General features: G+C 56.3%; 45 protein-coding genes (1 of these 45 running past the window's edge). 12 read left to right on the top strand and 33 right to left on the bottom strand.

Annotation, left to right across the window (positions count from 1 at the left end; translation table 11 throughout):
• Positions 1 to 313: 313 nt before the first annotated feature.
• From HNQ59_RS09080 to HNQ59_RS09050, 7 genes are all read right to left on the bottom strand, one after another.
• Positions 314 to 808, bottom strand: coding sequence for an Imm26 family immunity protein (locus HNQ59_RS09080; RefSeq protein WP_184038040.1), 495 nt, complete (start codon positions 806 to 808; stop codon positions 314 to 316).
• A gap of 210 nt (positions 809 to 1,018) precedes the next feature.
• Complete coding sequence (locus HNQ59_RS09075) at positions 1,019 to 1,534, bottom strand: SMI1/KNR4 family protein (RefSeq protein ID WP_184038037.1); 516 nt, start codon at positions 1,532 to 1,534, stop codon at positions 1,019 to 1,021.
• 148 nt (positions 1,535 to 1,682) lie between these two features.
• Complete coding sequence (locus tag HNQ59_RS19995; protein ID WP_425491375.1) at positions 1,683 to 1,862, bottom strand: DUF6881 domain-containing protein; 180 nt, start codon at positions 1,860 to 1,862, stop codon at positions 1,683 to 1,685.
• A gap of 684 nt (positions 1,863 to 2,546) precedes the next feature.
• Positions 2,547 to 2,900 carry a hypothetical protein gene (locus HNQ59_RS09065; protein ID WP_184038034.1) on the bottom strand — a complete coding sequence of 118 codons (354 nt, stop codon included), beginning with the start codon at positions 2,898 to 2,900 and terminating at the stop codon, positions 2,547 to 2,549.
• Positions 2,901 to 2,908: 8 nt separating this feature from the next.
• On the bottom strand, positions 2,909 to 7,171 hold the full coding sequence (locus HNQ59_RS09060; protein ID WP_184038031.1) for an RHS repeat-associated core domain-containing protein: 4,263 nt from the start codon (positions 7,169 to 7,171) through the stop codon (positions 2,909 to 2,911).
• A gap of 88 nt (positions 7,172 to 7,259) precedes the next feature.
• The gene (locus HNQ59_RS09055; protein ID WP_184038029.1) at positions 7,260 to 7,715 is read right to left on the bottom strand and encodes a DcrB-related protein; all 456 of its coding nucleotides are present in this window, start codon (positions 7,713 to 7,715) and stop codon (positions 7,260 to 7,262) included.
• A 60-nt stretch (positions 7,716 to 7,775) separates the two neighbouring features.
• Complete coding sequence (locus HNQ59_RS09050; protein WP_184038026.1) at positions 7,776 to 10,190, bottom strand: type VI secretion system Vgr family protein; 2,415 nt, start codon at positions 10,188 to 10,190, stop codon at positions 7,776 to 7,778.
• A gap of 626 nt (positions 10,191 to 10,816) precedes the next feature.
• Here HNQ59_RS09050 and HNQ59_RS09045 point away from each other — a divergent pair.
• Complete coding sequence (locus tag HNQ59_RS09045; RefSeq protein WP_184038023.1) at positions 10,817 to 11,575, top strand: DUF6861 domain-containing protein; 759 nt, start codon at positions 10,817 to 10,819, stop codon at positions 11,573 to 11,575.
• A 269-nt stretch (positions 11,576 to 11,844) separates the two neighbouring features.
• Here HNQ59_RS09045 and HNQ59_RS09040 read toward each other — a convergent pair whose 3' ends face one another.
• The 17 genes from HNQ59_RS09040 to HNQ59_RS08960 all read right to left on the bottom strand — a co-directional run bounded on the left by HNQ59_RS09040 (position 11,845) and on the right by HNQ59_RS08960 (position 29,406).
• Complete coding sequence (locus HNQ59_RS09040) at positions 11,845 to 12,165, bottom strand: tetratricopeptide repeat protein (protein ID WP_184038020.1); 321 nt, start codon at positions 12,163 to 12,165, stop codon at positions 11,845 to 11,847.
• On the bottom strand, positions 12,162 to 12,602 hold the full coding sequence (locus HNQ59_RS09035) for a ribosomal maturation YjgA family protein (protein WP_184038018.1): 441 nt from the start codon (positions 12,600 to 12,602) through the stop codon (positions 12,162 to 12,164). The genes HNQ59_RS09040 and HNQ59_RS09035 overlap by 4 nt, the downstream gene beginning before the upstream one ends.
• 391 nt (positions 12,603 to 12,993) lie before the next feature.
• Positions 12,994 to 13,650, bottom strand: a complete 657-nt coding sequence (locus HNQ59_RS09030) for a YceH family protein (RefSeq protein WP_184038015.1) — start codon at positions 13,648 to 13,650, stop codon at positions 12,994 to 12,996.
• Positions 13,651 to 13,814: 164 nt separating this feature from the next.
• Positions 13,815 to 14,387 (bottom strand): TetR/AcrR family transcriptional regulator, encoded by a 573-nt coding sequence (locus HNQ59_RS09025; protein WP_184038012.1) that lies wholly within the window; start codon positions 14,385 to 14,387, stop codon positions 13,815 to 13,817.
• Between the two features lie 128 nt (positions 14,388 to 14,515).
• A complete protein-coding gene (locus HNQ59_RS09020) occupies positions 14,516 to 16,390 on the bottom strand; it encodes an MFS transporter (RefSeq protein ID WP_184038009.1) in 1,875 nt (624 codons plus the stop codon).
• Positions 16,391 to 16,655: 265 nt separating this feature from the next.
• Positions 16,656 to 17,753, bottom strand: coding sequence for an anhydro-N-acetylmuramic acid kinase (locus HNQ59_RS09015; protein WP_184038006.1), 1,098 nt, complete (start codon positions 17,751 to 17,753; stop codon positions 16,656 to 16,658).
• Positions 17,754 to 17,809: 56 nt separating this feature from the next.
• Positions 17,810 to 18,715, bottom strand: coding sequence for a hydroxymethylglutaryl-CoA lyase (locus HNQ59_RS09010; RefSeq protein ID WP_184038003.1), 906 nt, complete (start codon positions 18,713 to 18,715; stop codon positions 17,810 to 17,812).
• 3 nt (positions 18,716 to 18,718) lie between these two features.
• The gene (locus HNQ59_RS09005; RefSeq protein WP_184038001.1) at positions 18,719 to 20,722 is read right to left on the bottom strand and encodes an acetyl/propionyl/methylcrotonyl-CoA carboxylase subunit alpha; all 2,004 of its coding nucleotides are present in this window, start codon (positions 20,720 to 20,722) and stop codon (positions 18,719 to 18,721) included.
• Positions 20,723 to 20,955: 233 nt separating this feature from the next.
• Positions 20,956 to 21,744: an enoyl-CoA hydratase/isomerase family protein gene (locus HNQ59_RS09000; protein WP_184037998.1), complete on the bottom strand. Its 789-nt coding sequence runs from the start codon at positions 21,742 to 21,744 to the stop codon at positions 20,956 to 20,958.
• Positions 21,745 to 21,748: 4 nt separating this feature from the next.
• The gene (locus tag HNQ59_RS08995; RefSeq protein ID WP_184037995.1) at positions 21,749 to 22,327 is read right to left on the bottom strand and encodes a GNAT family N-acetyltransferase; all 579 of its coding nucleotides are present in this window, start codon (positions 22,325 to 22,327) and stop codon (positions 21,749 to 21,751) included.
• 11 nt (positions 22,328 to 22,338) lie between these two features.
• Positions 22,339 to 23,946 carry a carboxyl transferase domain-containing protein gene (locus tag HNQ59_RS08990; protein ID WP_184037991.1) on the bottom strand — a complete coding sequence of 536 codons (1,608 nt, stop codon included), beginning with the start codon at positions 23,944 to 23,946 and terminating at the stop codon, positions 22,339 to 22,341.
• 20 nt (positions 23,947 to 23,966) lie between these two features.
• Positions 23,967 to 24,671 carry a M24 family metallopeptidase gene (locus HNQ59_RS08985; protein WP_184037989.1) on the bottom strand — a complete coding sequence of 235 codons (705 nt, stop codon included), beginning with the start codon at positions 24,669 to 24,671 and terminating at the stop codon, positions 23,967 to 23,969.
• Entirely contained in the window at positions 24,671 to 25,810 is a 1,140-nt protein-coding gene (locus tag HNQ59_RS08980) for an acyl-CoA dehydrogenase family protein (protein ID WP_184037986.1), read from the bottom strand. Before HNQ59_RS08980 ends, HNQ59_RS08985 begins: the two co-directional genes overlap by 1 nt.
• Positions 25,807 to 26,289: a MaoC family dehydratase gene (locus HNQ59_RS08975; protein ID WP_184037983.1), complete on the bottom strand. Its 483-nt coding sequence runs from the start codon at positions 26,287 to 26,289 to the stop codon at positions 25,807 to 25,809. The genes HNQ59_RS08980 and HNQ59_RS08975 overlap by 4 nt, the downstream gene beginning before the upstream one ends.
• A 19-nt stretch (positions 26,290 to 26,308) precedes the next feature.
• Positions 26,309 to 27,490, bottom strand: coding sequence for an acetyl-CoA C-acyltransferase (locus HNQ59_RS08970; RefSeq protein WP_184037980.1), 1,182 nt, complete (start codon positions 27,488 to 27,490; stop codon positions 26,309 to 26,311).
• A gap of 154 nt (positions 27,491 to 27,644) precedes the next feature.
• Entirely contained in the window at positions 27,645 to 28,811 is a 1,167-nt protein-coding gene (locus HNQ59_RS08965; RefSeq protein WP_184037979.1) for an isovaleryl-CoA dehydrogenase, read from the bottom strand.
• Between the two features lie 208 nt (positions 28,812 to 29,019).
• Positions 29,020 to 29,406 carry a MerR family transcriptional regulator gene (locus tag HNQ59_RS08960; protein ID WP_184037976.1) on the bottom strand — a complete coding sequence of 129 codons (387 nt, stop codon included), beginning with the start codon at positions 29,404 to 29,406 and terminating at the stop codon, positions 29,020 to 29,022.
• Between the two features lie 315 nt (positions 29,407 to 29,721).
• Here HNQ59_RS08960 and HNQ59_RS08955 point away from each other — a divergent pair, with 315 nt between their 5' ends.
• Both HNQ59_RS08955 and HNQ59_RS08950 read left to right on the top strand, forming a co-directional pair.
• Positions 29,722 to 30,558: a CheR family methyltransferase gene (locus HNQ59_RS08955; protein WP_184037974.1), complete on the top strand. Its 837-nt coding sequence runs from the start codon at positions 29,722 to 29,724 to the stop codon at positions 30,556 to 30,558.
• A 136-nt stretch (positions 30,559 to 30,694) separates the two neighbouring features.
• Positions 30,695 to 32,215: a fumarate hydratase gene (locus HNQ59_RS08950; protein WP_184037972.1), complete on the top strand. Its 1,521-nt coding sequence runs from the start codon at positions 30,695 to 30,697 to the stop codon at positions 32,213 to 32,215.
• A 94-nt stretch (positions 32,216 to 32,309) separates the two neighbouring features.
• Here HNQ59_RS08950 and HNQ59_RS08945 read toward each other — a convergent pair whose 3' ends face one another.
• The gene (locus tag HNQ59_RS08945) at positions 32,310 to 33,143 is read right to left on the bottom strand and encodes a M90 family metallopeptidase (protein ID WP_246490922.1); all 834 of its coding nucleotides are present in this window, start codon (positions 33,141 to 33,143) and stop codon (positions 32,310 to 32,312) included.
• 974 nt (positions 33,144 to 34,117) lie between these two features.
• Between HNQ59_RS08945 and HNQ59_RS08940 the strand changes: the two genes are divergently transcribed.
• The 4 genes from HNQ59_RS08940 to HNQ59_RS08925 all read left to right on the top strand — a co-directional run bounded on the left by HNQ59_RS08940 (position 34,118) and on the right by HNQ59_RS08925 (position 39,742).
• Entirely contained in the window at positions 34,118 to 35,941 is a 1,824-nt protein-coding gene (locus HNQ59_RS08940) for a M4 family metallopeptidase (protein ID WP_184037969.1), read from the top strand.
• A 97-nt stretch (positions 35,942 to 36,038) separates the two neighbouring features.
• Complete coding sequence (locus HNQ59_RS08935; RefSeq protein ID WP_184037966.1) at positions 36,039 to 37,619, top strand: M28 family metallopeptidase; 1,581 nt, start codon at positions 36,039 to 36,041, stop codon at positions 37,617 to 37,619.
• 303 nt (positions 37,620 to 37,922) lie between these two features.
• On the top strand, positions 37,923 to 38,153 hold the full coding sequence (locus HNQ59_RS08930) for a hypothetical protein (RefSeq protein ID WP_184037963.1): 231 nt from the start codon (positions 37,923 to 37,925) through the stop codon (positions 38,151 to 38,153).
• Positions 38,150 to 39,742 carry a M20/M25/M40 family metallo-hydrolase gene (locus HNQ59_RS08925; protein WP_184037962.1) on the top strand — a complete coding sequence of 531 codons (1,593 nt, stop codon included), beginning with the start codon at positions 38,150 to 38,152 and terminating at the stop codon, positions 39,740 to 39,742. The genes HNQ59_RS08930 and HNQ59_RS08925 overlap by 4 nt, the downstream gene beginning before the upstream one ends.
• A 164-nt stretch (positions 39,743 to 39,906) precedes the next feature.
• Here HNQ59_RS08925 and HNQ59_RS08920 read toward each other — a convergent pair whose 3' ends face one another.
• Together HNQ59_RS08920 and HNQ59_RS08915 are read right to left on the bottom strand one after the other, a co-directional pair.
• On the bottom strand, positions 39,907 to 40,593 hold the full coding sequence (locus HNQ59_RS08920; protein ID WP_184037961.1) for a glycerophosphodiester phosphodiesterase: 687 nt from the start codon (positions 40,591 to 40,593) through the stop codon (positions 39,907 to 39,909).
• 26 nt (positions 40,594 to 40,619) lie between these two features.
• Complete coding sequence (locus HNQ59_RS08915; protein ID WP_184037959.1) at positions 40,620 to 41,507, bottom strand: DMT family transporter; 888 nt, start codon at positions 41,505 to 41,507, stop codon at positions 40,620 to 40,622.
• Between the two features lie 337 nt (positions 41,508 to 41,844).
• Between HNQ59_RS08915 and HNQ59_RS08910 the strand changes: the two genes are divergently transcribed.
• Positions 41,845 to 42,807, top strand: a complete 963-nt coding sequence (locus HNQ59_RS08910; protein WP_184037957.1) for a DUF808 domain-containing protein — start codon at positions 41,845 to 41,847, stop codon at positions 42,805 to 42,807.
• A 123-nt stretch (positions 42,808 to 42,930) separates the two neighbouring features.
• On the opposite strand, the gene recG is transcribed toward HNQ59_RS08910, so the two are convergent.
• From recG to HNQ59_RS08885, 5 genes are all read right to left on the bottom strand, one after another.
• Positions 42,931 to 44,976, bottom strand: a complete 2,046-nt coding sequence (gene recG / locus HNQ59_RS08905) for an ATP-dependent DNA helicase RecG (protein WP_343074224.1) — start codon at positions 44,974 to 44,976, stop codon at positions 42,931 to 42,933.
• A gap of 32 nt (positions 44,977 to 45,008) precedes the next feature.
• Positions 45,009 to 46,640, bottom strand: coding sequence for a response regulator (locus tag HNQ59_RS08900; RefSeq protein ID WP_184037955.1), 1,632 nt, complete (start codon positions 46,638 to 46,640; stop codon positions 45,009 to 45,011).
• Between the two features lie 169 nt (positions 46,641 to 46,809).
• Complete coding sequence (gene dusA / locus HNQ59_RS08895) at positions 46,810 to 47,847, bottom strand: tRNA dihydrouridine(20/20a) synthase DusA (protein WP_184037953.1); 1,038 nt, start codon at positions 47,845 to 47,847, stop codon at positions 46,810 to 46,812.
• A gap of 196 nt (positions 47,848 to 48,043) precedes the next feature.
• Positions 48,044 to 48,661 (bottom strand): flavin reductase family protein, encoded by a 618-nt coding sequence (locus tag HNQ59_RS08890; RefSeq protein ID WP_184037951.1) that lies wholly within the window; start codon positions 48,659 to 48,661, stop codon positions 48,044 to 48,046.
• A 121-nt stretch (positions 48,662 to 48,782) separates the two neighbouring features.
• Complete coding sequence (locus HNQ59_RS08885) at positions 48,783 to 49,649, bottom strand: CPBP family intramembrane glutamic endopeptidase (protein WP_184037949.1); 867 nt, start codon at positions 49,647 to 49,649, stop codon at positions 48,783 to 48,785.
• Between the two features lie 142 nt (positions 49,650 to 49,791).
• Here HNQ59_RS08885 and HNQ59_RS08880 point away from each other — a divergent pair, with 142 nt between their 5' ends.
• From HNQ59_RS08880 to mnmA, 4 genes are read left to right on the top strand one after another with little or no spacing between them, the layout of a single operon-like run.
• Complete coding sequence (locus HNQ59_RS08880; protein WP_184037947.1) at positions 49,792 to 50,337, top strand: DUF805 domain-containing protein; 546 nt, start codon at positions 49,792 to 49,794, stop codon at positions 50,335 to 50,337.
• Positions 50,338 to 50,349: 12 nt separating this feature from the next.
• Positions 50,350 to 50,811: an NUDIX hydrolase gene (locus HNQ59_RS08875; RefSeq protein WP_184037945.1), complete on the top strand. Its 462-nt coding sequence runs from the start codon at positions 50,350 to 50,352 to the stop codon at positions 50,809 to 50,811.
• Positions 50,808 to 51,395, top strand: coding sequence for a cyclase family protein (locus HNQ59_RS08870; RefSeq protein ID WP_184037942.1), 588 nt, complete (start codon positions 50,808 to 50,810; stop codon positions 51,393 to 51,395). Before HNQ59_RS08875 ends, HNQ59_RS08870 begins: the two co-directional genes overlap by 4 nt.
• Positions 51,396 to 51,415: 20 nt before the next feature.
• Positions 51,416 to 52,480 carry a tRNA 2-thiouridine(34) synthase MnmA gene (gene mnmA, locus HNQ59_RS08865; protein ID WP_184038065.1) on the top strand — a complete coding sequence of 355 codons (1,065 nt, stop codon included), beginning with the start codon at positions 51,416 to 51,418 and terminating at the stop codon, positions 52,478 to 52,480.
• Here mnmA and HNQ59_RS08860 read toward each other — a convergent pair.
• Positions 52,470 to 53,148, bottom strand: the 3' portion of a protein-coding gene (locus HNQ59_RS08860; protein WP_184037940.1) for a GGDEF domain-containing protein. The gene runs 575 nt beyond the window's last position; the window shows 679 of its 1,254 coding nt (coding positions 576–1,254); the start codon falls outside the window, past its right edge; it ends in the stop codon at positions 52,470 to 52,472. The two genes, mnmA and HNQ59_RS08860, sit on opposite strands and share 11 nt — an antisense overlap.

Below are 53,148 nucleotides of genomic sequence, written 5' to 3'. Positions count from 1 at the left end.
GGATATTTAACGCCGGAAGAATTCCGGCAGAAGTACCACCAACAGAGGACCCAGGTTGCTAATTAAAGACTGGGATACCTAACGGGGAAAGGTCATATTGAAGCTCGATCTGGCCGCGCAGGCCATCGCGCTGCTGGAGCAGGTCACCACGCTGGTTGTATTGATACTGCCGCCACAGCACCCCGCTGCCGGGCTGGGGTAGAGGTGCTTCTGGCATGGCCGGGAGGGGCGCTGATTGGTGCCATCCGCTGCTCTGCCATTGTTTGCGGCTTACTATACCTGCGGGGACGAGGTATAGCCGGTATGATCAGATTTATATCTTCTTTTGAGCATAATCCGGAAAAAGCCTAGTTCTTACATGAAAATCACTATGAGGTGAATAGGCCGGATATTTATCCAAATCTTCTTGCGTGCCGGGTCTTTCATTGTCAAGAGCATCAATTACACGAATGCCAGTTCCCTCTCCGTAAGAGAAGTATATTTTGTCGAGATTGTCCTGCTTGAAGTTGTCATCGTGACCAATTATTTGCCAGTTTCCATAGATTTTTTTATCGAAAAGCCCGTATGAGTCTAATATGATTGCTCGTAGTCGTTCGTGAGTAATAATATCTTGAGCGGGTATGTTTGGAGTTGAAAATATAACATCAAAAATCTCAGCAACGTGGCCCAGACTATTTGCAGAAAGAATTCTGCCGGCTCCATATGCACTGCTGGTTAGCTCAAATAAGAAAATATCACCTGGTTTTATATATCTCAGCATGGTCCTTGGTTTGGTGTTCCAGCCTTGAGCTTTTGATTTTGAGGTCATTGGCATTTTCTTTTAAATGAGTTTTTATTTTCTTGATAAGCGTTTTCGAAATATTGCTGCCTCGCTGTCTTGCAGATTGCCTGCCGGGTCGTACTGAAAGCGTTGCAGATGACTCTAGCCAAAGAGGGCCTCGGTTCTGCGGCTGATCAAGTAGTCTGCAGAGGTGTATTGGAGCTTGCTAGATTGGCAATGCCCAATAATACATTTCTTTTATGGTGATGGCGTCAATGGTGACCCGCCTAAAGAGTCGGAGATGAGGTTACAAAAGTCATTGAATGTATTGGAAACCAAATAAAGATGCCCACATTCACCCACCTCTGCAATATCGTACTTCAAGTTCTCATCCTCTGCGTGGAGGTGTGTTCTATCCCAGTAATAGACGTTGCTCGACTCCCCTCTGCAAAGCATTACATAAAAGTTTCCTCCGCCATCCTCTCCAATTATGACGGGGTTTTCCAGGAAATCTATCTCATCTCCAATTTCACGGTGGGTGGATAAAATGTCAAGGCTGGTATTTGCCAGTGCATGGCCGAAGAGATATGAAAATGAAATTTCACCATTTTCAACTTTATCGAATTTAATATTAGAAAAGCTTGGTGGGATGATGGATATGCCATTTGTTTTAATCAGAAAATCTCTATAGATTAATGGAAGTGTAAATCCAAGACTTTTCTCCAGAGAAAGTATCTCTGAAGTATCTAGAGCGAGATTGAATTTGATGGCCATGTTTACCTCCTTGCTTAACAGTTGTTTTTTATGTTGGAGATGCTACCCCTGTGCGTAAAAATATCATGAATTTTTTGTGAATTCTTGCGTGGCATTGCTCTTTTAATGGTGGTGCCACGTTTTGTTGTCATGGGGCGTGTTGAGGGGGTTATTTAGTGGCCTTTATCCAAACGCCCTCAAATTCTTCTTTTTTTATAATCTCGGGTAGAAATTGTGGGTCTTCGGAAATTTCATCTATTGAAGGAATTGTTGTTTCTGAAAGTTGTGTTGAGATTTTGGTTGTTTCGTCATAGGCATAGCCATATTCGCCGTTTGGGAAAATCTCTATCTTTCTAATTTACAAGCTGTCATCATTCAATTCGCTATATAACAAAATCGGTTCATCAGCGAAATGGTGATTCCATTTGATTTTTAGGTGTTTCACTATTGGTTCCTTGCGTAAATAAATATTAAGCATGCTTGGGAAATAGCTTGTCCTTGCATGAATATCGGCGTAGGGTGAGTATGGTGGGTATTTCAATGGGTCGTCTTTTGTTCCAGGCTTTTCCATGTCAAGTGCATCGACTATTTTTATCCCTGGTCCTGTTCCATATCAGAAAAATATATTATCTAGATTATCTTGTTTGTAGCTGCTGTCGTGGCCGATTATTTGCCAGTTCCCATTGGATCTTCTGTCGAAAAGTCCATATGAGTCCAATATTATTGCTCGTAACCGCTTATTGTTAATGATCTCTTCTATGGAAACATCTGGAGATGGGAAAGTAACATCAAAAATTTCTGCAACGTGACCAAATCTGTTGGCGGGAAATAATCCCCCCTGATCCGTAGGCGTTGCTAGCTAATTAAAATAAGAAGATGTCACCAAGTTTTATATCTCTCAGCATTGTTCTTGGCTTGGTGTTCCAGCTTTGTGCTTTTGATTTTGAGGTCATTAACATGTTTCTTCATGAGGCGGTACTATCCTTTGCCCCCATCGATGAAAACGTCGGGGGCGCTTTCTAATTCAAAGTGGCTATGAATTTTGACCAGATTTTTGCTGGATATGGTGAAGTGTGGGTTTGATTTCTTCTATTTCTTCTGCGGTCAAGGTGATGGTGATACAGCGCTGATTCGTCCAGTGAAAATGGTAGGCTGTATCATTACCAAGCCCAATTTTTAATGACGAATCATTTAGGGTGAGGTCGATTGATGGTACTTTAAATCCATATTTCTGATCCTCTGCTTCTATATATATAGATTCTGGTTCTTCGATCTCATCGTAGGAAATGGATATATATCTTGGTGGGAATTCCTCTACCCAAATGGTTATGCAATACAATCCATCATCTTCAAATTCTTTATCTGCTTTAACATGAGTTGTTTTCATGATTTATCCTAGCATGCTCCTTTAAATCCCTTTCCACCTTCTCGGATCTTATTCAAATCACGGCCAGTGAATGTGTAAGTTTTCCCGCTGCTGATTTCATGCACTATGAATTCATCAAGATTCAATGCCTTTGCCATGTTTTTGATGCTTCGTTTACAAAAAGCACAAACTTCAAGACCTTCTACTGTTAACACACCTCTTCCTCCCCGCAAATTAGCATCATAGGCTTTCATCATTGCATCGATTTCTGCGTGCATATCGAAGCGACTGCTATTGGGGCCAGCCAATCCAGGAATTGTAGAACCATTAACACGAGGCGTCCGCTCCGTTGGATTGACTCCAGTAAATATTTGACCAGCCATCTCAAATATTGCATCAACAGTGGCCAACCCCCACGGATCAATCCACCCGGTGGGATTGGGCGCATAGGCATAGAGGTTGAAGCCGCCATTCAGGCCGATGGGGTCGTGGTTGATGAATCGCCCGACATCGGGGTCATAATAGCGGAAGGTGTTGTAGTGTAACCCGGTGCTGTCGTCGGCGTATTGGCCTGCGAAGCGTAGTGGCTGGGTGAGGGTGCTTTGGCCGCTGGTGGTGTGCTGGCCCTCCAGCTTGCCCCAGGCTTGGTAGCGGCCTGCCCAGACCAGCTGTCCGGCTTCATCGGTGACCTCTTGCGGGGTGCCGATCTGGTCGGTGTGGAAGTAGTAGAGCTGGGTGCTGGCGTGATCGCTGGTGCTGTCCTGCCACTGGTCGATGCGGGCGAGTGGGCTGTAGCGCTGGTCGGTTTCATAGACATAGGTGTGGGTGATCTCCGCCTGGGTGCCTGGGGTGTGGATCTCCTGCAGGAGGCGTAAGCCCTGCCAGATGAAACGGGTGGTGCTGTGGGTGTGGGCGGGGCCAGGCTTGAGTGTGGATTGGCTGGAGACGGTCTTGCCGATGCGCCGCCCCAGCACATCGTAATCGAAGCGGGTGATGGTGCGGGTGTCGTGGCAGGTCTGTTCGGTCAGCAGCAGCTGGTCGTCGGCATCATAGACCAGCCGTAAGGTGGTGTGGCTGCCTTTGCGCTTCTCGATCAGGTTGCCATAGGCGTCGTAATCGAACCGCAGGTCTTGATAGACACGCAGCCGATTGTCTTGGACAAGGCCCTCGCTGCCTTGCAGATTGCCTGCCGGGTCGTACTGAAAGCGTTGCAGATGGCTCTGGCCAAAGGGGGCCTCGGTTCTGCGGCTGATCAAGTAGCCTGCCGGGTTGTATTGAAGCTCGATCTGGCCGCGCAGGCCATCGCGCTGCTGGAGCAGGTCACCACGCTGGTTGTATTGATACTGCCGCCACAGCACCCCGCTGCCGGGCTGGGGTAGAGGTGCTTCTGGCATGGCCGGGAGGGGCGCTGGTTGGCGCCATTCGCTGCTCTGCCATTGTTTGCGGCCCAGGGCATCGTAGCCGAATGCGGTGTGCAGGCGGCCCTGGCTGCGCAGGGTTTCACGGTGCAGGTCGTCCCGCTCGATGTCGGTGATGACGCGCTCATCGAACCGGATCTGATGCAGGTGCCCGCTGCCATAGTGTAGGAAACCGAGCTGGTGGCCTTGCGGTAGCATCAGTTGGATCAGGTTGCCCAGCTCATCATGTTGGTACTGCACCCGGCCATGGCGACCATGCTCCTGAGTGAGCTGGCCCGCTGCGTCGTATTCGAACTGGATGGCATCTGGCTGAACCCCCATCTGCAAGCCAAAAGGGGTAGGGGTGCGGTGGAGGTGCAGGGGGCGGCCCAGCGGGTCGTAGGTATAACCGAATACGGCAGTGCCGGTTTCGCGCTTGATCAATCGGCCCAGCAGGTCGTGGGTGAGTCGCACGGTCTTGGACAACGATTGCCCTGCAGCTTGGCCAATGGTGGTTTCGGCAGAGAGCCAGCCCGCCGGATGGTATTGATAATGTTTGCTGAGCTGATCCAGGCGGTGTTCGCTGATCAGGCGGTCGGCTGCGTCGTATTCAAAGCGATAGGCTGCGCCATTGGGGTTGGTCAGCTTGGTCAAACGGCCATAGGCGTCATAGTCATAGCGGGTGGTGTGGTGGGAGACATTGCGATGGGAGATCAACAAGCCCCGCACATCGTATTGCCATTGTTGCTCCATCCGCTGTGGGTCAAGATAGCGGCTCAGCAGCCCGCTACCGCTGTATTCAAACAGCTCACTGCTGCCATCCGCCAATTCGATGCGGGTGATTCGTCCGGCCTCGTCCCGTTGATAGTGCGTCTGCTGTCCCAGGGCGTCGGTCACGCCGATCAGCCGATGCTGGGCATCGTAGTGAAAGTGCGTGGTCTTGCCGGAGCAATCAACTTGTCGTTGTGGTTTGCCACGAGCGGTCCAGAAGAACTGTCGGCGGCCACCTCGTGCATCGATATGGGCTTTGGGTTGAAATGCCCGGTCATATTCATAGTGCTCGGCATGGCCCAGTGGGTCTTGTTGGCGGATCAGGCGGCCATGTACATCGTATTCTGCTTGCCAGTCGCCGCCATCCGGCAGTCTCAATTGGGTGATCTGACGGGTGTTGCCGTGGTATTGGTATTGGGTGACTTGCCCAAGTGGGTCGATTTCACGTTGGATGCGACCCAGGGCGTCAAACTCAAGCTGCAGCTGGCGGTCGCCGGGTAGTTGGAATTGCGTCGGGTGACCGTCGTCGTTGTATTGTGTGCGGTATTCGCTGCCATCCAGGTCTTGATAGGCGATGATCTGATGATGCTCGTCGTATTGCCAGTGGGCAGTGCGGCCTAGGCTGTCAGTCATCCAGCTTTGGCGGTTGGCTGGGTCATATCGATATTGATAGTGTTCGCCGGTATTGGTGGTGTGTTCGATCACGCGGGGCTGGCCACCGATGTTTTCCCAGCGGTAGTGGCAGGTGAAGCCTAGCTGATCCTGCTGCTGCACCATCAGCCCATTCTCGTAACTGAATCGGCGTGTGAGCTGGTTCTGCTGATTGTAGACCGCACTCAACTGGCCATTGTGGTCATACTCGTAACGAACCAGCGTGCTAGGCGACAGCGCGCCATCTGTTGCGGCGGGGTAGTGGATGAGTGCCGCCAACCGGCCTGTGGAGTGATGATATTGGCAGCGTAATTCGTCGCCATTTGGGGTCGTGATCGATACCAGCCTGTCTGTATCGTAGATAAAGGCCAGTGCCTGCCCTAGCGCATCTTCCTGTCGGGCCAGCCTTGCTGGTTGGCCATCGGAAGGGAGTGCCGAAAACAGCAGATAGGTTTGGTCTAGATCATGGATCAGGTAACGACCGTCAGGCAGGCAGGTGAGGAATTTCTGTTCCGCAGCGGAAAAGCTGTTTTCACCTGGGGCCACCCATGGAAAAGCGGTTTCGCGGCCCTGCAGATCAGTGTAGATGATACGGCCACCCGCCTGATGCAAGGTGATGTCCCAAGGCATTCGCCAGCCTTGGCCCAGCAGACCGGATGTGGCGATGCCACTGCTGTAGAAGCGTTGGATGATGATGGGTAACAGGTCATCCACCACCCCGTCGATTTCTTGTTGTGCGAGCAGCAGTTTTCTGCCGGTCGTCGCCTCGACCGGGTGGCCGGTCAATGCGCCCCAGGCGCGGCTAATGGCCGGGGCGACGACATAACGCGAGAGGGCTTCACCGGCCATATAGCCGGCAATGTATCTGCCCGCACAAGGCAGCAGGGCGCGCAAGGGGGCGCCAGCTGCTTTGCGTACCAACCCCGCCAGGCCACCCACCAGCCCGGCGGCAGCGAATGCCCAATCGACATAGGTGCGGTATTTGTCCGGAATCTCCCGCTCGATGGGCAGGTACTGCGCCGTGCCACCACCAATGAAGACATCGGGGGAGCCGTCATCGACTTCTGCGTCACAAGTGGTGTGATCCCCCTTGCGGGCTGCCGGCTGATTGTTGATGAAGACACTGGTGGAGCCCTCGGCAATGAATTGCACTGGTGTATCTTTGCTGCAGCCGACCGTGCTGCGAATGGCATGGGCCGCGGGCCTGAGATTGGTGAAGACATCCAGGCTGCCTGTCGCAATCGCACCAGTGACGGTCCGCATGGCCCGCCCGATGGCTTCCCCTGCCGCCAATAGCCCCTGTGCCCCCAGCCCGGCAGCCAGACCCGCCAATAGAGCGACACCAAAGCCGCAGGTGAAGGTTGCAAAAGCAACTGCAGCAATGAGTGCTACGCCTAACAGCGCACCTATCAGGAAACCGGCCAGGGCGCTGGTGTGGCTGATCGGGTCGCCTACTCGGGCCGCTTCATACATCGTTTATACGCCTTCAATGATTGATCAACGTGGTCTGGCCATGTTGAGATGGTTCATCTCGACCCACCCTGGGATGATGAGCAGCACGCTATTCAGGGCGTGGCACAAAGCTGTCGAGCCAAGCCCGCCATAGCGTATCGAACTGCTCGTCAAGTGCATGCGGGCAGCTGGCCGAGAAGATCAACACACGCGGCCCGCTGATCGAAAACGCCGCTTGCCGCTGCCAGATGGTCAGCTTGCCATTTTTGTAGTGGGCATCGATCTGCTCACCTGTGATGGCCTGCCCATCTTGGCCAAGCGTGGATGGTGTCCGGCGATCCACTCTATGTCCGGTCAGCTTGGCCTTCATGATGCCAAGCTGGCGATCCACATAACGGGCCAAATCTTCACCCGCTTGCATCTGATCCCTGGCAATACTCAGGTTGGGTGCACTGCTGGTGCGGTCCGGCATGATGAACAGATTGGCTGTTCGATCGGCAAAGCCAGCGGGCAGGGCCATGCTGCCTTCATGCAGGTGGTAACGTTCGATATCGTGTTCGTTCATATGTCGGGGTGTTGATCAGCCCGCATTGCCCCACAGGTGTGGGGCAATGCGGTGGTTGTCCTATTTATTGATATTGACCGGCGCACCTTGGATGGTGTGCTGATCGGTCGAAGTCGAGGTGATCGTACTGCCGTTCACCGAGATATTGACCCCCTGAATGCTGATATTCCCCTCTTTGTCCATGGTCAGCTTGCTGGCCCCGACTTCCAGTGTGATGGTGGTGGCCGCTTTGATGTGGACATGCTGGGTTGCGGATGTGATCTCGATCGGGCCGTCCGTCGATTTGACGGTGATCTCCTGTTTGACTTCGGTGTGTTGAAATCCCTTCGTCACATTGATGGTGTGTTCCGGGCCGTTGATGACGGTACGTTTGTTGTGCTGTACCGTGGTGACCATATCCTTCTGTGAATGGATATTGATCAGTTCATTGCCCTTGGTATCGTGGATCACCATTTCGCTGAACCCACCGCCGCCGGGTGTGGATCGGCTCTTGAAGCCCATCATGTGGGCGCCTGCTGGTAGCGCATAGGGTGCTGGCTGGTCGGCATTGAACAGGCGGCCTGTACAGATGGGCCGATCCGGGTCGCCTTCCAGAAAGTCGATGATCACCTCCTGGGCAATACGGGGAATGGCCACTGTGCCCCAGCCCTGGCCCGCCCAGGGCTGGCTGACGCGAATCCAGCAGCTGCTGCGTTCGTTATGGCGGCCATGCCGATCCCAGTGGAATTGCACTTTGATCCGGCCATATTGGTCAGTGTGGATTTCCTGCCCTTGCGGGCCCACCACTGTTGCGGTCTGCGGCCCTTTCATGGTGGGTCGCTCATGGCGGCGGATCGGGCGATAGGGAATCTTGCGGCGGATGGCGTTGAACCCGTTCTGATAGACAAGATGTGGCTGGCCATCACGGATATTGCTGTGTGCTTCCAGTCGCATGCTCAGCACCAGAAACTGGTTGTCACCACCAGCGGCCCCAAACCAGGGATGTTCCAGCAGCTCGAATGTCTGGCCTGCCACCAACCCACGGCATTCAGATCGACCACTGAACAGCTTTGCCTGCCACTCGCAGGCTTCCATGCGGAGCCGGGCTTCGCGCTCGCCATCGCTGATGTTGCGGTAGCCAAAGGCTGGGTTGCCATCGTAAACCTCCAGCCGGGGGATGGCACCTTGCTCGGCAATGGTTGGTTCTTCCAGATATTGCGGGGTGTTCGGGGCTTTGAAATCAAAGGTGTTCAGCGAGATCTTGGATGGTTGCAGCTCACGGCGGGCTGCAAAATGGTTGATGCAATCCTCGGCCTCGACCCGGTTGCCGCCATTGAAACGGATACGTGGATGGTCTGCTTGCGGTGGGCAGCAGCCAGCACTGGTCGAGTCATCGGCAATCACCAAGGTGTGGCCGTCGGGGCGGTGCTCGAAGTAATAGAACAGACCAAACCGCTCCATGATCCGGTTGGCGAAATGCAGGTCGCTTTCACCATATTGCACGATGTAGCTTTCGGCTGGGTATTGCTTCTGAAGTTGAAAGCGATAATCGGCAAAACCTGGGTAGTCTTCCTTGAACAGCATCTCCAGAACTTGCTGCGGCGTCTTTTCCTGATAGATCCGGCTGTTGATGCGATGGGCCAGGGTGGCAAACCAGGGAACGATCCGGGCGTCGTATACCGCCATGCTGCCATCGTGATGGCGAAACGCGAATGCATCGACATAGCCATTCAGGACATGCTCACTGCCATCCTGCAATGAGATGGCCACGGTCACGTTCTTGCCCATGACCTCTTTGAGGTCGATGTCGTGACGTGGTGATTGCAGATCCAGCCGGAACTCATAGGTGTCGGAGATGGCTGATTCGCCAGCGACACTGGCGATGGCAAGTTTGCATCCCTCCGGCAGCCCATGGACACGGATCAGCCGATTGTCCTGGGTCAGGCTGGGAATCTGGCCATTGCCAGCCAGCGCTGCCTTGGCCACCGCCGGAGCCGGTTGGAATGGGATGTCTGACGAGGCGAAGTCCATCACCGCCCTGCCAGCCAGCGGGTGCTCGGCAATATGCAGTTTTTCAGCGATTGGCTCGATGGCTTCGGAAACCGGCAAGGCATCTGCCATGGGTAGGTCTGATGCCAGCGAGCGGGCCATATCGGACAGGGCGTTGGTACTTGAGGCCGTTGCCAGATCAGCCAGCGATGAAACCGCCTGCAAGGCGCGAGGATCGACGCCCGCCGCTTGCGCCAGACTGGTTGCAGCTGTCAGCGGCTGCCCAGATGTGATCGTGCTGGCGGCAGCCATACCCGCTGTAGCCGCATCGGCCAGCTGCTCTTTGACCGCGCCAGCCTCCTGCGCCAAGCCCGTGTCCATGGCCTGCCTGACAAGCGCTGATGGATCGTCTGGAATCGCCGGCAGCGCCTGCTCCAGTCCCAGTTCCGCTGGCAAGGTTGGCTCAACCAGCGAGGGTGGCATGTGTGGAATATGTGAATCAGCCAAGATTGCTCCAAAACACCAGTTGATTGATCAGAGTGTGCCCTGGCTGTCATGAATCCGATGGTTCGCTTGATCTGCGAAAACCTTGTCATGTGTATTCAGTGGTGCAGCCAGAAGGGATCGGCCTGCGATCCGCACTAGGTTGATGAGTGATTATATTTGAATTGGCATATTTATTTTGTTGTCATAATATTGTATCGATTGATATGCGGGTCGGCAAGTGTGCATATGCTTTGATATTTATCTATGTGTTTGAGTAATTTAATTAAAAAAATCATAAAAAGAGATCGCGCAAGGGTATTTGCCCAGTTTTATCTGTGCGGTTGTACATGCGCATATTCGACTGCTGGCATGATGCTGGCTGGGCAAGCCAGCACTAGGGCAGCATGGGTAGTGTGGCGGGTGATGTGGCAAATGGTGGTCAATATAGGAGGAGTGTTTCTTTAATATGCGATTTACGTGGTTTATATGTTTTATATGTCTTCAAGTTAAAATATACCGCGTGCATGGGGTGGGGTAGAATATAAAGCTGCCCGGGTGCCATTATCATGCTCCACTTATCTGGATCGTGACGCAGTGGCCGCTGCCCCTGGGTTCATCATCGGAAAAATCGACAAGGTGCCGCGAACATGCCTCGACAATTGAATTTGATGGAGCCCTTGGCCTGGCTGGATGAGTGGCAGGAACGCTATCTCCAGATCGACATGGGCAAGCGGATGCGCATCCGGGAGCAGATCGCCCAGTTTGTGCCGGGTTTGCACGATGAATGGCAAAGCCAGCTGGAACGCAATCTCTCCACTAAGCGACTGATCCGCTCAGCCAGAACAGTCTGGCAGGCGATGACCGATGCTGAACGCCTGGCGGAACAAGCCGTGCAGAAGCAGTGGCCGGATCTGGACTGGCAGGCGGCGTGGTCTGCCTGGCAGGCATTGCTGCGCCATCTTGCAGTCGCGGTCGGGGGGCTGACGATTTTGTCACATGGTATGGGCAGCGTGTCTGGCATACAGCTGTGGGCATCTGGGGTGGCATCGGGGGATCCTTTTGGCACCATGGTGGCGGATCTGCTTGGGATGGCGTTTCAGCCAACAGAGGCTGATGTGACGTGGCATCAGGCGCGGAGCCATTACACCATCGGCTTTGCCAAAAGCTGGTGTGTTGGGGAGCTGCCGAGCGAGATGGTGGCGTGGCGCGATACCCAACTGGATTACGCCAGCCATGCGATTGCCGACGGGCATCTGCTTGTGGTCGAGCAGGTGTTGCAATCCATGCAGGCGGCCCTGGGCCAGGAGCAGGCTCAAAACCTGTTGACCCAGTTGCGTCAGGGTGGGCTGGGCCAGCCATTCGCGGATTGGGTGGCAGGCCAACGCATGGCCTTGGTAACAATATGAATCGTATGGGCTTGTGATCGTCGGACCGCTAGCCAGATTGAAAGCTACCCCAACTCAAAAATTTACGCTGCTAACCCAGAATGATTTGGAATAAAAACACGATGATCATCCGGGATTGGACGCTTTATCCACTGCTTTGAATAAGAGACTCATCAAGAATAGGCCCTAAACGGGCAGGGCTGGCTTGGCTATGGGATTGGCGAGCCTGCCGCCAGCTTCACCAGATGGTAAGGGGGAGCTTGCCAGGGGTGGGGGTGTGATTAGGTGGGTCAGATTGGGGCGGATTTCTCAATCCGCTTGGCAAAAACTCGCATCTCTTTGGCGGCTTGTTTGTCGCCTTTATCCTCAGCTACCTGTATGCCCTGCCGATAGGCTTCCAGTGCTGCATCTGGCTTGCCTGCCGCTGTCAGCGTCTTTCCCAGTGCTTTCCACGCCGCGGAATAGTGCGGGTCGTGTGCCAAGGTGTCCTGAAAATATTGAATCGCTTCCATCAAATGGCCTGCCTGCAAATGAGCGTTGCCAAGTGAAAAGCGCAGCAAGGCACCATCACGTGGGCCGTTCAGCAGTTTTTCCAGTGCATCGATCATCATGGTTTGTGTTCCTGAGCAGTAGATGATGAGGAGATGGGGGAGGGCTGGGCTGGATTCAACCATTTCTGCAGTAGGGTCTGATCGAGTGTGTATGCCAATATCGCCCCTATGACATACATCGCCAGATCACTAATACTGAACGTATTGCCAAGCACAATATAGGCGACACTGCCCTTGGGCCAACCCAGTAGCTCAGCGAGGTGTATTGCCTGTAGGCCTTCCACCAGAAAACCCAATGCGCAGGCTGTGATGGCCGCTCCACTGACCGATACCTGGCTGATGCCACGGAATACGCAATGTATCAGTATGATGACCAGGATATCGCCCACACTGCCCCGTATGAACATGCCGCCGATCCAGCCTTTGGCGATGGCGAATTCAATTAGGAAGACCAATAGGGCAAGTAACAGATAGATGGCGCGTCCTGATATGGGCATGGTGATCTTCCTTGAAACGAACCGGCAAGCATACCGGCTACTGGCGGTATTGGGTAGTTGCTCTCGGCGGGGCAGGGGCGGCGGTCGAATGAGATGAAGGCCGGAATATTGCGCTTTTCTGCTGGATGTGGAGGTGGCCTGACTCAGCGCTTGCCATGGAATGGCTTGCTATGACGCCATTCGGGGAGAGGCCGAGTGTCTGAGTATTTTTGATGACAAGTGGAATTGGAATGGGCGGCATATGGAAGGGATGGTTGCCAAACATCGCTCAATGGACGGTGACGGCCTCGCGGAGTAGGGGCATGCTGGGCATTGACAACAATAAAACCATGCCTATGGCACGCGGATATCTGCCACCAGGCAGGCCCCCGTCCGTTCTGCTAACAGCTTCCTATAAACCCAGTTCCTGGCTGATTTTGGTCAATTGAGCCTGTAGTTGGCTTACCGTCTCACGTAACGAATCCACCTCTGCACGTAACGCAGCCAGCTCGCTGGTGTGGGCACTGGCAGGTGTGCTGATCGCATTGGTCAATTCGATTGCTGGCTCGCCGCATAATAAGTGTGCCCAGCGGTTTTCCCGGGCACCGGGTTGGCGGGGAAGCTCCTTGACCAGGTTGCCGCTGCTGCGTTCCGCCAGTTCGTTCAGAAAGCCTTCGACTGCCGAGATGTCAGAAAACCGATGCAGGCGCTCGCTGTTGAGGCGGATCTCGCCCGCTGTCTGTGGGCCGCGTAACATTAAGGTGGTCAGGATAGCCAGTGATTGCACAGGGATCTGCAATACACGATCGATATTGTGTGCATAGCGGGCCACCCGACCCCCGCTGGATTCAATCACCAGCGAACGATGCCGTAGATTATCCAGCGCTTCGGCCACGCTCGCCTCCGTCAACTCCATGATCGGGTCGCGGCTGGTCTTTTGATTGCAGCCGGACAGCAGTGCATTCAACGACAAAGGATAGGTGTCAGGAACAGTTTTCTGTTTCTCTGCCAAAACGCCCAGAATGCGCGCTTCGACCAGGGTCAGCTCAGGGAATGGATGATTGGACATGGCATTGTCGGTTTAAGAACACAATGCCTATTATGACCTGTCGCCCGCCTGGGTGGTATGACTGGTGATGATTTGATCGCAAATTCACCAGCGACGGGGCGGCGGGATGATCTTGCCAGGCTCTGTTGATACCGACGGGTACCAACAGAATCTATGGCCGCAGATCAGCCACGGAGGATCAGATTCAACATACGATCCCCCATTTCCTCAATGCTCATGCTGCCATCCGGGCGATACCATTGCACAGTCCAGTTCAGGCTACCGAATATCATTTTCCGCAGGAAGGTCGTATCCGGGTGTACCAAACCTGCAGTGGCGGCTTCATCCAGCACCTGTTGCCAGAGCGTTTCGTAGCGGTCACGTAGCTGGACGATGCGATCACGAGCCTCGGTTGACAGGCTGTGCCATTCATATAGCAGTACTTCCAGGGCATGTTGGCTGCTGCCCAGCAGCGCTGTAAGGTGGCCGGTGACCAGCCTTCGCAACTTTTCTTTGGGCTCGGTCACGCCTTCCAGGGCGAATTCTGCTACCGCAGTGATGTCGGCTACGCCTTTGGCCATCACGGCTTCGAGGATCTCTGCCTTGTTCTTGAAATGGTAAAACAAGCTGCCGGATTGCATGCCAACCGCCTGGGCCAGATCGCGCACGGTAGTGCGTTCGTAGCCTTGGCTGCGGAACAGGTGGGATGCGGCGTCGATCAATTCATCACGCCTAGTCTTGTCAAGTGTATTTTGCATGGGGTAAGAGTCTATCAAGCAAGCGCAAGATTGCGCATCCGCGTTAATCCTAATGCAGTTTCTGGCTCATGTGGAGCTTTGTTGAAAGGCAAGGCGGGTAAAGGCTGGCCGCCGCCGCTGGGTACTACTCATTTCCAGTCCCCCCGCATGCGGGCTACTTGTGTCTGTAGCCCGGCTGCGGTGACTTGGGCGGGGGCGATGGCAGGCTCGGCCAGCAGCTCGATCTTCGACCAGAACCGACGTGGGAAGCGCTGCATGGCCGGGCCATTCTTGCGGCTGAAGAAGCTGCCCCACATCCCGCGTAGCGCCATGGGGATCACGGGCACGGGCGTGCGCAGGACGATGTCCTCAACGCCGCTGCGGAATGGATTCATCTCGCCATCGTAGGTGATCTTGCCTTCCGGAAAGATGCATACCACTTCACCATTGGCCAGCTCTTCTGCCACTTTGTCAAAGGCGCGGGCCTTCATCTCTGGGTCTTCCTTGGATGGTGCGATGGGTATGGCGCGGGCGGTGCGGAACACGAAGCTGATGACCGGGATCTTGAAGATTTGATGATCCATCACAAACCGCACTGGGCGGCGGCAGGCCCCGGCGATGATCAGGGCGTCCATGAAGCTGACGTGGTTGCATACCAGTACGCATGGCCCCTCATCTGGAATGTGATCGAGCCCATCGACTTTCACGCGATACATCAGGTGTGTCAGTATCCACACCACGAACCGCATCAGGATTTCCGGCAGCAGGCTGTAGATGTAGAGTGCCACCACGATGTTGAGCAATGCGGCGCTGAGCAGCACAGTCGGGATATCCACCTTCAAGGCGGCCAGCACACCTGCGAACAGCGCGGAGACTACCATGAACAGGGAATTCAGGATGTTGTTTGCGGCAATGGCGCGCGAGCGGAAGGTGGGCTCTGACCGGGACTGGATCAAGGCATAGAGTGGTACGATGTAAAAGCCACCGAAGATCCCGATCAGGGTAAAGTCGGCCATCAGTCGCCAATGGCTGGCATCGCTGACGAATTCCAACCAGCCCATTGGGCTGAGCGCCTTGGCGGGCGTGGCAAAATACAGATCGATACCGAACAGGCACAGTCCGATCGAGCCAAATGGCACCAGACCCAGCTCCACCTTGCGTCCGGAGAGCTTTTCACATAGCACCGAGCCGAGCCCCACGCCAAGCGAGAACAGCGTCATCAGCAGGGTATAGACACTGGCCTTGCCACCCAGCACCTCAGAGGCATAGGTCGGCAGTTTCGACAGATAGATCGCGCCCAGAAACCAGAACCAGGAAATGCCCAGCAGTGACAGCCAGACTGCGCGGTTTTGCTTGGCGTGGCCGATGATGGCGAAGGTCTGGCGGACGAAATTGAAATCCACTCGCAAATCTGAGATGGCGCTGGGTGCGGGGGGCATCTGGCGCGCGGCCAGATAGCCCACCACTGCGCAGAGCATCAAAGCGCCTACGATGGCCGTCCGGCTATGGAATTCGTCGATCAGCACGGTGCCCGCCACCTGGCCGAGTATGATCGAGACAAAAGTGCCCATTTCGATCAAACCGTTACCGCCGACCAGCTCTTCATCACGCAGGTATTGCGGCAGCACCGAGTATTTGAGCGGCCCGAACAGGGTGGAATGCACACCCATCAGGAAAATGGTGCTCATCAAGATGGCGCCGCTTTCCAGGAAAAAGCCAAGAGCGGCGATCATCATGATGGCGATTTCCATCTGCTTCACAAATCTGGCCACCAGTGCTTTGTCGTATTTTTCGCAGAGCTGGCCTGAGGTTGCAGAGAAAAAGAAAAACGGGAGGATGAAGAGTGCAGCCGTGAGCTGGATGGTCAGCTCCGGTGCCAGCCCGAACAGGCGCATGCCATGAAAACTGATCAGCACGATGACAGCATTCTTGAGCAGATTGTCGTTGAATGCCCCAAAGAACTGGGTGACAAACAAGGGAAGAAACCGCTGTGTCTTCATCAACGAGAACTGGCCGCCAGACATTGAGATGCTCCTGAAGTGCAATTGGTCGGAGTATAGCAGGGAGGGGTGGTGAATCACGCACCCCGCTGGGTTACCGATGTCGAGTATCGTAAAAAGATACGATCTGTGCATTTGGATGGGACGGGTGTTTTTCCAGGGGGCGCTCAGAGTGCTGCATCGACGAGGTGCTGCGTCAATGAGTCCGCATGCTGCCCACTGGGTAGCTTGCGATGCGACTTTTCTCTGCGTGTGTGGATAGTGGCGGGCGCTGTGATGGGTTGTCTGGTCAGGCGGGGTACAGCACGCCCAGCCGCCGCAAGCCATCTGCCCCGGTGACGCTGGGCAGGTTTCCGGGCAGACCATGGTCGAACCGGTAGGCCAACCAGGCGAAGGCGATGGCTTCCATCCAATCCACCCCGATACCCAGCTGGTCGGTGATGAGCACAGTCAAGTGTGGCAGTGCATGCTGTAACGAAGCCATCAGTGCCGTATTGTGTGCACCACCGCCGCACACATAGAGGTGATGACAATCTGGCGCATGCGCACGCAGGCTGTCGGCAATCGAGTGACAGGTCAACGCCAGCAGTGTGGCCTGTACATCCACCGCAGCATGGTGATCAGGCTGGAAACGAGCGAGCCAGGCGAGGTTGAACAAGTCCCGCCCGGTGCTTTTGGGTATCGGCGCCTTGAAATATGGATCTGTCAGCATGTCGGCCAACATCGGCTCGATCACCTTGCCTTGCTGCGCCCAGTGTCCGCCCGCGTCATATGGCTGTTGTCGGTGCTGGTGAATCCAGGCATTCATCAACAGATTGCCTGGCCCGGTGTCGAAGCCTCTGATTTCGCCATCGGCCATCAACAGGCTGATATTGGCGATACCGCCGATGTTCAGTACCGCGCGGGTTTCACCGGGTAGGGAAAATACCGCATGGTGAAAGGCGGGTACCAACGGCGCACCTTGCCCGCCCGCGGCAATGTCCCGGCTGCGGAAATCTGCGATCACATCAATGCCCACACGCTCCGCCAGCAAGGCATGGTTGCCCAGTTGCAAGGTATAACCGTACTCTGGGCGGTGGCGGATGGTCTGGCCGTGGTTACCGATGGCCTTGATTGCGCTCGCTGGCAACTGGGCTTTGGCCAACAGCCCCTGTACTGCATTGGCATAGCAAATGGCCAGCTGCTGGCTGAGCAGCGCCGCACGGTGAAGCTCGTCCGGCCCGCTGTCATGGATGGCCAGCAGGGCAGCGACCAAATCAGCTGGGTAGGGCAGGTAATAGGTTTCCTGCAACTGAGGTGTGCCGGCCTGGAAATCGACCAGGGCTGCATCGACGCCATCCAGGCTGGTGCCGGACATCAGGCCAATGTAGTGTGTGGATGGGTTCATGTGCGGAGTGGCCAAGCAGGCACCTGCCTGCTGCCTGGGTTCAGATGGGTTGGCTGTCAGCCGCGCTTGGCCAACAGGGCATTCGCCACTTTGGAGTTAGGGGTGCGCCGTAAGTAGCTGTTGATATAGGCCGACGCATCGATCAGCTTGTTGAGATTGACGCCGGTTTCGCGCCCCATTCCCTGCAGCATATAGACCACATCCTCCGTTGCCACATTGCCACTGGCACCTTTGGCGTAGGGGCAGCCCCCCAGGCCACCCACCGAGCTGTCGATGGTGGCGATGCCCAGCTCCATGACCGCAAACAGGTTAGCCATGGCTTGGCCATAGGTGTCGTGGAAGTGGGCCGCCAATTGCTTCAGCGGTACCAGTCTGGCGACGGCTTCGACCATTTTCTTGGCGGCAATCGGCGTGCCAACGCCAATGGTGTCGCCCAATGAGACCTCGTAACAGCCGATTTGATGCAGACGCTGCGCGACCTCGGCAACCGCCGCTGGTTTGATATCGCCCTCATAGGGGCAGCCCAGCACGCAGGATACATATCCGCGTACCTTGATGTTTTTCTCCAACGCGGCGTCCACCACTGGCGCAAAGCGCTCAAAGCTTTCGTCGATGCTGCAATTGATGTTCTTCTGGCAGAAGCTTTCGCTGGCGGCAGTAAAGATGGCGATTTCCTCACAACCTGCTTCCAGTGCGGCCTCGAAGCCTTTCATGTTCGGCACCAGCGCCGGGTAGGCGACATGTGGGCGGCGTTTGAGGCCGCGCATGACATCTGCGTGATCGGCCATCTGCGGCACCCATTTGGGTGACACGAAGGCCGTCGCCTCGATGGTATGAAGCCCAGCCTCGCCCAGCATGTCGATCAGGGTGAGTTTGACATCGGTTGGAATCGTGGTGGCTTCATTCTGCAAGCCATCACGGGGGCCGACTTCGACAATCTTGACGCGGGTTGGGAGGGCCATCGATTACGTTTCTGTGTTGAGTAGGATCAGTTCAGTACCTTCATTCACCCGTTCGCCCACTTGGTACAGCAGCTCGGCAACCAAGCCCGCAGCAGGTGCGGCGATGGTGTGCTCCATCTTCATGGCTTCCAATACGATCAGGGGCTGGCCTTTTTCAACTGGCTGGCCTGCTGCAACCAATACCGCCACGACCGTGCCGGGCATAGGTGCGCGCAGGCTGCCTGCGTCATCTTGTTCGTCGAGCCCATCCAGAACTGGGTCGAAACGTTGCAAGATATGGTGCTGGCCGAATACGAACAGGTGCAACTCATTTTCATGGTGAATGATGTCAGCCGTCAACTGGCGGCCTGCCAGATTCACCCGAAGTTGGCCGTCAGTTGCCTGCAATAATTCACACATTATCTTTTCTTCAGCAATTTCAATGATAAATCCGCCATTTCGATAATGTGCCAGTACAGCGCGGTCGCCAGACGTGTCTCTAAAATGCAACTCGACATGGGTGGCTTCGTTCAGCCGCCAGCCTGCAGCATCATTCCAGGGGGAGGTGGGGTCGTCGCTGTGTGTGCGTCGTTGTTCGGCCATTTGCGCGATGTTGGCCAGCTCCGCCAGTGCGGCGATGGCCAGAACCTGAGGGCTGGCGGCAAGGGCATCGGGGATCAGCTCCGCACGGTGGCGGGCGATCAGGCCGGTGTCAACATCGCCACTGGCAAAGGCTGGGTGGGCCACGGTGGCGGCCAGGAAATCGACGTTGGTGGTCAGGCCGACGATGCGGTATTCCGCCAGCGCTTGACGCATTCTGCGCAGCGCTGCTGGGCGGTCTTCACCCCAGACGATCAGCTTGGCGATCATCGGGTCGTAATAGGGGCTGATTTCATCGCCTTCCACCACGCCGCTGTCGATACGTACCTGAGCGCTGGTGGCGGGTGTGCGCAGCACTTGCAGTTTGCCGATGGCGGGCAGGAAGTCCTTGGTGGGGTCCTCGGCGTAGATGCGGGCTTCCAAGGCGTGGCCGTGGATGCGTAGGGTGCTCTGGCTCAAGGGCAGAGGCTCGCCGCAGGCGACGCGCAATTGCCACTCCACCAGGTCCTGCCCGGTGATCATCTCGGTGACAGGGTGCTCGACCTGCAGGCGGGTGTTCATCTCCATGAAATAGAACGCACCGGTCAAGGTGTCCAGAATGAACTCCACCGTGCCAGCGCCGACATAGCCAATGGCTTTTGCGGCATTGCAGGCGGTGTCGCCCATTTGCTGGCGCTGTGCTTCGCTCATGCCAGGGGCGGGGGCTTCTTCCAAGACTTTCTGGTGGCGGCGTTGTACCGAACAGTCGCGTTCGAACAGGTATACACATTGCCCGTGCTGGTCAGCAAACACTTGGATCTCGACATGGCGTGGCTTGGTCAGGTATTTCTCCACCAGCACCTTGTCATCACCAAACGAAGCCAAAGCCTCGCGCTGCGCTGAGGCCAGCTGGCTGGCAAAGTCGTCGGCATGTTCGACGATCTTCATGCCCTTGCCCCCGCCCCCCGCGCTGGCCTTGATCAGCACCGGAAAGCCTATGCGCGCAGCTTCGCGGGCCAGCAATGCTGGGTCCTGATCGTCGCCATGGTAGCCGGGTACCAGCGGTACTTGGGCGCGCTCCATCAACTGTTTGGCGGCGGATTTGGAGCCCATGGCGGCAATGCTGCTGGCAGGCGGGCCGATGAATACGATGCCAGCAGCCTCGCAGGCGGCAGCAAAGTCTTCATTCTCTGACAGAAAGCCATAGCCAGGGTGGATGGCCTGGGCACCGGTCTGGCGGGCAATGTCGATCAACTTGTCACCCAGCAGATAGGATGCCTTGGGCGCAGCGGGCCCCAGCAGCCAAGCCTCATCTGCCAGCTTGACATGGCGGGCCGCCGCATCGGCTTCGGAATACACCGCAACGGTACGGATGCCCAATTGACGGGCGGTGTGGATGACCCGGCAGGCAATTTCGCCACGATTGGCGATCAGTATTTTGTCGAACATGTCTACTTTCCATCCTGTATGCGGGCTGGTGCCCGTCTTGGCGGGTATCGCAGGGAGCGATCTGGTGTACTGCTCGCGAACACTTGCTTTCGCGGTGGTGATTACGTGTGCAGCCAAGCAGCTGTTGGCATGCTGCGCCAGATTCGGTTGAGGCGGGGCTGTTCCGTCAGCTGCTTGCACGGGCCATCAGGTCGCGTCTTTTGCTATTGAGGCAGGCCTTGCGACTGTGTTACCTACAACCTGATCCAGGCTGGCGGACGCTTTTCCAGAAACGCGTTCAAACCTTCCTTGCCCTCCTGGCTGGCCCGGATATGGGCGATGCGCTGCGCAGTGTCATGGATCAGCGCATCATCGATGGCGCTGTGGCTGACACGGTCGATCAGCTGCTTGGCAGCCGCCATGGCGTGTGGGCCATTGGCCAGTAGCAGCTTGATCCAGCTGTTGACCTGTTCGTCCAGATGGTCTGCAGTGGTGACCTCATGCACCAGCCCAAGGCGATGCGCGGTGGCGGCATCGAAGCGCTCAGCGGTCAGGAAATAGCGGCGGGCTTGGCTGGCCCCCAGTTTGCCGACCACATAAGGGCTGATGACAGCGGGAATCAAACCCAGCTTGACTTCCGACAGGCAGAAGCTGGCAGCCTCACTGGCCACTACCAGATCACAGCAGGCCAGTAATCCCACGCCACCGCCAAAGGCCGCGCCTTGTACCCGTGCAATGGTTGGTATGCGCAGGGTATGCAGGATGTGCATCAGACCGGCCAGATCCATGGCGTCGGCCAGGTTCTGCGCTTCGCTGTAGCCTGCCATTCGCTTCATCCAATTCAGGTCGGCCCCGGCGGAGAAGCTTTTGCCCTCTGCCGACAGCACCAGTACCCGTACTGCAGGGTTGCTTTGCAGCTGTTGCAGGTGGTGGGTCAGATCACGGATCAGGCTGTCATCGAAGGCGTTGTGCAGCTCAGCCCGATTCAAGTGCAGCCGGGCGACTCCCCGATCATCGATGGAAAGCAGGACAGAATCGGTCATGGCGTTACTCCTTGAATGAACGGCACAGGATCATGCTGCGGAAGGTCTGGCCATGGTCTTCGCGCGAGCGCTTACGCATGATGCGGTCGAAACCCTGACGGAACCAGAAGGTCAGCGCACTATCGTTGTTGATATAGACCTCAGCGTAGGCGCTGTGGATGCGGATATCCCGCCGCACCTGCTCCACCAGTGACGCCAGCGCCTGGCGGCCATACTGTTTGCCCTGATAGCCGTGGCCCAGCACGAACATCGAGATATGGAAGATGCCGTCACCCGGGGTATTGAAGCGGTAATGGAAGTAACCAATAGGGGTGCCATCGCGCAATTTGATCAAGCGGATGCCAAACGGCGTAGTCGGCTCGATCCCCTCGTTCTGTTGCGCGACCAGCTCATCGTAGACCTCGACCGGCCATTCGCCAAAACTAGGGTCAACATCCGCCAGCATGGCGTTGGAATTGAACAGGCTTTGCATGGCAGGCACATCGTTGAGTGTGGCCTGCTCGAAGACCAACTGATCGGTGTGCCATTGTACCGGCAGGCAAAAATCGGGCCCTTGTGGTGGAAATTCGTGCGGTCTGGCCATGGTTGGATTCCTTACATACGGAACAGACCGAATCTGGTCTCTTCTATCGGCGCATTCAACGAGGCCGAGATGGCCAACCCAAGCACCATGCGGGTGTCTGCGGGGTCGATGATGCCGTCGTCCCATAGGCGTGACGTCGCATAGTAAGGGTGCGATTGGGTGTCGAACTGGGTGCGGATGGGGGATTTGATGCGGTCTTCGTCTTCAGCGCTCAAGGCTTTGCCTTGTTTTTCCAGCGCGTCTTTCCGCACCTGCGCCATCACGCCTGCAGCCTGTTCGCCACCCATCACAGAAATGCGGGCATTGGGCCACATCCACAGAAAGCGCGGGCTGTAGGCGCGGCCACACATGCCGTAGTTACCCGCGCCGAAGCTGCCACCGATGATCACCGTGAATTTGGGCACCTGGGTGGTGGCCACGGCGGTGACCAGTTTGGCACCGTCTTTGGCGATGCCGCCTGATTCGTACTTGCTGCCGACCATGAAACCGGTGATGTTCTGCAGGAATACCAGGGGAATGCCGCGCTGGGAGCAGAGCTCGACGAAATGCGCTCCCTTGAGCGCACTCTCGGAGAACAGCACGCCGTTATTGGCCAGGATGCCTACCGGGTAGCCGTGGATATGGGCAAAGCCACACACCAGGGTGGTGCCATACAGCTCCTTGAATTCGTCAAACCGGCTGCCATCGACGATCCGGGCAATCACTTGGCGGATATCGAAGGGTTTTTTCAGGTCGGTAGGGACGATGCCATACAGCTCTTCGGCTGGGTAGTGCGGTGCCTCGACTTGCCTGGTGGCGAGCGGCATGGGTTTGCGCCAGTTCAGGTTAGCTACCACGCGCCGGGCCAGGCTGAGTGCGTGGCGGTCATTCTGGGCGTAGTAGTCGGAGACACCTGAGGTACGGGCGTGGACATCGGCCCCGCCCAGGTCTTCCGCACTGACCACCTCGCCGGTTGCTGCCCGCACCAGTGGGGGGCCGGCCAGGAAGATGGTACCTTGCTTGCGGACAATGATGGAGTAGTCGGACATGGCGGGCACATAGGCGCCGCCTGCCGTGCATGAGCCCATCACGCAGGCGATCTGGGGCACTCCTTGGGCCGAGAGGTTGGCTTGGTTGAAGAAGATCCGTCCGAAATGGTCACGATCGGGAAATACTTCATCCTGATTGGGCAGGTTGGCACCACCGGAATCCACCAGTGCGATGCAGGGTAGTCGGTTGAAAGCGGCGATCTCCTGGGCGCGGAGGTGCTTTTTGACCGTGATCGGGTAATAGGTGCCGCCTTTCACGGTGGCATCGTTGGCGATGATCATACACTCGACCCCCGATACCCGGCCAATCCCGGCGATCAACCCGGCTGAGGGTACTTGATTGTCGTATTGGTCCCAGGCGGCAAGTTGCGACAGCTCCAGAAACGGCGAGCCTGGGTCGAGCAGGGCGCGTACCCGGTCACGGGGTAGCAGCTTGCCACGGGCGACATGTTTCTGCCGGGCATCTTCCCCCCCGCCATGGTGGATCTGGGCAACTTTGTCGCGCAGGTCGTTGACCAGCGCTTCCATCGCCAGCTGGTTCTGTCGAAACGCCTCGGAGCGGTTATTGATGGTGTTCTTGATCGTATTCATGGTGGAGTTGTCCGGGCCTTTTATAGTTCGATGGCATGGCCTTGCTGATCAAAGTAATAGATGTTCTCGTATTTGAACCCCCAGTGACCGCCGACCCGCCGGATGTGCGGCTCAAAGGTGAAAAACGGTGCTTCTTCCAGCCGGGCTGTGTTGTAGGCTTCGATGAACAGGCGTTCTTCGCGCTTTTGCGCGATGCTGTGGCCGACATTGCCGAGAAAGTCCAGGTTTTCATAGCCAGCGGCCATGATCTGGTGATTGGCGTATTCATACAGCTCGCCAAATTGCGTCGCTGGCTCGACGAAACGACACATCGCCAGATGCAGGTGGCGTAGCACCTGCAGTCCGTGCAGGAATTCGGGGGTTTGCGGCGTGAGCGTGGCCCGCCCATGCTCCATGAAGATGGTGCGGGCGCAATCGCCCCACACCCGCCGATAGGATGGGCTGAGATCCAAGGTGATCACATTGTGTTCGCCTACTGGCTCCCGTGCAGGAATGTAGGAGCGGCCCGACTCGGATCGACAGCTACGGCTGCCCAGCAGCACCATGACAGGGCAATCGTAATACCAGGTTTCGGTCAGGCCGCTGGCAGCCAGCAGCGTTTTGGCTTTGACAACCAGGCTGGCCTCGGTGTCGTCCGGGGTGATCTGCTCGACCAGCTGTTGGGAAACAGTCTTGGCGCGGACTTGAACCGCACGATAAGCTTCGATTGCGGCAGCAGGAATCATCAAAGCTCCTTGGCAATCTCGCGGGCAATCACCAGTTTCTGGATATCGCTGGTGCCCTCATAGATCTGGGTCACCCGCACATCACGATAAATACGTTCAACGGGGAAGTCGCTCAGATAGCCATAACCACCCAAGGTCTGGAGCGCAGCGGAGCAGACTTGTTCTGCCATCTCCGAGGCGAACAGCTTGGCCATCGAGGCTTCCTTCAAGCAAGCCTCTCCGGCATCCTTCAGCGCGGCGGCGTGCCACACCAGCTGGCGTGCGGCTTCGATCTTGGTGGCGCACTCTGCCAAGCGGAACTGCACGGCCTGATGCTCATAGATGGGTTTGCCAAATGCCTCCCGCTCCTGCGCATAGCGCAATGCACAGCGGTAGGCGGCGCGGGCCATACCCACGGACTGGGCGGCAATGCCGATCCGGCCCGACTCCAGATTGGCCAGGGCGATGCGGTAGCCGTCCCCCTCTTTGCCCAGCAGGTTGGCAGCAGGTACGATGCACTCGTCAAAGACGATCTGCGCAGTATCCGAGCCATGCTGGCCCATTTTGTCTTCAACCTTGGCGACGACAAAGCCAGGGGTATCTGTCGGCACGATGAAGGCACTGAGTCCCTTTTTGCCAGCACTGGGGTCGGTCACTGCGATGACAATGGCGAGGTGGGCATTCTTGCCAGTGGTGATGAATTGCTTGGTGCCGTTGATGCGGTAACCATTGCCACTTTGCATGGCGCGTGTCTTGATGGCCCCAGCATCCGAGCCGACGTGCGGCTCGGTCAGGCAAAAGCAACCCAGCTTTTCGCCACGGGCGAGGGGTTTCAGAAAGCGCTCGCGCTGGATATCGTTGCCAAAGAGCAGAATCGGCCCGCAAACCACAGAGTTCTGTACCGAGATGATGGTAGACAGTGCGCCATCGCCTGCTGCCACCTCCTCCAGCACCAGAGCGGTGGACAGATAGTCCAATCCTGCGCCGCCCAACTCGGGTGGCACCACCATGCCCATCAGCCCCATTTCGGCCAGCTCGGCCAGCTCATCTGTGGGGAAGGCATGGGTCTGATCTCGCAGGCCTGCCGTGACCAGCAGCTTCTCTTGCGAGTAAGTCCGCACGGTGTCACGGATGATCTTCTGCTCATCGCTCAATATCATACAGAGACCTCATCATTGGCCCCGGAAGGGCGAGTGGCGACCCAGATGGCACATTCCAGACTCAGTACCATGCTGCCCTGCTGGTTGTAGGTGCGCCAGCCGGTGTGCACCACGCCAAAGCCGGGTTTCGACTGCGAGCGCTTGCGGTTCAGCACGTCGAATTCGGCTCGCAACACGTCACCAGGGCGCACGGGTTGATGGAATGTCAATTTGTCGATTTGCAGCCCGATCAGCCCATTGGCCACTCGCTTGAGGTCGCTGCTGGTGAACATGCGCATGGTCAACGAGGCAGTCTGCCAGCCGCTGGCCACCAGCGAACCAAAGACGCTGGCCCTGCCACCGGATTCGGTCAGGTGAAAGGGCTGGGGATCATATTGGCTGGCAAAGGTTGTCAGCTCCTCCACCCCCAAGGTGACCGGGCCACCCTGAAACACACGACCAGGGTTCAAATCTTCAAAATACAGCTTGGATTCTGACATCGCAGATGACTTTCTGGTTTCAAAACAGCTCCACGGCCATGGCTGTCGCTTCGCCGCCGCCGATGCACAGACTTGCGACGCCGCGTTTCAGCCCATAGTGTTTGAGCGCGTAGAGCAGGGTTGTCACAATGCGTGCGCCCGATGCCCCGATCGGGTGGCCCAGGGCGCACGCGCCACCATGAACATTGACCTTCTCATGGGGAAGATGCAACTCTTTCATGGCGGCCATGGTCACCACGGCAAATGCCTCGTTGACTTCGAACAGATCCACATCGGATGCTGCCCAGCCGGTTTTGGCAAAGAGCTTCTGCATAGCACCGACCGGCGCCGTGGTGAACCACCCAGGCTCCTGTGCATGACTGGCGTGGCCGACGAAACGGGCCAGCGGGGTCAGGCCGCGTGCTTCGGCATCCCGCTCGCGCATCAGCACCAGGGCGGACGCCCCATCTGAAATCGAGCTTGAATTGGCTGGGGTGATCGTGCCGTCTTTCTTGAATACGGGTTTCAGCAGCGGAATCTTGTCCAGCTTGGCCTTGAACGGCTGCTCATCCAGATGGATCAGCTTGCTGTCCTTGCCGACTGGCACCGGCACCGACACGATTTCATCATCGAATTTATGATGCGTGCTCGCATCCATCGCCCGTTGTAGCGAGGAGATGGCAAATTCATCCTGCGCACCGCGTGAGAAGCCGTATTTTTCGGCGCACTCCTCGGCAAAGGTACCCATCAGGCGGCCCTTGTCGTAAGCATCTTCCAGGCCATCTAGGAACATGTGATCCTTGATTTCGCCATGGCCCAGGCGGAAGCCGCCACGCGCTTTCGGGAGCAGGTAAGGGGCATTGGTCATGCTCTCCATGCCACCTGCGACCATCACGCTGTTATTGCCTGCCTTGAGCATGTCATGGGCAAACATCAGCGCCTTCATGCCCGAGCCGCACATCTTGTTGATGGTGGTGCAGTTGGTGGACAACGGCAGCCCTGCTTTGATGCTGGCTTGCCTTGCTGGGGCTTGGCCTTGCCCGGCGGGCAATACGCAGCCCATGATCACTTCTTCGATGTCGCTGGCGGATAAAGTGGCACGCTCGACGGCAGCCTTGATTGCCACGCTGCCCAATTCGGATGCGGTCAACGCGCCAAAGTCGCCCTGAAAGCCGCCCATTGGCGTTCTTACTGCAGACACAATCACAATCGCATCAGACATGGTCAGGCTCCTTTTCGGACAAGATCCGCGACCTGGCATCCGGTGACGGCAGGCAGCGGGTAGTGTGTAGATGGGTTGAAGGCAAGCAACATGCAGCGGTGCTGGCAGCGTTTGTCAGCCGCCAGCCAACAGCGCTGGCAATGATTCAATCTGCTCAGCGGGTTTCGTTGAACAACTCGCGCCCGATCAGCATGCGGCGGATTTCACTGGTGCCTGCGCCGATTTCATACAGCTTGGCATCGCGCCACAGACGCGCTACCGGGTATTCATTGATGTAGCCGTTGCCACCCAATGTCTGAATGGCTTCACCGGCCATCCAGGTGGCTTTCTCTGCGGCATACAGAATGGCGCCCGCAGCATCCTTGCGGGTGGTTTCGCCACGATCCAGTGCCGCACCGACCGCATACACATAGGCACGGCAGGCAGACAGGGTGGTGTACATGTCGGCAATCTTGCCCTGCATCAGTTCAAATTCACCAATGGCCTGACCAAACTGCTTGCGTTCATGGACATATGGCACAACCGCATCCATGCAGGCTTGCATGATGCCCAAGGGGCCGCCGGAGAGCACCGCCCGTTCAAAGTCCAGACCACTCATCAACACATTCACGCCCTTGCCGACCTGGCCCAACACGTTCTCTTCAGGCACTTCCACGTCATCGAAGAACAAGGGGTAGGTATTGGAGCCGCGCATGCCCAGCTTGTCGAGCTTGCTGCCGGCGCTGAACCCTTTCATGCCTTTCTCGATCAAAAAGGCCGTGATGCCTTTGGCACCCGCTACGGTGTCCGTCTTGGCATACACCACCAATACGTCAGCATCCCCGCCGTTGGTGATCCACATCTTTGAGCCATTCAGCACATAGCGGTCACCCTGCTTGTCTGCGCGTAGCTTCATGGATACGACATCTGAGCCGGCATTGGGTTCACTCATCGCCAGTGCGCCAATGTATTCGCCGGAGATCAGCTTCGGCAGATACTTTTGCTTTTGCGCCGCATTGCCATTTTTACGGATCTGGTTCACGCACAGATTGGAGTGTGCGCCATAAGACAAACCAACCGATGCTGAGCCGCGCGAAATTTCCTCCATGGCTACGATATGGGCCAGATAGCCCAGGTTGGTACCGCCGTACTCTTCCTCCACCGTCAGCCCCAGCACCCCCAACTCGCCCAGTTTTCGCCACATGTCGGCAGGGAAAAGGTTGTCCTGATCGATGCGGGCTGCCTGTGGGGCCAATTCGGCGGCCACAAAGTTGCGGACTGCTTCCCGCAGCATGTCGATGGTGTCGCCCAGGGCGAAATTGAGGCTTGGATAGGTGAGCATGTTGCATCTCCGTCTGGCTGCGATGTCTGAAAGCGCTGGCGACCACACAATCTTCTCAGCTTAGACTATGGATGGTGTCAAATGAGCTGGAACCGTTGTGTTGAATTGAGCTGGGCGATGCCACCATGGCCCAATTGAGCGTTTGATTGGTAGCGGGTACTCTAATTCCAGTTTACGTTAACGTCAATATCGAGCCGACGAAAATGCGCTATTCACCCAGAATCTCCCGGCATCGTGTAGTCAGGCTGTCCATTTCACTCAGCACGATCTCGATATCGGTTTTCTGCTGCTCAAGCTGCAGGCGTTTGTTGGCGATGCGATCCAGCAACAGGCGTAACTGTGGCTTCTGGTCTTTACCCATGTCATACAGATCAAAAAGCTCGCGTATTTCGCCCAATGCAAAGCCCAGCCGCTTGCCGCGCAGAATCAGCATCAGGCGGGTGCGGTCGCGCTGGTTGTAGAGTCGGTTCCGGCCAATCCGTTCTGGCGAGAGCAAGCCCTCGTCTTCGTAGAATCGGATGGTGCGGGTGGTGACATCGAACTCGCGGGCAAGATCGGTGATGGTGTAGGTGGTATCGTTGGCAATATCGCTCATGCGCGGCCCCTGCTAGGAATGGTCGGACTATAGCAGATCGAACCATCATCATTCACCTGAAACCCGGCTTATATATGAAACGGGGTAAATTCCGACTGATATGATCAGCCAGCGTCTCTGCGGGGCTGAACAGGTCAATATCAGCATCAAGCCGAAGTGTGCCCCGTAATCATGCTTGCGGTGGCGGGTGCCAGAAATGGCTCAGCTCAATCAGGCTGTGGGCCTGCTGGTAGCGCCCGCACGCAAGGGTCTGATGCTCAAAACCGCACGGAGCATGCTATAACACAGCATCAGACCGTGTTTGTTGAGAGCCCTATGACCGACGCCAGCCGTGAGTTTCATTTCACGCATGATGATTTCGAGCGTGTTCGCAAAATGATTTATGACTATGCCGGCATTGCGCTGCATGATGGTAAGCAGGATATGGTCTATGGCCGCTTGGCGCGTCGTCTGCGTGCGCTGAATCTGAGTTCGTTCAAGGATTATCTGGCTTATCTGCAACGTGGCGATCAAAAAGAGTGGGAGGCATTTGTCAATTCACTCACTACCAATTTGACCTCTTTTTTCAGAGAGGATCATCATTTCGCCATTTTGCTTGAACACTTGAAAAAGCGATCCGGGGGCGGCCAGGTGTCCATCTGGTGCTCGGCAGCATCGACAGGTGAAGAGCCTTACTCAATTGCGATGACCGTGTGCGAGGCATTTGATTCATTGACCCCGCCAGCCAAGATCATCGCTACCGATCTGGATACCAATGTGCTGGATTTCGGCTCGAAGGGGGTATACCCACAAGATCGATCCGACAAGATCTCACCTGCGCGCGCGGCCCGTTTTTTCACAAAGGGGGCGGATGGCTCGTTGCTGGTCAAGCCGGAGCTGAAGAACCTGATCACCTTTCGGCGCCTGAATCTCATCGATTCGACCTGGCCGATCCGTGGCCCATTTGATGCCATATTCTGCCGCAATGTCATGATCTATTTCGATAAGCCGACCCAGGTGTCAATACTGAAGAAATTCGTGCCCTTGATGCGCCAAGATGGCCTGCTGTTTGTGGGGCACTCGGAAAACTTCTATCACGCTGCCGACCTGTTCCGGCTGCGTGGCAAGACAGTCTATGAATTGGCCAGCACCGCCAATGCGCGTATCGATTAGGCACTATCGACACGAGTGGTGACGCTGTGATCATGGCTGTCCGGCAGCGGCTGACGCGATGGCCTCACCATTCTTGCATGATGGCGAATCTGCTAGACTGTCCGACTTTTCTGCACAGCATTCATCGAGGCCGCTCATGACCGTCATCTGCCAGCAAGATTTCATCGACAGCATTTACGACAGCCTACAGTTCATCTCCTACTATCATCCGATCGACTACATCCAGGCGCTCGGTCAGGCGTATGAACGTGAGGCCTCGCCCGCAGCCAAGGATGCCATCGCACAGATTCTGACCAACTCACGCATGTGCGCCGAAGGCCATCGCCCGATCTGTCAGGATACCGGTATTGTCTGTGCCTTCATCAAAGTGGGCATGGGTGTGCGGTGGGAATCCTGTACCCTGTCCATCCAAGAGATGGTGAATGAAGGTGTGCGCCGCGCCTATAACGACCCAGACAACAAGTTGCGTGCGTCCGTGCTGATGGACCCGGCAGGCAGCCGTAAGAACACCCGAGACAACACCCCGGCGGTCGTCCATTTCGAGCTGGTACCAGGCGACAAGGTGGAAGTGAAAATCGCCGCCAAGGGAGGTGGCTCGGAAAACAAATCCAAATTCGCCATGCTCAACCCATCCGACAGCATTGTCGATTGGGTGTTGAAAACCGTACCGCAGATGGGAGCGGGCTGGTGCCCACCGGGCATGCTGGGCATCGGCATTGGCGGCACCGCTGAGAAAGCCATGCTGCTGGCCAAAGAGTCGCTGATGGATCACATCGATATCCAGGACTTGATTGCGCGTGGCCCGCAAAACCGTGTGGAAGAGCTGCGCATCGAGCTGTATGAAAAAGTGAATGCGCTGGGCATCGGTGCGCAGGGGCTAGGTGGTTTGACCACCGTGCTGGACGTGAAGATTCTCGACTACCCGACCCATGCTGCTTCGCTGCCGATCGCGATGATTCCGAACTGTGCGGCCACCCGTCATGTGGAATTCACCCTGGATGGATCTGGCCCGGCCAAGCTGGAGCCACCCAAGCTGGAAGACTGGCCTGCCGTCAGCTGGACGCCTTCCGAGCAAGCGCGACGAGTCGATCTCAATACCATCACCAAGGAAGAAGTCGCCAGCTGGCAACCCGGTGAAATCCTGTTGTTGAATGGCAAGCTGCTGACCGGGCGTGATGCCGCGCACAAACGCATGGTCGATATGCTGAACAAAGGTGAGCAATTGCCTGTCGATTTCACCAATCGCTTCATCTATTACGTCGGGCCAGTTGACCCGGTGCGCGAGGAAGTGGTCGGCCCAGCGGGCCCCACCACCGCAACCCGCATGGACAAGTTCACTCGCCAGATGCTGGAGCAGACCGGTTTGCTGGGCATGGTCGGCAAGGCTGAGCGCGGCCCGGTCGCCATCGATGCGATCCGTGACAACAAGGCAGTCTATCTGATGGCAGTAGGGGGCGCGGCCTATCTGGTATCGAAGGCCATCAAGGGCTCGCAGGTGGTGGCATTTGACGACCTGGGCATGGAGGCAATCTATGAATTTGATGTTGTCGATATGCCGGTGACAGTAGCGGTGGATAGCCTGGGCACCTCAGTACATAAGACAGGCCCGGCAGAGTGGCAAGCCAAGATCGGCAAGATTCCGGTCACGACTGCCTGACGGGATCGGATTGACCGGCCCGATGACAGTGGCCGGGTCGATCTGCAATGGAATGCCTCCTTCGGGAGGCATTTTTCATGTCATCTCAACCGCATCACCAAGCAATCGCTTGGTCTGGCCTGTATGTGACGTCGGGTGGCATTTCCGCTGGCGGATACCATTGGCGAGGCAGTCGCGTGGCGGGGTCTTGTCTATAGAACAGAACCAGCTGCCGATAGACTGCAGGGTATAGCGTGGCAATGATCTCGGGGATCTCGAAGAACACCTCGCTGAAGACCGCGAAAAACTCCGCTGGGTTGGTCGCTGCGTAGGCGTCGATTGGCATCGGCTCGCCTTGATCGATGCGTCGGCAGAAATCCAGATAAGCCTGCTTCCAGTCTTGTGTCCAGTCTGCAACGCGCATGCCTTTATGCAGTGGCGGGAAGCCATTGGCTGTGCCATTGCGCATGTCGAGTTTGTGCGCAAACTCATGAATCACCACATTGTGGCCATCTAGCTCCGGCGCTGTCCGACTGTCCGGCCAGGAAAGCAGAACCGGGCCATCATGTCTGGCCTGGCCGGCCAACACCTGAGCTGATTCATGCACCAGCCCGATTGCATCGGGCCGTGGGTCCCGCGTGACAAAAGGGGTGGGGTAGACGACAACTGTTTTCCAATCCCGGTAGCTGTCGATGTCCAGATTCAAGATCGGTAGACAGGCCTGCGCCGCAATGACGAGCTTCTGATGATCCGACAGCTGGTAGTCGCCCGCGCCAAAGACAGCTTTTTCATGTAAGAACCACACCACACGGTCGCGCAGACGTTGCCGTTCATCAGCATTCAAGCCCATGAAGATCGGTTTGCTCAATACCGATTGCCAGGGGCTCTCTGGTAATGCGTGGGTATTCAACACCTTCTTCTGCTGGTAATGACGTAATAGCTGCAACATGGGCGTGGCTCGTGAAATGAACAATGCATAACTTGGGGTGCTCGTGGGCTTTTCAAGTCATCTGCCTTTCATCGGTGTCCAGCGGCTTGGGCAGGGGCGATCGGTCGGTCATCTTATTCATATCAACATGATGAATGATAGGCTGATTTTCGCGGAATTGCCCTAGCAAGCGTGATCGCTGGCCTATCTCGCAGGCTGGCTCTACGCCGGTAAGTGACGGTATCGCCAGGGGCTCTTGATTTGTTGACCTACCGTGTCGTTTGGTTCTGACTCGAAGCACCATCCCGCAAGAGCGTGGCTCACTTCCTTGCAGGCTGCTTCTCGGAAGAAAACGGTGTGTCGACTACTGGTCTAGCAGATGGCGTGGTTATGCTGATTGCTTGTATTTTTTCATTTCTGGAAAAATTCAATTTTTAATATTTATTGTGGATTTTTGGTTAATTAGATAAATTAATCAGGTTTTTAAAATTTATATTGCTCGAATTTCCTTGATTTTGGTTTGCCTTGAAGGCCTCTGATGATGAACTTCAAAATTTGATTTTTCATATATTTCAATGGAATATATGGATATTATGTGCGAAGTGGCTGCCGATGGCCCTCTTGTTGAATTCGTGGCGTGTGCAGACCGTTGTGAGTAAGCCGGAAAAGCATGATTTGGTTTGTGATCGGTCGGTTGATACACGCCTAGGCTTCAACCTTATTTGTGAATATCCGGTATTTCGTCTTTTTTTACGTTCAAGTATATCAAGGTATTCAAGATAAAGGAGGGGCTTGAATTTTGCGCTATGACATATGCTTTTAAAAACATATTATTGGGTTACCCATTTTAGCAACTTTTCTGCTTGCGGACAGAGCAATGGGCGGCTAACGTGAAGTTCTCGTGACGGTGTTATATGTAGTTACCAAGTAATGCCCACGAGTGTATCGCAGTGAGAGAGAGCAGTTCATATCAACGCTAAAACTGGAGAAACCAAATGAAGCGATCCTTCAATTGGGCTGTACGTCCCGTAGCAGTTGCTGTGTTGTTCGCACTATCTGCAGCAGTGTCAGCGGCTGATCGAGTCGATGTGAGTAAGTTGGTTGAGGCTAGGAAATCAGCAGGTCTTGTCGGTGGCATGCAACAGATGTTGGGTGCCTCTGGCGCGGACTTGAAAGCGGTCAGATCGGTGGTATTGCCCAATGGCAAAGTTGTCACCCGGTTTGAGCAGCGCTATCAAGGCCTGCCGATTTGGGGGCAGTCGGTTGTCGAACGCAGATCAGGCGCACAAAGTCTGGTGGCGGAGGAGATGAGTGGTGAACTGATCCAGAATATCGAGCTGGATCTGGCGACAGTCAAACCGACATTGACACCCAGGCAAGCCGTGGCCCAGCTGAAAATCAAAGCAGGTACATCGCTGGTCAACAAGATCGAAAATGAACAGGCGGATCTGATGATCCGGCTGGATGCAAACAACAAAGCACAGCTTGTCTATCTGGTTTCGTATTTCGAAGCATCCAATCACCCTCGTCGGCCCCATGCCTTTGTCGATGCCCTGACTGGTAGCATCGTTGAGTCATGGGAAGGGCTGGCACATCGAGACGCAACCGGCCCTGGTGGCAATGCCAAGATTGGCAGGTATGAGTATGGCGATAAATATGGCCCACTGAAGGTGACAGACGATTGCGCGATGGATAGCGGCAATGTGGTGACCGTCAACTTGAACCATGGCACCAGCACAAGCAGTCAGACACCACACCAATTCGCTTGCCCTCGCAACACTGTGAAGGAAATCAATGGTGCCTATTCGCCGTTGAACGATGCGCATTATTTCGGCAATGTGGTATTTGATCTGTACAAGAGCTGGTTCAACAAGAGCCCTCTGACCAGCAAACTGTATCTGTGGGTGCACTACGGAAGCAATTATGAGAATGCCTTCTGGAATGGTTCTGGCATGGGCTTTGGTGATGGTCAGAGCACGTTCTACCCACTGGTGTCATTGGATGTGGTGGGGCATGAAGTCAGCCATGGCTTTACCGAGCAGAATTCCAAGTTGCAGTACTCCGGGCAATCCGGCGGTATGAACGAGGCGTTCTCTGACATTGCCGGTGAAGCGGCGGAATTCTTCATGCGTGGTACCAATGACTTCATGGTGGGGGCCGATATCTTCAAAAACTCAGGGGCGTTGCGTTATATGGATGACCCTACCAAAGATGGCCGGTCGATTGGTCATGCCAAGGACTACTATGATGGACTGGATGTGCATTACTCCAGCGGGGTGTACAACAAGGCGTTCTATACCTTGGCCAAAACCAATGGGTGGGGTGTCCGCAAAGCGTTTGAAGTCTTCGTTGATGCCAATATGCTTCACTGGAACAGCACCTCCGACTTCAACAATGGTGCCTGCGGGGTGCAGAAGGCTGCGAAGGGACGTGGTTATAGCGAGAGTGATGTGAAGGATGCCTTCAAGGCTGTGGGGGTCTCCTGCGAGCCGCTGCCACCCAACCCGGACAAGTCATTGAAAAATGGCGTGCCGGTTAGAGGTCTGGCTGGGGCCATAAGCTCCTCGGATTATTACCAGTTTGAATTCAAACCTGGTATGACGGCGCTGACCTTCCGGACCTCTGGCGGGACGGGTGATGCGGACATCTATGTCCGTTATGGCTCACGCCCAACCACGACCGTATATGACTACCGTCCTTATCTGAACGGCAACAGTGAAACCGTGAGGGTGGCATCACCCAAGGCTGGTACCTACTACGTGATGCTACGCGGTTACACCGCCTATAGTGGTGTGACGCTGGTTGCGCAGGCGCAATGATCACGCATTGTACGACCCGGTGACGGTTGATCCGTCAAAAGTAGCAATGGCGCGGCCTGGAATGGTCGCGCCATTCTGACTTTATGGAGGTTGAAAAATGAAACTGAGTTGCATTAGTGCCGCATTGTTGGGGATGAGCCTAATCGGTATCGCTCACGCAGCGGACCCGGCTGCACCTAAGAAAGTCTATGTGACAGTTGGGTCGGATGCGTATCAGGTATTTCAGCGCTTTGTGGACACCGACATGCGCTTGATCGAGAAACGCGCGATGCCGACCCAAGCACTGCCAATGGCCGGTACGTCAGTGATCCCGCAGGAAACCGTCCATCTGATTGAAGTGGATGAAGACAAGCTAGGCAAAATGGGTGGCATGGTACATATGTTCCTGCGCCGCTGTGGTGGTTTCATCACGCATGAGTCATTGGCGGAAGCAAAAGCAGCGTTGGCAGGCCCAGTCACTGCGCTGGCGGCAGCCCGCCCCAATTACAATATCGACAATCAGGCGATTGTGAACCCGCTGCTGAATCAGATGCAAGATGCCACGATCTACACCACAATCACGGATCTATCCAACTTCGTGAATCGCTACTACCAGACCCAAGGGGGCGTCAGTGGCTCCAACTATATTCTGAATAAGTGGCAACAATTGGCAGGGGGGCGTAGCGATATCACCGTTGAGCAATTTGGCCACAGTTGGCTGCAAAAGTCGGTGATCATGACTATCAAAGGTTCCGATCCTCAGGCCGCCAGCGAAGTGATTGTGCTGGGTGGGCATCAGGACTCCATCAACCTGAGCGGTACCGGCGAGAACACCCGTGCGCCCGGCGCAGATGACGACGCCTCCGGCATCGCCAGCCTGACAGAAGTGATCCGTGTCATGATGGCGAATAACTACAAGCCGAAACGGACCATCAAATTCATGGCCTATGCAGCAGAGGAAGTCGGCTTGCGAGGCTCGAAGGATATTGCGGCCAAGTACCGACTCGATGGGGTCAATGTCGTGGGGGTCATGCAGCTGGACATGACCAACTATAAGGGATCGGACGCAGATATCTATATCTTCACCGACTTCACCGACGCGGCACAGAACACCTTCGTCGAGAACCTGATCAAGACCTACCTGCCAACACTCAAGGTCGGGTTCGATCGTTGTGGCTATGCGTGCTCAGATCATGCCTCCTGGAGCAACCAGGGCTACCCGGCCTCCATGCCTTTCGAGGCGGCATTCAGCGGCAGCAACAAGCGCATCCACACCCCCGACGATACCATGGCCAATATGGGTAACCAGGCACTGCATGCGCTCAAGTTTGCAAAATTGGGCATGGCCTTCGCTGTGGAATTGGGTAGCGATGGCGTAGGGGGCGGCGGCGGCGGTGAGGTCAGGACGATTTCTGACCCGAATGTCAGCCTAGCCCGAAATGCCAGTAAGTCTTATGGGCCATTCCAGGCGCTTGGCGGCACAACTTTCCGGGCCGATATCACCGGTACTGGGGATGCGGACCTGTATGTGCGGATTGGCGGCCCGGCCAGCACCAGCCAATACAATTGTCGCCCCTACAGAAGTGGCAGTGCGGAGACATGTATTGTCAACATACCCAACTCCAGTGATGTTTACATCATGGTTCGTGGCTACGCCGCAGCCGTCTATAGCCTGACCGGTACATATACCACACCTTGATCTTGATCCTCCGGCACCTTCGGCCTGTCGAATGCAGCCTGGCGTGATTCGGCAGGCCGAAGTGGCGACCTCGCGGCTTGACTATACCGCCAAGCCCCCAAATCTGGTGCTGACTTGATTGAGTGGGTATCTGTGCCCATCTACGATTCCCGCCTGCTTTTTTCCTTTTCTGAAACTGAGCAATACGTGGTGTGTTGCGTAATCACGTATTGACGCAATATATGTATTTTCCATTATCAACTTACTTCTGTTTTTATGGAAAATTAATTAATTTCAATTGGTTATATAAGTTTCTCAGGTGGGTTGGATCGCAATGATGGCAATTCAGATCATCATTTTCGAACTTTAACCAACACGATCCAGCCGGATATCATGCAAAGTGATTGGTTTCTCCTTCTAATTGAGTTAGCATCCATTCGTCATAATGGAGGCGGTGTGGAATGGCTTCCATTTTGCAAACGTCATTGGGGCTGGGCTTGGCGCGACCTGAAAACAGGTCGTGATCAAGTCGAAAAAAAGGAGAAAAATCAATGAAGCAACGTTATATTGCTGCCATGCTGCTGGGGCTCACCACGATTGGGTCGGCCTATGCCGCAGACGCACCCGCCGGGAAGAAGGTCTATGTCACGGTTGGTGCCGAGGGTTACCAAGTATTTCAACGTTTTATCGATAGCGACATCAAACTGCTTGATCAAAGCACGCTACCTACCAGCCTGCAACCCATGGCAGGGATGAAGACGATTCCACATGAGACCGTGCATGTGATCGAGGTGGACGAAGCGAAACTGAACAAGATGGGTGGCATGGTGCATATGTTCATGCGTCGTTGCGGCGGGTTTGTCGCACATGAAACATTGGAGCAAGCCCGTGCTTCATTGAAAGTGCCCAGCATGTCATTCGCGGCGCGACCCAGTTATAAAATCGATAACCAGACTATCGTCACTCCACTGTTGTCGCAGATGCAGGAAGCACCGATCTATACCACCATCAGTGACCTGTCTGCCTTCGCCAACCGTTTCTATCAGACACAGGGCGGGGTGAAGGGCTCCAACTACATTCTCAACAAGTGGAAACAACTGGCTGGCAACCGCAGTGATATAACCGTCGAAACGTTCAGTCACAGCTGGCTGCAGAAGTCGGTGATCATGACGATTCAGGGATCTGACCCGACGCTTGGCAAGGAAGTCGTTGTATTGGGTGGGCACCAGGATTCGATCCATGGGCGGGCTGAGGACATGCGGGAAGACAGCCGCGCGCCCGGCGCTGATGATGACGCCTCAGGGATTGCCAGCATGACTGAGGTGATCCGGGTGATGATGGCGAACAACTACAAGCCCAAGCGCACCATCAAGTTCATGGCCTATGCTGCGGAGGAAGTCGGCCTGCGCGGCTCGTATGAGATCGCGGCCAAATACAAGGCCGACGGGGTGAATGTGATCGGCGTGATGCAGCTGGATATGACCAATTTCAAAGGGTCGGATGCTGATATCTACCTCTATACTGACTACACCGATCAGCAGCAAAACGCTTTTGTCGAGAGCCTGATCAAGACCTACCTGCCGACACTCAAGATCGGTTTTGACAAGTGTGGCTATGGCTGCTCAGACCATTACTCCTGGTACAACCAGGGCATTCCCGCCTCCATGCCATTCGAAGCGGCCTTCAACAGCTATAACCGAGCCATCCATAGCGAGCGTGACACCTTGGCGACCATGGGCGATCAAGTCCAGCATGCACTGAAATTCGCCAAGCTGGGCATGGCTTATATGGTGGAATTGGGCAGCGATGGCGATACCGGTGGCGGCACGCCCGGCGGTGGTGCCCGCACCATCAGCGATAACAACGTCACCCTCAAGCAAGGGGGAGTCAAATCCTACGGCCCGTATAAAGTGCAAGGCGGCACCAACTTCACAGCCAATATCAGTGGGACGGGTGATGCCGACCTCTATGTACGGATTGGCGGCCAGCCCTCGACCAAACAGTATGACTGCCGTCCCTATAAGAATGGCAGCAATGAAAAGTGCGTGGTGAAGGTACCCAGCTCCAGTGATGTCTATATCATGATCCGTGGTTATGAAGAATCTGTATATAGTTTGACTGGCGGCTATACCGCAACCAAGTAATACCTGTCGTGGCCAATGAGGCAATGGGTTGATGTGCATTGCCTCATGCCAACTGGCAGAAAGGCTCCCAGAGTGGGGCGGGCAGGCTGAATCATGGGTGTCGAGCAGCCGCCCGCCGAACGGAATCGCCCGGACTCTGGGGGCCACCCCCCAATAGATGCTGATCAATGTTTAGTCAACGAATGCAACCCTCGATGTGGTAGCTCAACGAACTCAGGGTGGTCTGTAATGAGGCCGTGCAAGCCAAGGTGTGTGCACAGCTCGTGCTCTGATGCGGTGTGTGGGCCATAGACGATGTTTTTGAAGCCAATGGCATTGGCCATCTCCAGTTGCTGCACGTCTACGATTTCAAAGTCCCAAACGATGGTTCTGAGCCGTGGCTCAGGCAGTGCGGCATGGGCCAGGCTATTGATGGAGACAGGGCGATGGGCGATCAGCATGCCGCAGTCAGTGGACAACTCATGGGCGCAGGCCAATACAATGTCGTGACGGAATGACGTGATCAATAGTCGGCGGTTGTGCTGATAGCGTTTCAGTACCCGGATGCTGCTGGCCTGTGCTGCCGCAACTTTGATTTCAATGTTCCATAGTGCCGTGGGAAACGCATCAAGTGCTTCTTCCAGCGTGGGGACATGAAAGCCTGTTACAACCTCCAATTCGGATCGGGTCAGCTCGGCAACGGCGCAGCCATTGCTTGCAACCCGATTGTGAAACAAGATGAGTTGCTGATCGCGGCTGATCCGTACGTCCGTTTCAATGCCTTCGAACCCAAGTGCCATGGCCGAGGAGAAGGCTTCCATGGTGTTCTCTGGCAGGGTTTGATGATGTCCCCGATGTGCAAGCAAATGCATGATTGACTCCTGAAACTGGGTGCCCCTTACTGGCGAGTATTGAGATAAATGCCGCAAAAGATCAAGGCGATTCCACCTGCGTGGTAGCTTTGCAGTTTTTCGCCCAGAAATAACATGGCCAGGATGGAGCCGAATGCAGGCATCAGGTGAATGAACGCCCCTGCCTTGGCTGGGCCGACATCGGCTACACCCCGGTTGTAGAAGAGATAAGCCAGGACAGATGGAAAGATGCCCACATACAGGAAGGTAAGAAGATTGGGCAGATTCAGATCAGTATGGTGTTGCAGCCCCCATACCTCATAGGTGAAGGGCAGGGCCAGCACAAGCCAGCCAACCGCAACAACGGCAACCAGCATGGCCAGCCGGTCCATTGTTTGTGGCAGGCCGCGTAACAGGACGGTGTAAATGGCCCAGCAGACAACCGCGCAGAAAACCAACGCATCGCCTTGGTTGATGGATAGATGGGTCAGCGTTTGCCAATCCGCTCGGCTGACAATCAGCATCACGCCACCAAAAGAGGTCAGGATGCCAATCATGGATGCCCGGCTGAGCGCCTGTTTTTGAAATGCCCAGCCAATCAATACAATCAGTATCGGGATGAAAGAGTTCAGCAGAACGGCGTTCATCGCAGTGGTATATTGCAGCCCCGCATAGACAAAGCTATTGAATCCGGCTACGCCTAAAATACCCAGCAGCACAATACGTTTGTAGTGAGTGCGCAACAACTGCCGCTGTAACCAGGCACGTTTGCCGACCCAGGGCAGCAGGATCAGCAGCGCGATTGTCCACCTCGCAAAGGAAAGCGTCATGGGGGCGATGGCCGCATGGGTGGCGCGTGCCACCACAAAATTACCCGACCAGAATAGTGAGGTAAGGGTCAATAGGAAGTAGGATAGGCGGGGATGTGTAGACAACTCATGCTCCGATCATCTGCCTTGGATTCAGGCAGCTGTATATTCAAGTGGGTGGATCGATGTGACGGGCCATGGCCCCGTGGCATGCCGATGACGGGCGACCGGGGCACGCTCAACATGGGCATAGCGCAATAGCCTGCTATTATGCCTGAGCGATATTGATCATTTCGTGCGGTAGTGGTTGAATCCCCGACCGACAATGATCGCCCTGATTGACCGGGCTTGGTCGGCACCATTTCATGGCCTGTGACGAATCGAATTTTAGGCAAGGCTAGGTGTCATCCATCCGGCAGATCGGGGCTCTGAACTATTTGCTTAGTAAACTCAAGGAATCCGCATGGCTGGAACAAGTCTTTTAGCATTGATTGATGATATCGCGACCCTGTTGGACGATGTGGCGGTGATGACCAAGGTGGCCGCCAAGAAGACAGCTGGCGTGCTGGGGGATGACCTCGCGCTGAACGCACAGCAGGTGGCTGGGGTGGCTGCGGATCGTGAATTGCCTGTTGTGTGGGCGGTTGCCAAAGGCTCATTCTGCAATAAGCTGATCCTGGTGCCGGCTGCGTTGGCCATCAGCAGCTTTGCAAGTTGGGCGGTGCTGCCATTGCTGATGATCGGCGGCGCCTATCTGTGTTTCGAGGGTTTCGAGAAGATCGCTCATCAATTCCTGCATGGTGCAGAAGCAGAACAGACGGAGCACGAAGCCCACCTGCAAGCCATCGCTGATAGCAATGTGGATATGGTTGCGTATGAAAAGGAAAAGATCAAAGGAGCGATCCGGACGGACTTCATCCTCTCGGCGGAAATCATCGTGATTGCATTGGGAACCGTGGCGCACGCCACTTTCACCAATCAAGTCGCGGTGCTGGCGGGGATCGGCGTCATCATGACCGTTGGGGTGTATGGCTTGGTTGCCGGCATCGTCAAGCTCGATGATCTGGGCTACTACCTGACCCGAAAAGCAGAACAGGGTGGGCCGGCTGCGATGTGGGGCGGGTTGGGTAGGGGCTTGCTGTTGGCTGCGCCGATGTTGATGAAGTTCCTCTCGGTGGCGGGTACCGTGGCCATGTTCATGGTGGGTGGCAGCATCTTGGCGCATGGTGTGCCGGCTGTGTATGACTTCATACACCATGCCTCGCAAGCAGCTGGAACGGTTGCGGTGGTGGGGCCGGTGCTGGGAGGGGTTACCTCGTCGGTGCTGGATGCGGTCGTTGGTGTCGTGGCGGGTGCCGTTTGCCTGGCCGTGGTGACCGTGGTTGGCAAGTTGATCAGCCTGGTCAAACCCGCCAAGGCTGCATGATGGCATGGCGGTGTGCATGACAAGGGGCGGCAGATGTCGCCCTGTTGTGACGCCTGTATGGCTTCCGCAAACGATTCCTCCCTGGCAGGCCAGGTGGAGGGTGCGCCGACCGACCCAGCCTAGTCAGACCTTGAGCAGATCCGTTTTGCTGCCCAGCCATCGCGACAGATGGGCTGTAGCGACCGATGGTGCTTGATCGAGCAGCCTCTCAGCTGTTGCCTGCGCAGCCTCCAGCAGTTCTACATCCTTTTCCAGATCGGCAAAGCGAAGCATCGGTGCCCCTGACTGACGCGCCCCCAGAAATTCCCCTGGGCCCCGCAGGTGCAAATCCTGGCGTGCGATCTCAAAGCCATCGGTGTTTTCATAGATGACCTTCAGCCGGGCTTTGGCGGTATCAGACAACGGCGTGGTATAGAGCAGGATGCAAGTGCTTTCCGCCGCGCCTCGTCCCACGCGGCCCCGCAGCTGGTGCAGTTGGGAAAGCCCCATGCGCTCGGCGTGCTCGATGACCATCAAACTGGCATTTGGGACATCCACCCCGACCTCGATGACTGTGGTGGCCACTAGCAGATGGATCTCGTTGGCTTTGAACGCAGCCATGACCGCTGCCTTTTCGGCGGCCTTCATCCGCCCATGAACCAAGCCTACCTTTAATTCTGCGAGCGATTCGGATAAGACGGCATGGGTATCCAAGGCGGTCTGCAGCTGCAGGGCTTCGGATTCTTCAATCAGCGGACACACCCAGTAGGCTTGCCTGCCTTCCTGGCATTTCATCCGGACCCGTTCGATGATTTCATCACGCCGGGCCTCTGACACCAGCTTGGTGACAATGGGGGTGCGGCCTGGTGGTAGCTCATCGATCACCGATACGTCCAGATCGGCGTAATAGCTCATGGATAAGGTGCGGGGGATCGGCGTGGCGCTCATCATCAGCTGATGTGGGCTATGGCCCTTGGCGCGTAAGGCCAAGCGCTGGTGGACACCGAACCGATGCTGCTCATCGACAATTGCCAGCCCTAATTGCTCAAAGGTGACTTGCTCCTGAAACAGTGCATGGGTGCCGATGGCGAGCTTGGCTTCACCGCTGGCGACACGGTCCAGTTGCTTGCTCTTCTCGGATTTACGCAGACTGCCAGCCAACCAGGCGACCTCGATCCCCAAAGGGGCCAGCCAGGCTGAAAGCTTGAGGAAGTGCTGCTCTGCCAGAATCTCCGTGGGCGCCATCAACGCCGCCTGATACCCTGCCTCGATGGCGTGCAAGGCCGCCAGCGCGGCTACGATGGTCTTGCCGCTACCCACGTCACCCTGCAGTAGTCGTTGCATGGGGTAGGGGCGGGCCAGATCCTGGCTGATCTCTGTGAGGACCCGTTGCTGTGCGCCAGTCAGGCCAAATGGCAGGCCAGCGAGCAGCTGTCTGGCCAGTGTGCCTGGGCTGGTCAATACTGGCGCTGATTTGTCACGCCGCGCCCGATACGCTGTCCGCATCGACAGTTGCTGAGCCAGCAGTTCATCGAACTTCAGCCGCTGCCAGGCCGGGTGTTCCCGCTCGGTCAGGGCGCGTTGCGGGACATCGGGTGGTGGGTTGTGCAACAGCCGCACCGAGCCGTCGAAGGCAGGCAGGTTCAGTGCGTCAAGGGTGGCGGATGGTAGCGTGTCGCTGAGTTCACTGGTGCCCATTGCGCTGGCGATCAGCTTGCGTAGTGAGGGTTGTGTGAGGCCCGCCGTGGTGGGATAGACTGGCGTCAAGGCTTCCGCCAGGCTGGTACCATCCGTGACCACTCTGACCTTGGGGTGCACCATCTCAGCTCCGAAAAAGCCGTGGCGGATCTCTCCCAGTAGGCGCACCCGGTTGCCGACCGCAAACTGTTTGACTTGGCTCGGGTAGAAATTCAGAAAGCGGACATGCAGGACGGATTCGCCCTCTCTCACTTGGCAGACCAATTGCCGCCGAGGGCGATAGCTGATCTCGTGATGGGTCACCTCGCCCTCGACCAGCACTGTCTCGCCAAGGGGCGCGTCCGCAATGGGATAGAGATGGGTTTCGTCTTCATACCGCAATGGCAGATGCAGGATCAAATCAAAGCGGCGGTGGATGCCCAGCTTGGCCAGCCGTTGAAGGACGGCAGCGGATGTGACGGGCAGATCGGTTGGTGTGCTGGAGGTATTCACAGCAGTAATGTTGCCGAATTGCCGACGACTGATCAAGCTGTTGGTGGCGTGTTCTGGTCTTTGCGCTGGATTTGATCACGGACAGCGCGGAGTTCGGTGATCAATTGATCGACCGTTTCCGGCTCATAGCGCTGCGCCACCAATATCTCCACGCATTTTTCCGCATGACCCAGGCGATAGCTGTCCTCCAGGTCAGCCTTGGCGCAACGCAGGCAGGCATTGGCGGCGGCCAGCAGCAGCCGTGCATTCCAGGTTTCGATAGCGTGGGTGTACAGGTGATCGGCTGCCTCTGACAGCTTATGTTGGACGACCAGCATGGCGCCTTGGCTGGCCAGTTGGTTGATTTCCTGAGAGATGAACTGCACGACCCCGGTCAGCTCTTTGGATTGCTTGACGGCAATTTCCATCTTTTCACTGGCGGCGCGGGCCACGGCAAAGCGTTTGACGATGAAATTGGCCCAATCCAGCACCGCTGTTTCTCCCGAGGCCATGCGGGCACATACGGACAGGAAGTCCACCGCCAGCTCAAAAGTCAGCTCTGGTGTCAGGATATGATTGCCGATCTCCTTCAAGACGAAAACAGCCTGGTCAGGCTTGCCAATCGCCCAAGCACGCGCGGCGTTGCTCAAGACGAGCAGCATCCGCCGCTCATAGGATGGCTCGCGCTCTGCCAGCCCGGTGAGCAGATGCACCATTTTCTCGGCTTCGCGCTGTTTGCCTTCGGCGTAGCAGGAAATGGCCAGGTACATGACAGCACGTGGGTCAAGCAGATTGGAATTGCCGCCGTGGGCGACGGCCCGCTCCAGAAACCCCCTGGCCTTGCCGTGTTCACCCAGGCGATAGGCTATCTGGCCTGCCTGCTGCAGCCGTGCCAGATTGTGGGGGGTGACCGCCAGCGCTTTTTCCATGACAGCCATGGCTTCATCTTCGCGGCCTTGGGTGATGAAGTGGGTGGCCAGTTGATCATAGGCATCCACATACATGTGGTTGTCCGCGATGATGGATTTCATCAATGCTTCCGCTTGCTCACCCTGCCCTTTGGCGCCGAATACGCGGGCCAAGCCCAGCTTGGCCCAGGGGACGGTGCGGGTGGACAGCAAAGAGCTGTACAACTCGCCGGCCTCATTCACGCGCCCTGTTTCCATCAGCAAATGGGCCAGCAGCCTGATCACATCGGTGCGATAGGTCTTGGTGACGTCCAGCAGCTCTTTGGCCGCATTGATTGCGCCAGGGAGGTCACCCCGCTCGATCTTGTTGTAGATCGTCAACAGCACCTGTTTTTTGTTTTCGGCGCGAACCAGCCTGTCGTGCAATTGGGCACTGGTGAAAGGCTTGAGCAGATAGTCATCCGGCGCGACCTCGGCCACCGCGACCACGCGCTCATAGGTGGATTCCGCCGTGATCATGAAAAATACGGTCGAGAGCGACAGCTTGCCGTCTCTGCGCAGTTCTTCGAGAAACTCCTGGCCACTGGTGCCGTCACCAAAATGGTAGTCGCACAAGATGACGTCAAATTGGGTCGAATTGATACGCCGCCTCGCTTCACCAATGGTCGAGGCGGTTTCCGCACGGGTGATGCCTAGCTGGCTGAGAATGGCCCGAAGCGATTGTCTCACGGTCAGCGCATCATCGATGATCAATGCACTGGTTTTCTCACTGACCATGCCCAACCTCGCAATGTCCGCTCAGCCGATGGCTGAGCGTGCCTGAGAGGAGGGCGGGTGGGGCGATGTACATAGGGTGCTGGGTCGGCTGGTGGTACCTTTACTTTAGGTTCTACTGGTGCGATTTCAAACAACCCATTGCCGGAAGCCGGTTTTCAGGTCCGTTGGCTTATGTGCATGGCGCTGTATCCGGTGGGGGTGGGGTGTGAGCCCGGCCAACCGCCTCGATGACCGCGAGCGCCCGGGTGATGGCGCTGGCATCGGATTTCCTGAGTGTTGGCGCATCGGACAATGTCCGACGCCACTGGCGGGCGCCAGGTTGGCCCTGGAACAGGCCCAAAATATGGCGGGTGATGAATGGCAGTGGCACGTTGTCCGCCAAGCAGGATTCGACAAACGGCATGAAGGCATGGATGACTTCCGACCGGCTGGGGGCCTGCCGGTCATCGCCATAGTAGCGTGCATCGACCTCCGCCAGCCAATAGGGGTTGTGATATGCCTCGCGGCCCACCATGACACCATCGACATGCTGCAGGTGGTTTGCAATGGCGTCGTGGCAGGTGATGCCGCCATTGATCAGGATCTCCAGGTGTGGGAAATCATGCTTCAGCTGATGGACATAGTCATATTTCAACGGAGGGATCTCTCGATTCTCCTTGGGGGAGAGGCCCTTCAATATCGCATTGCGGGCATGGACGATGAACACCTGACAGCCCGAACGATCATGCACCTGTCCGACAAAGTCGCGTAGAAAGCCGTATTCCTCGATCTTGTCGATGCCGATCCGGTGCTTGACGGTGACAGGAATATCGACCCGATCCTGCATGGCCTTCAGGCAATCCGCCACCAACAAGGGCTCGGCCATCAGGCAGGCGCCAAATGCTCCGGATTGCACTCGCTCAGATGGGCAGCCGACATTGAGATTGATCTCGTCATATCCCCAATCAGCAGCCAGTTTGGCGCAGGTCACCAGATCGGGCACCTCGCTGCCACCCAGTTGAATAGCGATCGGATGCTCGATCTCATCGAATCGCAGGAATTTTTCCCGTTCGCCATAGATCAGTGCGCCGGTGGTCACCATCTCGGTATAGAGCCAGGTGCGGCGTGTGATCAGCCGGGCAAAATGGCGGTAGAACCGATCAGTCCAATCCAGCATGGGGGCGATGGCAAAGCGGCGAGGGGGAAGCGTAGTAGGGGATGCAGTCATCGGAAAAAGCAGTGTTTCACCTGTCCGCACGATACGCTGGCAGGTTTTCAGGCACAGGTATGGCGTGGATTTTAGGTAAGTGTTTGTAAAGAAAAGCGGAATTATCCTGCTGTGATGGGGGTGGGTCAAGGCGGACAGCGGCGGCTGCCTGGCTGGCACTCTGCACTGTGCTGATCCGCCAAGGTGTGGGCCGCTCTCAGCCAGCTGAATAAACCGGGCGTGACATGGCAAAGCGATCACGGGTGGTGCTGTAGCCATCGCCACCCAGTTTCCCGATGGCATCCAGCAGGGCTGGATTGATCTGCCCATTGTCGAGCAACGCATCATCGACATGAATACCGAGCACGTCCAATAACATCATGGTGCCACCCATCGGCTCGGCTGAGATGAGTTTGATCTCGCGCAGGCGGCATTCAAAGCGCACCTGGGCTGCCGCTACACCACATGGTTCAACCAGGGCGCTTGCTGTGCGGGCGATACCCAGCGCATCGAATTCGCTGATGGTTGGCGGGTAGTCAGCGCAGCTGGCGTTCATCAGTGCGGCTTGGTCGTGGCTGACGATATTGACCACGCATTGCCCAGCGGCGCTTAGGTTGTTGAGAGTGTCCTTGGCCGCCCGATCTCTGGGGTTGACCTGCGTTACGGCCAGCACCGGCGGGTTGCAGCTGGCCACGGTGAAAAAGGAATAGGGCGCCAGATTGTCCATACCCTCCGCGCTGCGGGTGCTGATCCAGGCAATCGGCCTGGGGACGATGCTCCCCGCCATCAATTGATAACAAAGTTGTGCTGTGTTGTCTTGAACTGAGAAATACATTGTGCTTTCGACCTGATCTTTCAATCAAAGAGCCCAGTAGGCCATCCACCTTGTCTGCATATGGCGGGTGACCGCCTTTGCTTTACAGCGGGCAGGCACCAAGGAAACCCTGCCAACGGATCTAATTACCCGCTGACAACGGATAGGTCAACAGAAAAAAGTGCAGGCTGTTGAAGGCCGTGTGCGCCAGCACTGGTGACCATCGGCTCGGGAATGTGGCATAGACCAAGCCGTAGGCGCAACCCGCCAGCGTGGCCAGCAGCGCATACAATGGCCCTCCGGCAAGGTGTGCGACACCAAAGGCAACCCCGGCCAGGGCAATGCTCATGGGTGTGCCGAATCGTCTGTGGGCGAGGTGATGGGCCAGGCTGTTCTGCAGCCAATGGCGAAAGACGACTTCTTCGGCAAAGGTGGTCAGAAACAGGTTGCCGAACAGCCAGTGCAGCGCCACCTGGTTGATGGTTTTAGGCGACCAATTCAACATTCCACTGAATACACCCAACATCAAGATGCCCAACATGAGCGAGATGGCGAATATCAGCCAGGTTTTGGCTGGACGTGGGGCCGTGCTGGGCACGTACAGGCCGAATAGCATCAACCCTGCCAGTGCTTTATCCAAAGTCCAACTGATGCGCGCAGGGGTGCTGCCCTCGCTCAAGATGCCATGAAAGATGACGACCCGCTCAAAGCCGGGCAGCATATGCAATGCCATGGCAAGGGCGGCCAATACAGCAAGCGTCGTCAACATGTTTCGATGCCAAGCCATTCGGCAGCGCGCCCTGGCCGCCATGAGCACGGCAAGGCCCAATAATGATAGAAGCCCGATTGGGGTGATCAAACCTGCCAACCAGCCGCTCAGGCTGGTCAAACTGACACCAGCCCAGCGTATGGCGTGGAATGCGGCGTGGGTGGGCGGTGCAAGCAAGCACCAGGCAATGGTCAGCGCCAGCAGCAGGCAGCTCAGGTAGATCGGGAAGGTCAGCAGCATGATGGGTCGGTTTGGTAAATGTTGTGGCCGTTCGTTGGTGGTGTTGGTTGGGCGGCAGCACTTGAGGGTGAGGTGTTATCGCGCTTTACCTGCTTATACAATAAAATGGGCGACTTAAAAATCAACGGACATGAGGTCGTAGATGGCTGAGCTTGGCGGCGTGAATCCCTATCAGGCACCCAATGTGGCTGTGGACAGACAGGTGGATGAAACCTATCAGCCCAGTCTGTTTTCCCTGCGCGGTCGGATTGGTCGTATCCGCTATCTGGCATTTCAGACAGCCAATTATTTTCTGGTGGTGGTGCCTTTCGGCGTACTCAGTGGGTTGGCCACCAGCAGTTTTGGTCCCTTTCTGGGCGGTTTGGTTGCTGTGCTGGGTTGGTCGGCGCTGGTGATCATGTCATTGATCGTCACCCGGCGCCGTTGCCATGATATGGGCTGGAGCGGCTGGGCGGCATTGATGGTGTTTGTGCCGTTGATCAACCTACTGTTCGTGTTCAAAGCAGGCGACACGGGGCCGAACCAATATGGCCCACCCGCCGAGAAACACAGCAAAGGCACGGTATTCGTTGCCCTGGTCTTCCCGCTGATTGCGCTGCTCGGCATCGTGGCCGCCATTGCCATTCCTGCCTATCAGAACTATGCCAAACAGGCAAGGCATGCCCAGTATCAACAACCAGGCCAATGAGGGTAGGGGCGCATGACTGAGGTGAGATGGAAGCCCAATGTCACGGTGGCGGCGGTCATCGAACGCGATGGCCGCTTTCTGTTGGTGAAAGAGCAGACGGCGCATGGCATCCGTTTCAACCAGCCAGCGGGTCATCTTGATGAGGGGGAGTCGCTGCCCGCCGCTTGCCAGCGCGAAACCCGCGAAGAGACAGCCTGGCAGTTTCAGCCCCAGGCTTTGCTCGGGGTGTATCTGATGCCCGTGCCGGAGGCCGAATTGACCTATCTGCGCTTTGCGTTCTGTGGTGAGCTGTTGAGCCATGACCCCCTGCAAGCGCTGGATGAGGGCATCATCGAAGCGGTGTGGATGACATGGGACGAGATCCAAGCCTGTGCAGATCAGCATCGCAGCCCGCTGGTGCTGCGTTGTGTGGAGGACTACCTGTCTGGCCGGCGCTACCCGCTCAGCGTGTTGACCACGCTGCTGCCATCATGAGCTGGTTGGATCTGACCCGCCCCATGGATAGAGACCTGCCTATCTATCGCGAGGCGGTGTATGCCGACCCGGCATTCGAGGTGACCCCCTGGTGCGATGTCACAGAGCAGGGTTATTGCGTCACCCAGCTTTGCATGGGGACGCAAACGGGTACCCACATCGATGCACCACGCCATTTCATCCCCAGTGGCAAAACGCTGGAGCACGTTGAGTTGGATTGGTTGGTCGGCCCCTATCATTGGGTCGAAGTGGGGCTGCACGATGTATCGGTTGAATATCGGGCAGCTGGGCCGCATATGCTGTTCATCCGGTTCCGCCCGCAGGCACGGTTGTCATTCGAGCAGTTCCATGCCTTGCTGGCTGGCCCAGAGCCGGTCTGGGTGCTGGATGGAGCGCCAGGCATCGTCGGGCAGGATATGTTTTATTTTCATCGAACCTTGGCAGCGCATGGCAAATTCCTGGTCGAAGACCTGCAGCCAGATGCAGCGGCCAAGGTTGGCCCTGGCGGTGAGCTGATCGCATGGCCGTTGCGGTTGGTGGGGACGAGTGGCTCGCCATGCCGTGTGGCTTGGCGCCCCGCCTGATCAATTGGAAAGTGGAAGCAATGAGTGGTAAGAAACGCGTGGTGGTCGGTATGTCGGGTGGGGTGGATTCCTCGGCCACGGCATGGTTGTTGAAGCAGCAAGGCCACGAAGTGATCGGCGTGTTCATGCAGAACTGGGAAGACGACAACGACGACGAATATTGCTCGATCAAAGAGGATGCGGCGGATGCGATTGCGGTGGCCGATATCGTCGGCATCGACATCGAAATCGTCAACTTTGCCAGGGAATATAAAGACCGCGTATTCAAGTATTTTCTGGATGAATACTCGGCGGGCCGCACCCCGAACCCGGATGTGCTGTGCAATGCCGAGATCAAATTCAAGGCATTTCTGGACTACGCGATGAGCCTGGGCGCCGAGGTGATTGCCACCGGCCATTACGCCCGCAAAGTGGAGCAGGATGGCCAGCATTTCCTCGCCAAAGGGGTTGATGACACCAAGGATCAGAGCTATTTCCTGTATCGTCTCAGCCAATCGCAACTGTCCCGGGCTTGGTTCCCATTGGGCGATATCCGCAAGACCGAAGTGCGCCGCTTGGCAGAGGAAGCCAAGCTGCCCAATTTTGCCAAGAAAGACAGTACCGGCATCTGCTTCATCGGTGAGCGACCATTTCGTGAATTCCTGAATCGCTATCTGCCGCGCACGCCGGGGCCGATGGTGACGCCAGAAGGCAAGGTGATGGGTGAGCATCAGGGGCTGATGTATCACACCATCGGCCAGCGCAAGGGGCTGGGCATCGGCGGGCAAGGCGAGCCGTGGTTCGTGGCGGGAAAGGATATCCCAAACAACAAGCTGATCGTGGTGCAAGGGCATGACCACCCACTGCTGCTGAGGCCGGATCTGGTGGCGCAACAGTTGTCATGGACACAGGACACCCCGCCCGCGCTGGGCCGGTACACCGCCAAGACACGTTATCGTCAACAGGATGCGGCCTGCACCTTGGTATCGGTCAATGATCAGACTTGCGAGGTGCTGTTCGACTCGCCGCAATGGGCAGTGACACCGGGCCAATCTGTGGTGCTCTATGATGGTGACGTGTGCCTGGGTGGTGGCATTATCCAGTGATGTTCTGTTTCAGATGTGCCTTGTTGAAGGTGACGACCCGGTTGCGGCCATGTGATTTCGCCTGATACAACGCGTCGTCCGCCGCTTCGATCAACGTGGCGGCGGTGTTGAACTCACTCGGCATGCCGCCTGCGATCCCCAGGCTGAGCGTGACGATCTGCGCGGTGGGCGAGTCCGCATGTGGAATGGCGCGGTTCTGCATGGCTTGGCGTATCCGCCTGGCAACAATCAATGCATCCTCTGGGGCGCATTCCTTCAGCAGTACCACGAATTCCTCACCACCATAACGTGCTGCCAGGTCGGTATGGCGTTGCAGCGAGCTGCGGATCACCTCTCCGATCTGCATCAGGCACCGATCACCCTCCGGGTGTCCGTAATGGTCATTGAAGCGCTTGAAATGATCCACATCGATGAAGATCAACGACATGGGGCGGTTCAATTGCTCAGCCTGTTGCCAGATCAACTGCAGTTGCGTGTCGAACTGCCGACGGCTGGCCAGCCCGGTGAGCGCATCCAGTGTGGCGATTTTCGACAGCGCCGCATTTTCAGCCGCCAACGCCGAGGTGCGTAGGGTTTCGCGTAGATTGCGCAGATATTCGCGACGTGCTTCGAATTCCATCTGGTAATTGGCCATCAGGCTGATCACCATGGTAGCGGTCAGCTCCACC

It is taken from the genome of Chitinivorax tropicus, assembly GCF_014202905.1.
Lineage (GTDB): Bacteria > Pseudomonadota > Gammaproteobacteria > Burkholderiales > SCOH01 > Chitinivorax > Chitinivorax tropicus.
This window is presented reverse-complemented; position numbering and strand designations above follow the sequence as displayed.

What these genes read in the sequence shown, in the direction of transcription:
- HNQ59_RS09080 (WP_184038040.1), bottom strand. Translation starts at nt 808, where the DNA reads ATGACCTCAAAATCAAAAGCTCAAGGCTGGAACACCAAACCAAGGACC.
- HNQ59_RS09075 (WP_184038037.1), bottom strand. Translation starts at nt 1,534, where the DNA reads ATGGCCATCAAATTCAATCTCGCTCTAGATACTTCAGAGATACTTTCT.
- HNQ59_RS09065 (WP_184038034.1), bottom strand. Translation starts at nt 2,900, where the DNA reads ATGAAAACAACTCATGTTAAAGCAGATAAAGAATTTGAAGATGATGGA.
- HNQ59_RS09060 (WP_184038031.1), bottom strand. Translation starts at nt 7,171, where the DNA reads ATGTATGAAGCGGCCCGAGTAGGCGACCCGATCAGCCACACCAGCGCC.
- HNQ59_RS09055 (WP_184038029.1), bottom strand. Translation starts at nt 7,715, where the DNA reads ATGAACGAACACGATATCGAACGTTACCACCTGCATGAAGGCAGCATG.
- HNQ59_RS09045 (WP_184038023.1), top strand. Translation starts at nt 10,817, where the DNA reads ATGCCTCGACAATTGAATTTGATGGAGCCCTTGGCCTGGCTGGATGAG.
- HNQ59_RS09040 (WP_184038020.1), bottom strand. Translation starts at nt 12,165, where the DNA reads ATGATGATCGATGCACTGGAAAAACTGCTGAACGGCCCACGTGATGGT.
- HNQ59_RS09035 (WP_184038018.1), bottom strand. Translation starts at nt 12,602, where the DNA reads ATGCCCATATCAGGACGCGCCATCTATCTGTTACTTGCCCTATTGGTC.
- HNQ59_RS09030 (WP_184038015.1), bottom strand. Translation starts at nt 13,650, where the DNA reads ATGTCCAATCATCCATTCCCTGAGCTGACCCTGGTCGAAGCGCGCATT.
- HNQ59_RS09025 (WP_184038012.1), bottom strand. Translation starts at nt 14,387, where the DNA reads ATGCAAAATACACTTGACAAGACTAGGCGTGATGAATTGATCGACGCC.
- HNQ59_RS09020 (WP_184038009.1), bottom strand. Translation starts at nt 16,390, where the DNA reads ATGTCTGGCGGCCAGTTCTCGTTGATGAAGACACAGCGGTTTCTTCCC.
- HNQ59_RS09015 (WP_184038006.1), bottom strand. Translation starts at nt 17,753, where the DNA reads ATGAACCCATCCACACACTACATTGGCCTGATGTCCGGCACCAGCCTG.
- HNQ59_RS09010 (WP_184038003.1), bottom strand. Translation starts at nt 18,715, where the DNA reads ATGGCCCTCCCAACCCGCGTCAAGATTGTCGAAGTCGGCCCCCGTGAT.
- HNQ59_RS09005 (WP_184038001.1), bottom strand. Translation starts at nt 20,722, where the DNA reads ATGTTCGACAAAATACTGATCGCCAATCGTGGCGAAATTGCCTGCCGG.
- HNQ59_RS09000 (WP_184037998.1), bottom strand. Translation starts at nt 21,744, where the DNA reads ATGACCGATTCTGTCCTGCTTTCCATCGATGATCGGGGAGTCGCCCGG.
- HNQ59_RS08995 (WP_184037995.1), bottom strand. Translation starts at nt 22,327, where the DNA reads ATGGCCAGACCGCACGAATTTCCACCACAAGGGCCCGATTTTTGCCTG.
- HNQ59_RS08990 (WP_184037991.1), bottom strand. Translation starts at nt 23,946, where the DNA reads ATGAATACGATCAAGAACACCATCAATAACCGCTCCGAGGCGTTTCGA.
- HNQ59_RS08985 (WP_184037989.1), bottom strand. Translation starts at nt 24,671, where the DNA reads ATGATTCCTGCTGCCGCAATCGAAGCTTATCGTGCGGTTCAAGTCCGC.
- HNQ59_RS08980 (WP_184037986.1), bottom strand. Translation starts at nt 25,810, where the DNA reads ATGATATTGAGCGATGAGCAGAAGATCATCCGTGACACCGTGCGGACT.
- HNQ59_RS08975 (WP_184037983.1), bottom strand. Translation starts at nt 26,289, where the DNA reads ATGTCAGAATCCAAGCTGTATTTTGAAGATTTGAACCCTGGTCGTGTG.
- HNQ59_RS08970 (WP_184037980.1), bottom strand. Translation starts at nt 27,490, where the DNA reads ATGTCTGATGCGATTGTGATTGTGTCTGCAGTAAGAACGCCAATGGGC.
- HNQ59_RS08965 (WP_184037979.1), bottom strand. Translation starts at nt 28,811, where the DNA reads ATGCTCACCTATCCAAGCCTCAATTTCGCCCTGGGCGACACCATCGAC.
- HNQ59_RS08960 (WP_184037976.1), bottom strand. Translation starts at nt 29,406, where the DNA reads ATGAGCGATATTGCCAACGATACCACCTACACCATCACCGATCTTGCC.
- HNQ59_RS08955 (WP_184037974.1), top strand. Translation starts at nt 29,722, where the DNA reads ATGACCGACGCCAGCCGTGAGTTTCATTTCACGCATGATGATTTCGAG.
- HNQ59_RS08950 (WP_184037972.1), top strand. Translation starts at nt 30,695, where the DNA reads ATGACCGTCATCTGCCAGCAAGATTTCATCGACAGCATTTACGACAGC.
- HNQ59_RS08945 (WP_246490922.1), bottom strand. Translation starts at nt 33,143, where the DNA reads ATGTTGCAGCTATTACGTCATTACCAGCAGAAGAAGGTGTTGAATACC.
- HNQ59_RS08940 (WP_184037969.1), top strand. Translation starts at nt 34,118, where the DNA reads ATGAAGCGATCCTTCAATTGGGCTGTACGTCCCGTAGCAGTTGCTGTG.
- HNQ59_RS08935 (WP_184037966.1), top strand. Translation starts at nt 36,039, where the DNA reads ATGAAACTGAGTTGCATTAGTGCCGCATTGTTGGGGATGAGCCTAATC.
- HNQ59_RS08925 (WP_184037962.1), top strand. Translation starts at nt 38,150, where the DNA reads ATGAAGCAACGTTATATTGCTGCCATGCTGCTGGGGCTCACCACGATT.
- HNQ59_RS08920 (WP_184037961.1), bottom strand. Translation starts at nt 40,593, where the DNA reads ATGCATTTGCTTGCACATCGGGGACATCATCAAACCCTGCCAGAGAAC.
- HNQ59_RS08910 (WP_184037957.1), top strand. Translation starts at nt 41,845, where the DNA reads ATGGCTGGAACAAGTCTTTTAGCATTGATTGATGATATCGCGACCCTG.
- HNQ59_RS08900 (WP_184037955.1), bottom strand. Translation starts at nt 46,640, where the DNA reads ATGGTCAGTGAGAAAACCAGTGCATTGATCATCGATGATGCGCTGACC.
- dusA (WP_184037953.1), bottom strand. Translation starts at nt 47,847, where the DNA reads ATGACTGCATCCCCTACTACGCTTCCCCCTCGCCGCTTTGCCATCGCC.
- HNQ59_RS08890 (WP_184037951.1), bottom strand. Translation starts at nt 48,661, where the DNA reads ATGTATTTCTCAGTTCAAGACAACACAGCACAACTTTGTTATCAATTG.
- HNQ59_RS08885 (WP_184037949.1), bottom strand. Translation starts at nt 49,649, where the DNA reads ATGCTGCTGACCTTCCCGATCTACCTGAGCTGCCTGCTGCTGGCGCTG.
- HNQ59_RS08880 (WP_184037947.1), top strand. Translation starts at nt 49,792, where the DNA reads ATGGCTGAGCTTGGCGGCGTGAATCCCTATCAGGCACCCAATGTGGCT.
- HNQ59_RS08875 (WP_184037945.1), top strand. Translation starts at nt 50,350, where the DNA reads ATGACTGAGGTGAGATGGAAGCCCAATGTCACGGTGGCGGCGGTCATC.
- HNQ59_RS08870 (WP_184037942.1), top strand. Translation starts at nt 50,808, where the DNA reads ATGAGCTGGTTGGATCTGACCCGCCCCATGGATAGAGACCTGCCTATC.
- mnmA (WP_184038065.1), top strand. Translation starts at nt 51,416, where the DNA reads ATGAGTGGTAAGAAACGCGTGGTGGTCGGTATGTCGGGTGGGGTGGAT.